56 protein-coding genes and 1 tRNA gene (2 of these 57 running past the window's edge) are annotated in these 55,508 nt (G+C 67.2%); 20 read left to right on the forward strand and 37 right to left on the reverse strand.

Going from position 1 to position 55,508, the window contains the following annotated elements:
- Window positions 1–694 carry the 5' end (the start) of a caspase family protein gene (locus tag AC3WLC_RS20500; protein ID WP_493685756.1) on the reverse strand. Its footprint begins 1,043 nt before the window's first position, so 694 of the gene's 1,737 nt are visible here — the first part of the coding sequence; its start codon is at window positions 692–694; its stop codon lies beyond the left edge, outside the window.
- An 88-nt stretch (window positions 695–782) separates the two neighbouring features.
- A complete protein-coding gene (locus AC3WLC_RS20505) occupies window positions 783–1,067 on the reverse strand; it encodes a hypothetical protein (protein WP_493685757.1) in 285 nt (94 codons plus the stop codon).
- Between the two features lie 110 nt (window positions 1,068–1,177).
- On the opposite strand from AC3WLC_RS20505, the gene AC3WLC_RS20510 reads away from it, so the two are divergent.
- The 4 genes from AC3WLC_RS20510 to AC3WLC_RS20525 all read left to right on the forward strand — a co-directional run bounded on the left by AC3WLC_RS20510 (window position 1,178) and on the right by AC3WLC_RS20525 (window position 5,009).
- Window positions 1,178–1,648, forward strand: coding sequence for an MgtC/SapB family protein (locus AC3WLC_RS20510; RefSeq protein WP_493685758.1), 471 nt, complete (start codon window positions 1,178–1,180; stop codon window positions 1,646–1,648).
- 294 nt (window positions 1,649–1,942) lie between these two features.
- Window positions 1,943–2,569, forward strand: coding sequence for a transglutaminase-like cysteine peptidase (locus AC3WLC_RS20515; protein WP_493685759.1), 627 nt, complete (start codon window positions 1,943–1,945; stop codon window positions 2,567–2,569).
- Window positions 2,570–2,740: 171 nt separating this feature from the next.
- The gene (locus AC3WLC_RS20520; protein WP_493685760.1) at window positions 2,741–4,423 is read left to right on the forward strand and encodes a hypothetical protein; all 1,683 of its coding nucleotides are present in this window, start codon (window positions 2,741–2,743) and stop codon (window positions 4,421–4,423) included.
- A 154-nt stretch (window positions 4,424–4,577) separates the two neighbouring features.
- Window positions 4,578–5,009 carry a hypothetical protein gene (locus AC3WLC_RS20525; protein WP_493685761.1) on the forward strand — a complete coding sequence of 144 codons (432 nt, stop codon included), beginning with the start codon at window positions 4,578–4,580 and terminating at the stop codon, window positions 5,007–5,009.
- Between the two features lie 6 nt (window positions 5,010–5,015).
- Here AC3WLC_RS20525 and AC3WLC_RS20530 read toward each other — a convergent pair whose 3' ends face one another.
- Window positions 5,016–5,639, reverse strand: coding sequence for a Vgb family protein (locus AC3WLC_RS20530; protein WP_493685762.1), 624 nt, complete (start codon window positions 5,637–5,639; stop codon window positions 5,016–5,018).
- A 36-nt stretch (window positions 5,640–5,675) separates the two neighbouring features.
- A complete protein-coding gene (locus AC3WLC_RS20535) occupies window positions 5,676–6,896 on the reverse strand; it encodes a helix-turn-helix domain-containing protein (protein WP_493685763.1) in 1,221 nt (406 codons plus the stop codon).
- Window positions 6,897–7,020: 124 nt separating this feature from the next.
- Here AC3WLC_RS20535 and AC3WLC_RS20540 point away from each other — a divergent pair, with 124 nt between their 5' ends.
- From AC3WLC_RS20540 to AC3WLC_RS20560, 5 genes are all read left to right on the forward strand, one after another.
- A complete protein-coding gene (locus AC3WLC_RS20540) occupies window positions 7,021–7,812 on the forward strand; it encodes a DUF899 domain-containing protein (RefSeq protein ID WP_493685764.1) in 792 nt (263 codons plus the stop codon).
- On the forward strand, window positions 7,800–8,636 hold the full coding sequence (locus AC3WLC_RS20545; RefSeq protein WP_493685765.1) for a DUF2182 domain-containing protein: 837 nt from the start codon (window positions 7,800–7,802) through the stop codon (window positions 8,634–8,636). Before AC3WLC_RS20540 ends, AC3WLC_RS20545 begins: the two co-directional genes overlap by 13 nt.
- 160 nt (window positions 8,637–8,796) lie before the next feature.
- Window positions 8,797–9,909, forward strand: coding sequence for a branched-chain amino acid ABC transporter substrate-binding protein (locus AC3WLC_RS20550; protein WP_493685766.1), 1,113 nt, complete (start codon window positions 8,797–8,799; stop codon window positions 9,907–9,909).
- 233 nt (window positions 9,910–10,142) lie between these two features.
- Window positions 10,143–10,343 (forward strand): hypothetical protein, encoded by a 201-nt coding sequence (locus tag AC3WLC_RS20555; RefSeq protein WP_493685767.1) that lies wholly within the window; start codon window positions 10,143–10,145, stop codon window positions 10,341–10,343.
- 95 nt (window positions 10,344–10,438) lie between these two features.
- Window positions 10,439–10,529 (forward strand) — tRNA-Ser (locus AC3WLC_RS20560).
- A 389-nt stretch (window positions 10,530–10,918) separates the two neighbouring features.
- Here AC3WLC_RS20560 and AC3WLC_RS20565 read toward each other — a convergent pair.
- From AC3WLC_RS20565 to AC3WLC_RS20605, 9 genes are all read right to left on the reverse strand, one after another.
- Window positions 10,919–12,403: a mannitol dehydrogenase family protein gene (locus tag AC3WLC_RS20565; protein WP_493685768.1), complete on the reverse strand. Its 1,485-nt coding sequence runs from the start codon at window positions 12,401–12,403 to the stop codon at window positions 10,919–10,921.
- 5 nt (window positions 12,404–12,408) lie between these two features.
- Window positions 12,409–13,149, reverse strand: coding sequence for a glycerophosphodiester phosphodiesterase family protein (locus tag AC3WLC_RS20570; RefSeq protein ID WP_493685770.1), 741 nt, complete (start codon window positions 13,147–13,149; stop codon window positions 12,409–12,411).
- A 33-nt stretch (window positions 13,150–13,182) separates the two neighbouring features.
- Window positions 13,183–14,073, reverse strand: coding sequence for a sn-glycerol-3-phosphate ABC transporter permease UgpE (ugpE, locus tag AC3WLC_RS20575; protein ID WP_493685771.1), 891 nt, complete (start codon window positions 14,071–14,073; stop codon window positions 13,183–13,185).
- 15 nt (window positions 14,074–14,088) lie between these two features.
- Window positions 14,089–15,093 carry an ABC transporter permease subunit gene (locus tag AC3WLC_RS20580; RefSeq protein ID WP_493685772.1) on the reverse strand — a complete coding sequence of 335 codons (1,005 nt, stop codon included), beginning with the start codon at window positions 15,091–15,093 and terminating at the stop codon, window positions 14,089–14,091.
- Complete coding sequence (locus AC3WLC_RS20585; protein ID WP_493685773.1) at window positions 15,077–16,390, reverse strand: extracellular solute-binding protein; 1,314 nt, start codon at window positions 16,388–16,390, stop codon at window positions 15,077–15,079. Before AC3WLC_RS20585 ends, AC3WLC_RS20580 begins: the two co-directional genes overlap by 17 nt.
- Before the next feature lie 147 nt (window positions 16,391–16,537).
- On the reverse strand, window positions 16,538–17,485 hold the full coding sequence (locus tag AC3WLC_RS20590; protein WP_493685774.1) for a sugar-binding transcriptional regulator: 948 nt from the start codon (window positions 17,483–17,485) through the stop codon (window positions 16,538–16,540).
- 4 nt (window positions 17,486–17,489) lie between these two features.
- A complete protein-coding gene (locus AC3WLC_RS20595) occupies window positions 17,490–18,164 on the reverse strand; it encodes an HAD family hydrolase (RefSeq protein ID WP_493685775.1) in 675 nt (224 codons plus the stop codon).
- Window positions 18,165–18,237: 73 nt separating this feature from the next.
- On the reverse strand, window positions 18,238–19,698 hold the full coding sequence (gene xylB / locus AC3WLC_RS20600) for a xylulokinase (protein WP_493685776.1): 1,461 nt from the start codon (window positions 19,696–19,698) through the stop codon (window positions 18,238–18,240).
- Between the two features lie 28 nt (window positions 19,699–19,726).
- On the reverse strand, window positions 19,727–20,767 hold the full coding sequence (locus AC3WLC_RS20605) for a zinc-dependent alcohol dehydrogenase (protein ID WP_493685777.1): 1,041 nt from the start codon (window positions 20,765–20,767) through the stop codon (window positions 19,727–19,729).
- A 160-nt stretch (window positions 20,768–20,927) separates the two neighbouring features.
- Here AC3WLC_RS20605 and AC3WLC_RS20610 point away from each other — a divergent pair, with 160 nt between their 5' ends.
- Window positions 20,928–21,869 (forward strand): sugar-binding transcriptional regulator, encoded by a 942-nt coding sequence (locus tag AC3WLC_RS20610; protein WP_493685778.1) that lies wholly within the window; start codon window positions 20,928–20,930, stop codon window positions 21,867–21,869.
- Between the two features lie 5 nt (window positions 21,870–21,874).
- On the opposite strand, the gene AC3WLC_RS20615 is transcribed toward AC3WLC_RS20610, so the two are convergent.
- From AC3WLC_RS20615 to AC3WLC_RS20690, 16 genes are all read right to left on the reverse strand, one after another.
- A complete protein-coding gene (locus AC3WLC_RS20615) occupies window positions 21,875–22,666 on the reverse strand; it encodes an inositol monophosphatase family protein (RefSeq protein WP_493685779.1) in 792 nt (263 codons plus the stop codon).
- Complete coding sequence (locus AC3WLC_RS20620; RefSeq protein ID WP_493685780.1) at window positions 22,659–23,498, reverse strand: phosphodiesterase; 840 nt, start codon at window positions 23,496–23,498, stop codon at window positions 22,659–22,661. Before AC3WLC_RS20620 ends, AC3WLC_RS20615 begins: the two co-directional genes overlap by 8 nt.
- Window positions 23,499–23,584: 86 nt before the next feature.
- A complete protein-coding gene (locus AC3WLC_RS20625) occupies window positions 23,585–24,856 on the reverse strand; it encodes an ABC transporter substrate-binding protein (RefSeq protein WP_493685781.1) in 1,272 nt (423 codons plus the stop codon).
- Between the two features lie 59 nt (window positions 24,857–24,915).
- Window positions 24,916–25,680, reverse strand: a complete 765-nt coding sequence (locus AC3WLC_RS20630; protein ID WP_493686099.1) for a carbohydrate ABC transporter permease — start codon at window positions 25,678–25,680, stop codon at window positions 24,916–24,918.
- A gap of 110 nt (window positions 25,681–25,790) precedes the next feature.
- The gene (locus AC3WLC_RS20635; RefSeq protein ID WP_493685782.1) at window positions 25,791–26,714 is read right to left on the reverse strand and encodes a carbohydrate ABC transporter permease; all 924 of its coding nucleotides are present in this window, start codon (window positions 26,712–26,714) and stop codon (window positions 25,791–25,793) included.
- A gap of 2 nt (window positions 26,715–26,716) precedes the next feature.
- The gene (locus AC3WLC_RS20640) at window positions 26,717–27,904 is read right to left on the reverse strand and encodes an ABC transporter ATP-binding protein (RefSeq protein ID WP_493685783.1); all 1,188 of its coding nucleotides are present in this window, start codon (window positions 27,902–27,904) and stop codon (window positions 26,717–26,719) included.
- A 75-nt stretch (window positions 27,905–27,979) separates the two neighbouring features.
- Complete coding sequence (locus tag AC3WLC_RS20645; RefSeq protein WP_493685784.1) at window positions 27,980–28,801, reverse strand: metallophosphoesterase family protein; 822 nt, start codon at window positions 28,799–28,801, stop codon at window positions 27,980–27,982.
- Window positions 28,802–28,957: 156 nt separating this feature from the next.
- Window positions 28,958–29,686 (reverse strand): SDR family oxidoreductase, encoded by a 729-nt coding sequence (locus AC3WLC_RS20650; protein WP_493685785.1) that lies wholly within the window; start codon window positions 29,684–29,686, stop codon window positions 28,958–28,960.
- Window positions 29,683–31,338 carry an FGGY-family carbohydrate kinase gene (locus tag AC3WLC_RS20655; RefSeq protein ID WP_493685786.1) on the reverse strand — a complete coding sequence of 552 codons (1,656 nt, stop codon included), beginning with the start codon at window positions 31,336–31,338 and terminating at the stop codon, window positions 29,683–29,685. The genes AC3WLC_RS20650 and AC3WLC_RS20655 overlap by 4 nt, the downstream gene beginning before the upstream one ends.
- Before the next feature lies 1 nt (window position 31,339).
- The gene (locus AC3WLC_RS20660; RefSeq protein WP_493685787.1) at window positions 31,340–32,779 is read right to left on the reverse strand and encodes an FAD-dependent oxidoreductase; all 1,440 of its coding nucleotides are present in this window, start codon (window positions 32,777–32,779) and stop codon (window positions 31,340–31,342) included.
- Between the two features lie 73 nt (window positions 32,780–32,852).
- Window positions 32,853–34,148 carry an ABC transporter substrate-binding protein gene (locus AC3WLC_RS20665; RefSeq protein WP_493685788.1) on the reverse strand — a complete coding sequence of 432 codons (1,296 nt, stop codon included), beginning with the start codon at window positions 34,146–34,148 and terminating at the stop codon, window positions 32,853–32,855.
- A 28-nt stretch (window positions 34,149–34,176) separates the two neighbouring features.
- Window positions 34,177–35,010, reverse strand: a complete 834-nt coding sequence (locus AC3WLC_RS20670; RefSeq protein ID WP_493685789.1) for a carbohydrate ABC transporter permease — start codon at window positions 35,008–35,010, stop codon at window positions 34,177–34,179.
- Entirely contained in the window at window positions 35,000–35,875 is an 876-nt protein-coding gene (locus AC3WLC_RS20675; RefSeq protein ID WP_493685790.1) for a carbohydrate ABC transporter permease, read from the reverse strand. Before AC3WLC_RS20675 ends, AC3WLC_RS20670 begins: the two co-directional genes overlap by 11 nt.
- A 78-nt stretch (window positions 35,876–35,953) precedes the next feature.
- A complete protein-coding gene (locus AC3WLC_RS20680; RefSeq protein WP_493685791.1) occupies window positions 35,954–37,108 on the reverse strand; it encodes a LacI family DNA-binding transcriptional regulator in 1,155 nt (384 codons plus the stop codon).
- 106 nt (window positions 37,109–37,214) lie between these two features.
- The gene (locus tag AC3WLC_RS20685; RefSeq protein WP_493685792.1) at window positions 37,215–38,102 is read right to left on the reverse strand and encodes a LysR family transcriptional regulator; all 888 of its coding nucleotides are present in this window, start codon (window positions 38,100–38,102) and stop codon (window positions 37,215–37,217) included.
- On the reverse strand, window positions 38,099–38,974 hold the full coding sequence (locus AC3WLC_RS20690) for a LysR family transcriptional regulator (RefSeq protein WP_493685793.1): 876 nt from the start codon (window positions 38,972–38,974) through the stop codon (window positions 38,099–38,101). The genes AC3WLC_RS20685 and AC3WLC_RS20690 overlap by 4 nt, the downstream gene beginning before the upstream one ends.
- Window positions 38,975–39,094: 120 nt before the next feature.
- On the opposite strand from AC3WLC_RS20690, the gene AC3WLC_RS20695 reads away from it, so the two are divergent.
- From AC3WLC_RS20695 to AC3WLC_RS20715, 5 genes are all read left to right on the forward strand, one after another.
- Window positions 39,095–40,621 carry an ABC transporter substrate-binding protein gene (locus AC3WLC_RS20695; protein WP_493685794.1) on the forward strand — a complete coding sequence of 509 codons (1,527 nt, stop codon included), beginning with the start codon at window positions 39,095–39,097 and terminating at the stop codon, window positions 40,619–40,621.
- A gap of 43 nt (window positions 40,622–40,664) precedes the next feature.
- On the forward strand, window positions 40,665–41,600 hold the full coding sequence (locus tag AC3WLC_RS20700) for an ABC transporter permease (protein ID WP_493685795.1): 936 nt from the start codon (window positions 40,665–40,667) through the stop codon (window positions 41,598–41,600).
- A 4-nt stretch (window positions 41,601–41,604) separates the two neighbouring features.
- Window positions 41,605–42,417: an ABC transporter permease gene (locus tag AC3WLC_RS20705; protein ID WP_493685796.1), complete on the forward strand. Its 813-nt coding sequence runs from the start codon at window positions 41,605–41,607 to the stop codon at window positions 42,415–42,417.
- 36 nt (window positions 42,418–42,453) lie between these two features.
- Window positions 42,454–43,389, forward strand: coding sequence for a serine hydrolase (locus AC3WLC_RS20710; RefSeq protein WP_493685797.1), 936 nt, complete (start codon window positions 42,454–42,456; stop codon window positions 43,387–43,389).
- Window positions 43,390–43,600: 211 nt separating this feature from the next.
- Complete coding sequence (locus AC3WLC_RS20715) at window positions 43,601–43,948, forward strand: RidA family protein (protein WP_493685798.1); 348 nt, start codon at window positions 43,601–43,603, stop codon at window positions 43,946–43,948.
- Window positions 43,949–44,122: 174 nt separating this feature from the next.
- On the opposite strand, the gene AC3WLC_RS20720 is transcribed toward AC3WLC_RS20715, so the two are convergent.
- Window positions 44,123–44,335 (reverse strand): hypothetical protein, encoded by a 213-nt coding sequence (locus tag AC3WLC_RS20720; RefSeq protein WP_493685799.1) that lies wholly within the window; start codon window positions 44,333–44,335, stop codon window positions 44,123–44,125.
- 147 nt (window positions 44,336–44,482) lie between these two features.
- Here AC3WLC_RS20720 and AC3WLC_RS20725 point away from each other — a divergent pair, with 147 nt between their 5' ends.
- From AC3WLC_RS20725 to AC3WLC_RS20745, 5 genes are read left to right on the forward strand one after another with little or no spacing between them, the layout of a single operon-like run.
- Window positions 44,483–45,559, forward strand: a complete 1,077-nt coding sequence (locus AC3WLC_RS20725; protein WP_493685800.1) for a LacI family DNA-binding transcriptional regulator — start codon at window positions 44,483–44,485, stop codon at window positions 45,557–45,559.
- A 50-nt stretch (window positions 45,560–45,609) separates the two neighbouring features.
- The gene (locus AC3WLC_RS20730; RefSeq protein WP_493685801.1) at window positions 45,610–46,893 is read left to right on the forward strand and encodes an ABC transporter substrate-binding protein; all 1,284 of its coding nucleotides are present in this window, start codon (window positions 45,610–45,612) and stop codon (window positions 46,891–46,893) included.
- Window positions 46,894–46,904: 11 nt separating this feature from the next.
- Window positions 46,905–47,849, forward strand: coding sequence for a carbohydrate ABC transporter permease (locus AC3WLC_RS20735; RefSeq protein WP_493685802.1), 945 nt, complete (start codon window positions 46,905–46,907; stop codon window positions 47,847–47,849).
- Between the two features lie 10 nt (window positions 47,850–47,859).
- Window positions 47,860–48,705, forward strand: coding sequence for a carbohydrate ABC transporter permease (locus AC3WLC_RS20740; RefSeq protein WP_493685803.1), 846 nt, complete (start codon window positions 47,860–47,862; stop codon window positions 48,703–48,705).
- Between the two features lie 56 nt (window positions 48,706–48,761).
- Window positions 48,762–50,060 carry an alpha-glucosidase/alpha-galactosidase gene (locus AC3WLC_RS20745; protein WP_493685804.1) on the forward strand — a complete coding sequence of 433 codons (1,299 nt, stop codon included), beginning with the start codon at window positions 48,762–48,764 and terminating at the stop codon, window positions 50,058–50,060.
- 126 nt (window positions 50,061–50,186) lie between these two features.
- Here AC3WLC_RS20745 and AC3WLC_RS20750 read toward each other — a convergent pair whose 3' ends face one another.
- The 7 genes from AC3WLC_RS20750 to AC3WLC_RS20780 all read right to left on the reverse strand — a co-directional run.
- Window positions 50,187–51,155, reverse strand: a complete 969-nt coding sequence (locus tag AC3WLC_RS20750) for a formylglycine-generating enzyme family protein (RefSeq protein ID WP_493685805.1) — start codon at window positions 51,153–51,155, stop codon at window positions 50,187–50,189.
- Window positions 51,142–52,647, reverse strand: coding sequence for a tripartite tricarboxylate transporter permease (locus tag AC3WLC_RS20755; protein ID WP_493685806.1), 1,506 nt, complete (start codon window positions 52,645–52,647; stop codon window positions 51,142–51,144). The genes AC3WLC_RS20750 and AC3WLC_RS20755 overlap by 14 nt, the downstream gene beginning before the upstream one ends.
- A complete protein-coding gene (locus AC3WLC_RS20760; RefSeq protein ID WP_493685807.1) occupies window positions 52,647–53,096 on the reverse strand; it encodes a tripartite tricarboxylate transporter TctB family protein in 450 nt (149 codons plus the stop codon). Before AC3WLC_RS20760 ends, AC3WLC_RS20755 begins: the two co-directional genes overlap by 1 nt.
- A 16-nt stretch (window positions 53,097–53,112) precedes the next feature.
- On the reverse strand, window positions 53,113–54,087 hold the full coding sequence (locus AC3WLC_RS20765; RefSeq protein WP_493685808.1) for a Bug family tripartite tricarboxylate transporter substrate binding protein: 975 nt from the start codon (window positions 54,085–54,087) through the stop codon (window positions 53,113–53,115).
- Window positions 54,088–54,135: 48 nt separating this feature from the next.
- Entirely contained in the window at window positions 54,136–54,423 is a 288-nt protein-coding gene (locus tag AC3WLC_RS20770) for a flagellar biosynthesis protein FlgA (protein WP_493685809.1), read from the reverse strand.
- Window positions 54,420–55,316 carry an NAD(P)-dependent oxidoreductase gene (locus tag AC3WLC_RS20775; protein WP_493685810.1) on the reverse strand — a complete coding sequence of 299 codons (897 nt, stop codon included), beginning with the start codon at window positions 55,314–55,316 and terminating at the stop codon, window positions 54,420–54,422. The genes AC3WLC_RS20770 and AC3WLC_RS20775 overlap by 4 nt, the downstream gene beginning before the upstream one ends.
- Window positions 55,317–55,387: 71 nt before the next feature.
- Window positions 55,388–55,508, reverse strand: the end of a protein-coding gene (locus tag AC3WLC_RS20780; RefSeq protein WP_493685811.1) for an ABC transporter substrate-binding protein. It continues 1,106 nt past the right edge of the window; only the last 121 of its 1,227 coding nucleotides appear in the window; its start codon lies beyond the right edge, outside the window; its stop codon occupies window positions 55,388–55,390.

Consider the following 55,508-nt stretch of genomic DNA (forward strand, 5'->3'; position numbering starts at 1 on the left):
TCTCCAGGCCCGGCGTCTCGATGCGCTTCAGCAGCGCAGTGGTGAACGGGCTGTTCCGGCCGCGGCCGTCATCGGCCACCGTGCCGGGTGCTGTCGCGAAGGCGAGCAGCGTCCCGACCGTCGCGCTCGCCTGGCCGAGCCCGGAGGCCGCCGGCGCGCCGCGGCCCGAGGCCTGCAGGCGCTTGCGGAAGGGATTGTCGCGGCAGGCGTCGAGGACGAGGATCGAGAGCCGCGCGGCGCCGTCGAGCTGTTCGAGCACGCTGTCGAGGTCGAGCGCCTCGAAGCGCAGGTCGCGGTCGCTGCGGATCTCCGCGGGCGCCGGCAGGAGCCAGTTGCGCCCGGAGGCCTCCAGCCCGTGGCCGGCGAAGAAGAAGAACGCCGCGTCGGCGCCGCGGGCGCGCTGGCCGAGCCGCCTGACACCGGCTTCCAGCGCCAGCCGGTCGGGGTCGACCAGCGTTTCCGTCTCGAAGCCAAGGCGCTCGAGCACCGCGCCGAGGTCGCGGGCGTCGTTCGGCGGGTTGGCGAGCGCCGGCACGTTGCGATAGCCGCCGACGCCGACGATCAGGGCGACGCGCCGCTCCTGCTGCGCGAGGGCGGGGGAGGCCGCGAGCAGCAATCCGAGGACGAGCAGGAGCAGCCGGCTCCAGGCCCTCCGGCGGCGCCACAGTCCCGTCCGCACACTGCCGAACCGCATGGCGCGACCCCAGCTCGCAACCTCTCCGTCAGAGTCGCATTTCGGCGGGGGTGCTGCAACATGCGACGTCATGATCCCTGCCGGGCTGTCAGGAGAGGCGCCTGTCCTGCAACTCGGCGATGCGCTCGATCATCTCCTGGTGCTCGGCCAGCAATTGCTGCAGCGGCCCGATCGGCCGGAAGGCGCGCTGGTCCTGCTCCTCCTCGCCGAGCTCGCTCCAGGCGGCGATCGCTTCGTCGGCGGCGGCGAGGTGATCTGCCGACAGGGAAGGCGGTCGCGGGGCACCGGCTTCCTCGACGAGACGGCTGGCGATCTCCTGGCGCAGCTCTTCTGCGCGGTCGAGCATCGGTTCGAGCGGGTCGGTGTAGGGCATCTGTCGAACCTTGCTTGGATGCGGTGATCTCGGCGCATGAACCATGCGCGGCAACACCTTGCTCTCTCGCGCGTTCAGGTCCGGCGGGCAATCGCTGCGGGGAGGGCGCCATGAGCTTCGATGGGCTGAGTTTCGACATCTGGGGCGAGGCCGACCTCTTGCTGCGCCTGCTGGCCGGAATGGCGGCCGGGATCGTCGTCGGCTGGGAGCGCACCGGCAAGCAGCGCGCTGCCGGCATTCGCACCTTCGGGCTCGTTGGACTCGGCACGTCTGCCGCCGCGACCATCTTCGGCGAGCCGCACCAGATCGACGCCGCCAGCCGCGTCGTGCAGGGGCTCCTCACCGGCATCGGCTTTCTCGGCGCCGGCGTCATCGTGCTGCGCAAGGGCCATGCGACGCCGCAGGGCCTGACCACGGCAGCGGCGATCTGGGTCACGGCGGCGCTCGGCTGCGCCGCCGGGCTCGGCGACCATGCGATCGTGCTGTCGGCGACCGTGCTCGCCCTGGGCTTGCTGATCGTCGATCATTCGATCGAGCGCCGGGCCGGCAGGCCGGAGCGAGCGCAGGACAGCAGCGGCTGAGCCGTCTGATCCGGCTGAAAACCGTCCTGCCGAACGCTTCGCTTTGCCCGCTGGCGTAAGGCATTTTCTTAAGTAAAATCAGTTCATTGAGGCAAAATTCTTACCTCGCGCGCAATGCCGCGCGCTGCGAATTCTGTTGATCGTGCGCCTTCAGCCTTGCCGCGGCAGCGCGAATCTCCCGTCATTTCTCATCACAGAATTGCCGTCTTTCTTAAGCAAAGGCGCCCATCCTTCCGACTGCCGTACCCGCGCTCTCCTCCCTGCAAGGCGGACCATGACGATGTGGTTTCGACCATGACGACGCCTGCCTTCATTGCCGCATGGGCACTCGGCGTCGCGTTGCTGGCTGGGACATTGCCGGCCTCTGCCCAGGCGCAGCAACTCGCGGCGAGGACCCGCGGGCCGGCATCGCCGCCGCCGGCATTCCTGGATTTCTGCGCGAAGAACCCGGCGGAATGCCGCCGCTCCGGCGCCCCGACGCGGCAGGTGCTGATGACGCCGGAGCACCAACGCGACCTGCAGGAGGTCAATGCGCGGGTGAACTCCACGATCACGGAGATGTCCGACCGGGAGCATCATGGCCGCGAGGATGTCTGGAGCATCCCGACCGACGGGAAGGGGGATTGCGAGGATTTTGCGCTGCTGAAGCGCAAGCAGCTGATCGAGCGCGGCTGGCCGTCCTCGGCCCTGCTGATCGCGGTCGTCGGCACGCCTGCGGGCGAGGGACATGCGGTGCTGATGGCGACGACCTCCGAGGGGGATCTTGTTCTCGACAACAAGACCTCCCGCGTCCTGCCCTGGACCCAAACCGGGTACCTGTTCTTCACCCGCATGTCGCAAGCCAATCCCCGCGCCTGGGAAGCGATCGACGGCGGCACGGTCGTCGTGACCGCTGCGACCCGCCGTCCGTATCGGCACTGAGCTGCTCGGCCGCCGAGGCTGGCTGTTTCGCGAGGCCGGGCCCGGACAGCTGATCGAGTCGCTCTGCGCCGACTGCGGGCCGAGGTTATGCCCGCTATCCATCTGCGGGCATGCATGATTCGGCCGGGCTGGTGTGCAGCCCGGCCGGATAGCGTTGCTCCCTCAACGGGCTTGGCTGCCGTCGCTGCCAGTGCCGCCACCGCCGCCACCGCCGCCACCGCCGCCTCCGCCGCCGTGGCCACCGCCGTTACCGCCACCGCCGTGGCCACCGCCTCCGCCATTACCGCCCTGGCCGCCGCCGCCTCCGTGGCCTCCACCACCATTGCCGCCGTTGCCACCACCGTTGCCGCCACCGCCGTGGCCGCCGCCTCCGCCATTGCCGCCCTGGCCGCCGCCGCCCCCGTGGCCTCCGCCGCCATTGCCGCTATTGCCACCACCATGACCGCCGCCGCCGCCGTGGCCGCCGCCGCCATGGCCTCCGCCACCACCGCCGTGACCGCCGCCTCCGTGGCCTCCACCGCCGCCATTACCGCCGTGGCCGCCTCCGCCATTGCCGCCGTTGCCACCACCGTGGCCGCCGCCGCCATGGCCTCCGCCGCCACCGCCGTGACCGCCGCCATTACCGCCGTGGCCGCCGCCACCATTGCCGCCGTTGCCACCACCGTGACCGCCGCCGCCACCGTGACCACCGCCTCCGTGGCCTCCACCGCCGCCATTACCGCCGTGGCCGCCGCCTCCGTGGCCGCCTCCGCCGTGACCGCCATCACCGTGGCCGCCTCCGCCATGGCCGCCACCACCGTGGCCGCCTCCGCCGTGGCCGCCACCACCGTGGCCGCCTCCGCCATGGCCGCCGCCACCGTGACCGCCTCCGCCGTGGCCGCCACCACCGTGGCCGCCTCCGCCATGGCCGCCGCCACCGTGACCGCCTCCGCCATGGCCGCCACCACCGTGACCGCCGCCGCTGCCGCCGCCACCGCCGCCGCTACCTCCGCCGCTGCCGCCGCTGCCGCCACCGCCGCTGCCGCCACCGCCGCCACCGCTGCCGCTGCCACCGCCACCGCCGCCACCGCCGCTGCCTTGACCGCCACCGCCCTGGCCACCACCGCCATTATTGCTTGCGGAGCCGCCGCTCGAGCCATCGTTGGAGCCGCCTCCAGCGCCACCGCCAAAGCCGTCACTTCCGTTGCGGCCATTGCCTCCAGCGTTCGAATCGCTGCTCGGCCCACCGGAGGACAGGGCCCCGGTCGTCAGGGGCGGACAGGCCCAGTATTGACTTCCGCCCTGCTGAACCACGGTGCAGCCGGCGCTGGGCGCGCGCGTGCGCCTGCCATTGGAGGCGATGACATTGTAATATTGGACATTGCCAGCCGCGGTGCCCTGCGGTGCTGCGGCCGTGGCGCTGATCGACGCGGTGGCGAGCGGCGGACAGGCCCACAGCTGGTCACGCTCGGACTGCACGACCACGCAGTCCCGGCTCGGTGCCCGCGTCCTGCGCCCGGTCGGCGACACCGCGTTGTAGTAGCGCACGCCGCCTGTATCCGATGCGCTCGAGCCGGACCCGGATGCGCTCGGGCGAAACGGGTTGTCGCGGGCCGCGGCATTGCATTCCCACAGCCAATTGTCTCTGATGAGCCTGCGTTCGCAGCCGTTGCGGGGCTGTGGTGTCGGGCTGCCGTCGACTGTGAAGCCCTCATGATATTCGGGCCATGGACTCGCGCCTTGGGCATAAGCAAAAGTCGATGTGGTCGCGAGAAGTCCCGCAATAAAGATTTTGCTCTGCAGGTATCGCATGACGTGCCTCCCGCCCGGGAGGTCTTGCGGCCGCCCAGCGCAAAACGATGTCTTTCGGGATGACGTGTTCAAGGTATTTGGACACGGCCATGCCGGCACGTTGAGCAATAGCACGCGGTATTGACTTGATTTTATTCTATTCGAGTGAAAGATTTAGGTCGCTCGAACTAATCCTATGGGATTACTGCTCGGCGCAGTGTCGGGAGGGAGGCGAGAGATGATGATGTCTTGGACATGGACGATGCCGGCCCTGGCCGCATTGCTGCTCGCCCATCCCGCGCTCGCCCAGATCGGCACGCCCGGCAATGCGCCGCTGAGCCCGGGCGGGCCAAGCCAGGGCCTGGGGCCGCCCTCGATCTTCGACAACCAGCCCGATATCAGGCTGCATGCGCCCGGAGCGGGCGGCATTCCCGGCGCCGGCCCACCGGTCGACTATGGCGGGACGCCGCGGGGCGCGCCGCGCTCGTCCAACCCGATCTATATGCCGCGCTACGGAGCGGTCGACGATCCCTCGCCCCGGCGAGCCATCGTCGCCTATTGCAAGACCCCGCGCCGGGCCTGCGCCGCCCCGAGCCGGGCCCGGGCCGGTGCGGTCTGCTTCTGTCGCCTGCCGAACGGGGCGCGGCAGCGTGGCCGCGTCGCCCGCTGACCTGCATCAGCGCCGGGCTACCGCCCTGACCACGCCGGTCTTGCCGCCGCCGCAATAGAAGCGGTCGCCGCCGGCCTCCATGCCGGCGACGAAGGTGCCTTCCGGCATGCGCATGGCGTCGAGCACTTCGCCGCTCTTAGGGTCGACCCGGCGGATCTCGCTCTCGTCGTCCTCCCAGGTCGCGTGCCAGAGCTCGCCATCGCTCCAGGTCACGCCGGTGACGAAGCGGTTGGATTGCAGCGTGCGCAGCACCTTGCCGTTCTCCGGGTCGATCTGGTGAATCTGGCGCTCGCGATAGTGCCCGACCCAGAGCGTGCCTTCCGCCCAGGCGAGGCCTGAATCGGCGCCGCCGGCCGGTGCGGGGATGGTCGAGAGCACCTTTCCGCTGTCCGGATCGATCTTCTGGATGCGATCTTCGGCGATCTGGTAGAGGTGCTTGCCGTCGAAGGCGGTGCCGGCATGGGCGGGGATGTCGAGGCTGCGGGTCGTCTCGCCGCTTTCCGGATCGAGCGCGTTGAGCTTGTCGCCCGAGGCGAACCAGACTTGTCTGCCGTCATAGCTGACGCCGTGCACGGCCTCGATGCCGGGGAAGGGGCCGTATTCGCGGACGATCGTGGCTGTCCTGGTCATGATGATCTCCTCTGTTCGGTTGGACCGGGACGAGGTCTAGCCATCCGGCAGCGGAGCCGGGAGTAACAAGGCTGTCGGGAAACCAGGCACCGGCGGCGTCAGCCAGCGCCGCGCCCGCGCCTTGCCGAAGGACTGGATCTTGCCGGTCTGCGCCAGCGTGTCGAGCGCACGCTGCATGTTGCGCTGGCTGGTGCCGAGCGCCAGCGCCAGCGCGGAGCTCGACCAGGCCTCGCCATCAGCGAGCAGCGCGAGCACATCGGCATGGGTCTCCTCCAGCGGCTGCGCCAGCACCGCGACCTCGCGCGCCCGGCGTGGCTTCAGGGCAAAGCCGCGCTGCGTCGCACTGATCTCGGCGATCCCGTGCAGCTCGGCGCGTAATCGCCCGATCTCGACCCGCAAGCGAGCGCGATGCGACTCGTCAGCCTCCTTGGCCCGAAAGGCCCGTCTCAGCAGGTCTTCGCGCGAGACATCCGCCGGCCAGGCTTCGGCGAGGGCGCGGGCGAGGGCGAACAGCACCGGCCGTGTCGCCAGCGGCACAGCCTTATCGGCTTCGCGCACGACATTGCGGCAGGCATCGACGACGAAGCTGCCCGAGGCGAGCAGTGCCGCGACCTCGCCCAGCATCAGCGGGCGCTCCTCGCCTCGGACGATCAATCGCGCCGCCGGCGCCTCCAGCACGCGCGCCGCGGCTTCGACCTCGGCCGCGAGCGCCGGGATGCGGGCACGCGCCGCCGCTTCCGCCGCCAGCACGAAGGCCGCTTGGGCCGGCTCCTCCTGCAGCCGCCTGAGCGCGATGCCGCCGATCGCGAGCGCGCGCGCCGCCTCCAGCGCCGGTGGCAGTGGGCTCTCATCGAAGCCGGCAAGCAGGCGCTCGGCCTCGCCGAGCCGGCCGATCAGCAGCAGCCGGCGCACCTCGATGGTGCGGGCATGGGCGGCGTTGAGGTGGTCGCCATGGGCTTCGAGCACGGCACGCGCCGCGTCGAGCGCCTTCACCGGCCAGGACAGGTCGCGCGAGACCAGGGCGATCTCGGCCTCGGCCAGGATGCAGCGCGCTCGCGCCACCGGTTCCTTTGCGCCGAAACCCTGGCCGGCGCGCTTGAGCAGCACCTTGGCCCTGGCGAGGTCGCCGAGCTGCGCCATGGCGATGCCGCGCAGCGCCAGCGCCGGCGCATCCTCGCGTAGCGCGACGCGGTTGAGCGCCCCGAACGGGTCGCCCGCCGCCAGGGCCCGTCCGGCCGCCGTGATCAGCGAGTCCATGCCGCCCGAAATCCCGCCAAACTTGTCACTCCCGCTCCAAACCGTCCGGGGCCTACCCCTGTTCCCGACGCCGCATCGCGAAACGGCGGGCGGCGAATGTCAACCGACGACAGGAGCAAGCATCATGACGGCTCACACAATCGGAACCCGCGAGGACTGGCTCAAGGCAAGGCTCGACCTGCTTGCCGCCGAGAAGGCGCTGACTCATCAGAGCGACGCCGTGGCGCGTCAGCGCCAGGCGCTGCCCTGGGTCAAGGTCGACAAGGATTATCGTTTCACCACTGAGACGGGGCAGGTCGGGCTCGCCGATCTCTTCGCCGGGCGCTCGCAGCTGCTGATCTACCACTTCATGTTCGGGCCGGATTTTGCCGCCGGCTGCCCGTCCTGCTCGCTGATCGCCGACGGCTTCAACGGCATTCACGTCCATCTCGCCAATCACGATGTGACGCTGACCGCGGTGTCGCTGGCCTCGCTCGACAAGCTCGTCGCCTTCAAGCGACGCATGGGCTGGAGCTTCCCCTGGGCCTCCTCGGCGACGGGCGACTTCAACTTCGACTTCAGCGCCTCCTTCACGGAGGAGCAGGAGCGGCAGGGCGCGGTCGACTACAATTTCCAGCGCGAGCCGCAGATCGACTGGAGCAGCAACGGCATCGTTTCCGCGCTCGCCGTGCAGAGCGGCACGACCCCGGGAGGCTATATGCGCGAGCGGCCGGGGATGAGCGCCTTCATCCGCGAGGATGGCGCGATCTACCACACCTACTCCAGCTATGCCCGCGGCATGGACGCGATCTGGAGCATGTATCCCTGGCTCGACCGTGCGCCCAAGGGCCGCAACGAGCCGAACGGGCCTTGGTGGCGCCTCCGTGATGCCTACCCGGCGCCTTCTGCCGCGACGGCCCAATCATGCTGTGCCTGAGCCCCCGAGCGCATGCTGACCGCGGAGCGCCGGGCATCCCGTCCGGCGTCTCCGTCGTCGCTGCAGGCCACACCTTCCTCGCCGTCTGCATTGTGCTGTTCATCGCCAGCACGACTGCGACCATCGCGATCGGCCGCGCCATGGCCGAGATGGGCGAGGTGCCGATGGCCGGCGGCTGGTCGATGTCGACAGCCTGGACGCCGCTCTGCGGCGGCTCCTGGCCTGCTGCCGCCGGAGCCTTCCTCGGCATGTGGGCGATCATGATGACTGCGATGATGCTGCCCTCGCTTGCACCGGTGCTCTGGCGAATGCGCGAGCATGCCGCGCAAGCCGGCGAGGCCCAGCCGGGCCTGTTCGCTGCGCTCGCCGGTCTCGCTTATCTCCTTGTCTGGACCGGGCTCGGCCTGGCGGTCTTCATCGGCGGCGCGCTCCTGCTGGAGGTCGCGCTGCGCTGGCCGCTTCTGGCTCGTGCCGTGCCAATCGTTGCCGGTCTTGCCGTGATCGCAGCCGGTCTCTTTCAGTCATCGCGCTGGAAGCAAGTGATGCTCAGCCATAGCGCGAATGCTGCTGTGCATCGCGTCGGCGGAGTTGCCGCGATCGGGCAGGGGCTGCGGCTCGGCCTCGCCTGCTGCGCTTCCTGCGCCGGGCTGATCACCTTGCTGCTCGTCGGCGGCGTGATGGACCTGCGCGGCATGGCCGTCGTCACACTGGCGATCACCGCCGAGCGGCTCGCATCGGCCGGCGAGCGCGTCGCCTGCGCGACCGGCGGCGTCATACTCGGTGCGGGTGTCGTCCAACTGGCACAGGCTTTCTGGTGGCTCTGAGCCGCGCCGGTGCGGCCCAGCCATGCCTGCCATGCATTTTTGCATCTGCTCAGAAACGCGCCACGCAGTGCCGCGGGGGCTCGCTCTGGCCTATACAGGTCGCAGGCGATCCACGGATCGGGTCGCACGCAATGATTGTATGGTTCACGAGGAGACGCACATGACGCTCAAAGCCCAGTTCCTGATGGGCGCGGCCTTCGCCGCGGCGGTGTTCGCGGGCGCGCCGGCGCGCGCCGACATCACCATCGGCCTGCTCGCGCCGCTGACCGGCGCCGTCGCCGCCTATGGCGAGCAGGTCAAGAACGGCGCCCAGGCCGCCGTCGACGCCATCAACAAGAAGGGCGGCATCGGCGGCGAGAAGGTCGTCCTGAAGCTCGCCGACGATGCCGGCGATCCCAAGCAGGGCGTCTCGGCCGCCAACCTCCTGGTCGGCGACAAGGTCCGCTTCGTCGTCGGTCCCGTGACCTCGGGTGTCGCCATGGCGGCCTCCGACGTCTTCGCCGAAAGCGGCGTGCTGATGGTGACGCCGACCGCGACCTCGCCGGCCCTGACCAGCCGCGGCCTCGGCAACATCTTCCGCACCTGCGGCCGCGACGACCAGCAGGCCGAGGTCGCCGCCAACTACGTCCTGAAGAACCTGAAGGCCAAGAAAGTCGCCATCGTCCACGACAAGGGCACCTATGGCAAAGGCCTCGCCGATTCCTTCAAGAAGGGCATCAATGCGGGCGGCATCACCGAGGTCGCCTATCTCACCCTGAATCCGGGCGAGAAGGACTTGGCGGCCGTGATCACCCGCCTGAAGTCCGCCAATGCCGAGCTGATCTATTTCGGCGGCTACCATCCCGAGGGCGGCCTGCTCGCCCGCCAGCTGCACGATGCCGGCGTCAAGGCGACGATCATCGGCGGCGAGGGCCTTTCGAATACCGAGCTCTGGGCGATCGGCGGCGACACCGCGGCCGGCACGCTCTTCACCAACGCGACCGACGCGCTGAAGAACCCGGCCTCGGCCGAGGCGGTGGCGGTGCTGAAGGAGAAGGGCATCCCGCCCGAGGCTTTCACGCTCAACGCCTATGCCGCCGTCGAAGTGCTCAAGGCCGGCATCGAGAAGGTCGGCAAGGACGCCAAGGCCGATGCGGTCGCCAAGGCTCTGAAGGCCGGTCTCGAGGTCAAGACCGCGATCGGCACGCTGACCTATGGCAAGACCGGCGATCTGAGCTCGCCGAGCTTCTCCATGTACAAGTGGGACGCCGGCAAGATCGTTGCCGCCGACTGACGAACGCGCTTCGAGACGCGAGGGAAGGGGCCTGCGGCACGCCGCGGGCCCTTTTTCGTCTTCCCGTCATTGCGAGCGCAGCGAAGCAATCCAGGAGGGCGTAGAGCGCTGCCGCCCCTGGATTGCTTCGTCGCTAACGCTTCTCGCAATGACGGTGCGCTCTCCTGAACGCGCCGTTCGGGAACCGTTCAGGCGCTGGGCCGTTCAGTCCGGCGACCCAACGGGATCCGCCCATGCCAGCCGCCGACGCATTCACCGCCAAGCCGTCTTTCGCCAAGCCCTCCCTGATCGCGATTCGGCGCGAGGCGGATGGCTATGGCATCCGTTTCGGCCTGAACGAGGCCGAGGATGCGCAGATGCCGGGGCCGGTCTTCCCGACGCTCGACGAGGCGATGGCCTGGATCGAGCGCATCGACCGCGTCGCCGGCCATTGAAGCCGCCTGATCGGCGCGATCTATTGGATGTTTGTCGATCGATCGTCGGGATGGCTTGTCAAAGCGGGTTGGGATCGGGCATAGAGCCTTCCAACGGAGACGTGGCCGAGAGGCTGAAGGCACTCGTTTGCTAAATGAGCATACCCCACAAGGGTATCGAGGGTTCGAATCCCTCCGTCTCCGCCATTCTTTCTATCTTCCGCCAGTTCGCTTCGCTCACGGCTCCGATAAGGTGGCCTTGCGGCCGGTTCGCGCAGACGCGCTCCTGGCTCCGGGTTTGAACTTCTGTTCTGGGTGAGAACGGCGACCGATATTGTAGTGAGAATCAGCACTCTGCGCGTGCGCCCGATCTAAATTCTCGATACTTCAGCGTTCAAAACGATCGAATTCATGAGCTCGCTGGATGAACTGGCTCTGAGCCCGGGAATTCAAGCACGCTGCCTGGTTCGCGTAGATCTTCTACCTCCGCAAAAAGGTACGGAGTTCTCGTTTTGGCCCATCGCTGATCTCGGGAAAGGCGGCTTTCGGCCGGGCCCCCGAGCCCAAGCCGTGGATCGGTCGGCCAACCGCACATGTCACGAACCGAGCGAGGCGAGATAGCCGTCAATGCTCGGGCGCGTTCCAAACTTCCAGATTCCCTCCAATGCCCGGCTGAACGCCTCTCGGAAGCGCCGGTCGTCGCCCAGGTCGCCATAGATATCCTGCATGGCGAGCCAGACCTCCGGCGCGAGCCTGGCCTGCCGCGCCTGCATCGTCAGCCGCGGCCAGATCGGGTCGTTCGGCGCGATCGGCTGCCCGGTCTCCGTCTCGCCATAGCAGTAGCGGCACCACAGGGCGCAGACGAGCGCGAGCCCGTCGATGGTGCGCCCGGCCTTCAGCGCATCGCGTATCGTCGGCAGGATGAATTTCGGCTGGCGGTTCGAGCCGTCGAGGCACAGACGCCGGATCGTGTCGCCGATCTTCGGATTGGCGAAGCGCCGCTCGATCGTTCGCTTGTACTGGTGCAGATCGGTCTTCGGCACCGGCGGCACCGTCGGGATAACCTCGGCGTCGAGCAGCGCTGACAGAAACCGTGCGATCTGCTCGTCCGCCAGCGCTTCGTGGACGTAGTGGATGTCGAGCAGGCCGGCCGGGTAGGCGATCGCCGCATGGCCGCCATTGAGGATACGGATCTTCATCAGTTCGAACGGAGCGACATCCGCAACGAACAGCACACCAACCTCCTCGAGCCTCGGCCTGCCGGCTGGAAAACGGTCCTCCAGAACCCATTGCCGGAAATCCTCGCAGAAGACCGGGCGGCGATCGTCGATGCCGAACTCGGCCTGCAGGCTATCGCGCTCTCGCTGCGTGGTCGCCGGCGTGATCCGATCGACCATCCCATTCGGAAACGCGACGTTCTCCCTGATCCAGGCCGCGTCGGAGCGATCGACCAGCTCGACGAGCCCTGCGACCGTTGCCTCGGCGACATGGCCGTTGCCTGGGAGGTTGTCGCAGGACATCACCGTGAAGGGCGCGATGCCGGCAGCGCGACGCTGCAACAGCGCGGCGGCGATGAGGCCGAAGGCCGTCTTCGGGCGTTGCAACCGATCGGTCGCGTCGGCGACGATCTCCGGGTGATCGGCTGCGAAAGCCTGGCTCGCCGGATCGACATAATAGCCGCCCTCGGTGACGGTCAGCGAGACGATGCGGGTGCGTGGATCGGCGAGCCACGCCAGAATGGCGTTGGTGTCCCCCGGCGCAACGAAATCGAGCATCGGCGCGATGATGCGCGCCTGCGAGGACGAGGCCTCCTGTGCCACGACAGTGGTCAGGAAATCCTGCGCCGCAAGATCGGCCCGCATCTCGGCGTCGCTCTCGCGCACCCCGGTGCCGATCAGCGCCCAGTCGCGATCGAGGCCCCGCTCGAAGAGCTCGTCGAGATAGACGGCCTGATGCGCGCGGTGGAAATTGCCGACGCCGATATGGACGATGCCGGGCGAGAGCTCGCCTGGCCGATAGCCGGGGACCGCGACAGGGCCGGTGATGCCGGCCAGCGTCGCATGCGAGAGCCTGACCGCCATCGGCGTCACCTGGCCCGGGCGGCGGCCAGCTGGATGACGAGATCCGGCCGGTCGCTAGTGATCTGCGACACGGGCTGGCCGAGCCAGAAGTCGATGTCGCCGACCGTGTTCGGCACCCAGACGCCGAGGCGCTCGCGCCCGACGATGCCGAGCGCCTGGTCGAGCGTGAGGCGCAGCAGCGATTGCTCGACAGCGATGATGCAACCGAGATCGACGAACCGCTTCAGCGTTCGCTCGATGCCGCCATAGGCCTCGCAGGAGCGCCGGTCCACCGAGGCGAGACGGCGCATCTGTGGCGCCTTCGCCTTGATCTCCTCGATCACCTCCGGCACGAAGCAGGTCAGCACCACGCGCGAGGACAGCCCGCGTTCCTCGACCAGCGTGATCACCTTGTCGAGCAGGCCGGGATAGGGGCTGCCGAAGGCGTTCATCTTCATCTCGATCTCGAGCTCGATCCCGGTGGGACCGAAGACATCGAGCACGGCAGGTAAGGTCGGGATCGTCTCGCCGAGCGTGTCGCGCAGCCGGATCTTGCGCAGCGCCTCGCGGTCGAGCCTGTCGATCGGCCCCTTGTGATCGGTGGTGCGGTCGAGCAGCGGGTCGTGGATCACCATGATCTCGCCGTCGCCGGACAGATGCACGTCGAGCTCGACCGCATCGACCTTGAGGTCGCGGGTATTCCTGAAGCCGGAGAGGCTGTTCTCGGCCCAGAGGTTGCGCGCGCCGCGATGCCCGATGATCCGCATGGTCGAAGTCCCGTCGTCAGAGAGATGCGTTGGCTATTTGCCGCTCTCGACCAGTCCCTTCACGAACCAGCGCTGGAGCAGCAGGATCACGATGGTCGGCGGCAGCATGGTGAGGAAGGCCGCGTTCATCAGCACATGCCAGGTCGGCAGCGAGTCGCTCTGCGGCATCAGTTTCTTCAGCCCGATCACGGCGGTTGCCATGTCGGGATCGGTGGTGAGGAGGAGCGGCCAGAGATACTGGTTCCAGCCCATCAGGAAGAGGATGATCGCCAGCGCCACGATGTTGGAGCGCGACAGCGGCAGCAGGATCAAGCGGAAGAACTGCCAGGGGCTGGCGCCGTCGATGCGCGCGGCCTCGCAGAGTTCGTCCGGCAAAGTCAGGAAGAACTGCCGGAACAGGAAGGTCGCGGTCGCCGAGGCGATCAATGGCAGGATCAGGCCGGAATAGGTGTTGACCAGGTTCCAGTCGAGATCGATCAGCGCCTGCCAGCCCAGCCAGCCGCCGAGGATATTGAGCGGCAGCGCGACATTGGCGGCCGATTCATAGGTCGGCACGATCCGCACCTCGATCGGCAGCATCAGCGACATGAAGATCAGCCAGAACGCGGTGAGCCGGAACGGAAAGCGGAAATAGGTGACGGCGAAGGCGGCGATCAGCGAGACCGCGAGCTTGCCGAGCGTGATGCCGCAGGCGACGACGAAGGAATTGAGCAGCAGCTTGCCGAATTTCGCGCTGCTCAGCACGGTCTGCATGTTCGCGAGGAACTGGTCGCCCGGCAGCCAGGAGAGCGGTACCTGCATGATCTCCTGCTGCGATTGCGAGCCGGTGACGAAGACGAAGTAGATCGGCAGGCAGACGATCGCCGCGCCCAGCACCAGGATGGCGTGGCAGACGAAGTCAAGGACGGGTGTGCGCTCGTTCATGGTCCCTAACAGCCTCTAGACGCTGTAGTTCACGCGCCGCTCGATGAAGCGGAACTGCGCGAAGGTGAGCGCGAGCGCCAGCGCCATCAGGACGACCGATTGCGCCGCCGAGGAGCCGAGATCGAGCGTGACGAAGCCGTCCTGGTAGACCTTGTAGACCAGGATCGAGGTGGAACCCGCCGGTCCGCCGCGGGTCGTCGCATCGACGATCGCGAAGGTCTCGAACAGGCCATAGACGAAGTTGATCACCACCAGGAAGAATAGGGTAGGCGAGATCATCGGCAGGCAGATGCGCAGGAAGCGCTGGATCGGCCCGGCGCCATCGAGATAGGCCGATTCCAGGATCGATTGCGGCACGGAGAGCAGGGCCGCGACCAGGAAGATGTAGTTGTAGCAGATGTGCTTCCACGAGGCGGCCATGACGATCAGCGCCAGCGCGTGACCGGAATTGCGGTTCGGATCCCAGTCGAAGCCGAGCCCCTGCAGCATCTGCGCGACCGGGCCGACACGAGGATTGAACAGGAAGGCCAGCATGATGCCGGCGATCGCCGGCGCGATCGCATAGGGCAGCAGCAGGATGGTGCGGTAGGCGCCACGGCCGCGCGCGATATGGTTGGTCGCGAAGGCGAGCACGAGCGCGGCCGACAGGGTCAGCAGGTTCTGTGCGAGCGTGAAGAGCAGCGTCACCTGCGCGGACGACCAGTAGACGCCGCTGCGGAAGAGACGCTCGAAATTCTGGAAGCCGACCCATTGCGTCGTCGCGCCGAACGGGTCGGTGAGCTGGAAGGCCTGGAGCAATGCCCGCACCGAGGGGATGAAGAAGAACAGCAGCAGGATGAAGAGCTGCGGCGCCAGCAGCCAGAACGGCAGCCAGCTGCCGCTGAAATGCGCGCGCTTCAGCCCGCTTTCCGCCTGGCCGCCCCTGATCGGAGCGGCCGCTCGCCGCCGCAGCGGCCAACGCAGACGCCGCGCGTCTGCGTTGGCCGGCAGCGCGAGGCCTTCGCTATTTCTTGCCAGCATTGAGCTGCTCGTAGCGGCGCAGCGCTTCGTTGCCGCGATTGACTGCGTCGTCGAGCGCCTGCTGCACCGGCTTGCGGCCGAGGAAGGCGGCCGAAACCTCCTCCATGATCGCGACATTGATCTGGTTGCTGTTGCCGATCCGGAAGCCGAGCGAGTTGTCGCTGGGCGTGCCGCGCATCAGCTGGACGACGGCGATCGCCCGCGTTGGGCTCTTGTCGTAATAGCCCTGCGCCTTGGCGGCCTCGTAGGCGGCGACCGTCACCGGCACATAGCCCGTCGCCTGGTGCCACCAGACCTGCGTGTCGGTCTGCGCCAGGAAATTATAGAAGGCGGCGACCGCCTTGTACTTCTCCGGCGTGTGGCCCTTCAGCGTCCAGAGCGCGGCGCCGCCGATGACGCTGTTCTTCGGCGTCACACCCTGCTCATAGGGCAATTCGGTCGCGCTCCAGTCGAACTTGGCGGCGGCGACCACGGCGGCGTGAGCGGCGGTCGAAGCGATGATGGTCGAGCACTCGCCCGAGGTGAAGAGCTGGACCGGGATGACGCCTTGCCCAGCGATCTGCATCACGCCCGAACTGACCAGGCGCTTCATGCGCTCGACCTGGCCGACGAGCTTGCCCTTGTTGAAGACGAAGGTGGCGTCGAGCCCGTCCAGACCGTTGCGCCTGGTCGCATACGGGATGTCGTTCACCGCGCTATAGTTCTCGAGGAAGCTCCACTCATAGTCGCCGGGCAGCACCATCGCGCATTTCGAGACGCCCTTGGCCTTGATCGCATCGAGCTGCGGCTCGAGCTCCTGCCAGGTCGCGCCGGGCTTGTCGAAGCCGGCCGCTTTGAAGTGATCGCGGTTGTAAAACAGGATTGGCGTCGAGGAATTGAACGGCATCGCCTGCAGCTTGCCGTCTATCGCGTAGTAGCTGACCACCGGCTTGATGAAGTTCGACCAGTCGACCTTGTAGCCCTGCCCGGCCATCAGCTCGGCCGTCGGGACGATCGCCCCGGAATTGACCATGGTCAGGAAGGAACGCTCGTTCGACTGGACGATCTCCGGCTGGCGCTTGGCCCGGTAGGCGGCGATCGTGCCGTTCAGCACCTCGTCATAGGTGCCCTTGGCGATCGCCTTGACGACATAGTCCTTCTGCGAGTCGTTGAACTTCTTGACGACCTCGTCGACGCGCTCGCCGAGGGCGCCGCTCATCGCATGCCAGAATTCGATCTCGGTCGCTGCCCGGGCCGTCGACAGGCCCGCCAGCAGCAGGGCACCCGCACCTGCCAGCACCGCATGGATAGGTCGCATGAAAGCCTCCCTCGTGGCGTTATGTGAGCATATGCTCTTTGTTGAAGCATATGCTCGCACATCGCCTTCCTATGTCAACCGGCCATGACAGGGCGATGACGGCGCGAGCAGGCGTGCCGACACCAGATCGATCAGGATGGAGGGGGCTCAGTCGGCCAGGAGGGCGCGCGCGGTGTCTTCGTCTGTGATCAGGCCGTTGACGATGCGGCCGGCGAGGGCGGCTCGCAGCGGCGGCACCTTCGCGGTGCCGTGAGCAATGCAGATGCGCAATCGGTCGCTGCCCGGCTCCGGCGGCACGCTGGTGACGCGCTGGTTCAGGCCCTGGTCGAGGATCCTGCCCTCGGCATCGAACGCCCAGCCGGTCACTTCGCCGACGGCCCCGGCGCGAACCAGCTCGAGCAATTCGCTGCGGGTCATGAAGCCGTCGCGATAGAGCACCGCGTCGTCGCCGATCTGGCTGATGCCCATCAGCCAGAGATCGGCCTCGCCGGCGATGGCGCGAATCCGCCGGACCGACTCGATCTCGATCAATTGCGCCCGCTCTTCGGCGCTCGAGACATAGAGCGGCAGCGGCATCGGGAAATGCTGGGCTTTGGTGATCTCCGCCAGCTTGACCAGCGTGTCGAACCGGCTCGCCGAGCCGTCCGGCGAGATCGTGCCGACGAGGGAGACCAGCCGATGCAGCGGGCAGGACATCGGCGAGACGCGCTCGATGCTGGCGCGCATCGAGCGGCCTGTGCCGAGCGCCATCACCAGCGACTTGCGCGAGCGCAGCCAGCGCTCGATCAGCAGGCCGCCGAGCGAGGCGACGCCTGAGGCTGCCGTGTCGGCCGAGCCGTCGGCCGGCGCGATATCGCAATGCTGCAATTCGAAGCGGTCGCGCAGGCGCGCGGCAAGGTCCATGCAGTCCGCGATCGGGTGGTTCATCCTGAAGCTGATCAGCCCCTCGGTTCGGCAGAGCGAGACGAGACGCTGCGCTGCCGGCCGCGAGATGTTCAGGATCTGGGCGATGTCTTCCTGGGTCCTGCCGGCGATGTAGTACAGCCAGCCGGCGCGGGCTGCGTCGTCGAGGCGTGCATTGTCTCCGTCGGCCATGCCGTCAATCCGCGTCCTGCATCGCCAGTTCGCGCCAGGAGCCGAGCAATCGGTCTGCCCCGGCTTCCATCAGGGCGCTGCGCTGGTCGAGCACTGCGAAATGGCTGCCCGCGGCGAGCCCGAACGCGGTCATGCCTGCAGCCTTGGCCGCCTTCACGCCGCTGACGCTATCCTCGATCACCAGGCAGCGCTCTGGCGCGGCGCCGCGCTCGGATGCCGCCAGCAGGAAGAGATCGGGGGCGGGCTTGCCGCGCTTCACGCGCGTGGTGCTGAAGATCCGCCCCTCGAATAGATCCCAGAGGCCGGTCTGGCGCAGGCAGAGCTCGATGCGCTCCTCGTCGCTGGAGGACGCGACGCAATAATCGGCATCGAAGGCTTCGACCGCGGCGCGCACGCCGGCGATCGCCTGCAAATCCGCCCGGAAGGCCGAAAACAGCCGGGCGCGCCAATCCCGCGTGAAGCTCTCGGGGGCGGGACGGCCCGTCATTCGCTCATAGTCCCCGATCACCGCATTCGCCGGCCGGCCGAGATAGCGCCGCATCACATGGGGCAGATCGTAGTCGGGATCGAGCGGCGAGAGAAGCTCGGCCAGGATCCGGCAACTGATGGTCTCGCTGTCGACGAGCACGCCGTCGCAATCGAGGATGACGAGGTCGAACTGGCGGGGTCGGTGGCGCATGGAGTCAACAAAAATCGATTAGATGCTCCTATCAAGAACATCTGCTCGGATTCCTGTCAAATCCTTCGACCGATCAGCGCAGTCCCTGGCTGTCGCGAGCGGCCTGCTGCCAGATCAGGTAATGCCGGTCATAGGCGGACACATGATTTGGTTCGGGCTCGAAGCGCCGCGCCTCGCCTGCCGGCTTCCGGCAGACGTCACGCATGGGTTCGCCCGTGCAGGCGAGCCGCGCCAGCCGCGCTGCGCCGAAGGCCGCACCGTGGTTTCCGTCGGCGTGACGCTCGAGCGGAATGCCGAGCACATTGGCGAGGATCGACAGCCACAGATCGGACCGCGAGCCGCCGCCGATGACCAGCGCCCGTTCGATCGCGGCGCCTGCGCCTTCGAGCGCGAGCTTGCCATCGCGGAAGGCGAAGGCGACGCCCTCCAGCACGGCCTGGGTCATTGCGTCCCGATCGGTCTCGTGCGCCAGGCGAGTGAAGCTGCCCAGCATCTGCGGATCGTTATGAGGGGTACGCTCGCCGGAGAGATAGGGCGTGAACAGCGTCGGGGAGGGGCGGCCGGCGCGACCACCGAGGGGCGCCAGCAGCGCGGCCTCGTCGCAGCCGGTGATTCCGGCCCACCAGCGCAGGCTCGCTGCCGCCGAGAGATGCACGGACATCTGGTGCCAGCGGTCCGGCACGGCATGGCAGAAGGCATGCACGGCGCTCTCGGCCCGCGGTTCGAACCTCTCGGTCGTGCGCCAGAGCACCCCGGAGGTCCCGAGCGAGAGGAAGCAGTCGCCCGGCTCGATCGCGCCCAGGCCAATGGCGCCGGCGGCGTTGTCGCCAGCCCCGCCCGCGAAAAGCGGCGGCGCGTCGAAACCGAGCTCGCGGCTGAGCTCGGCGCGCATCCGCCCGGCGGGCTGCGAACCTTCGACGAGGGCCGGCATCTGGCTGCGATCGAGGCCCGTCGCCGCCAACATCCGGTCGGACCAGTCGCGGGCGCCGACATCGAGCCAGAGCGTTCCGGAGGCGTCCGACATCTCCTCGATCGTCTCGCCGGTCAGGACGAGCCTGAGATAGGCCTTCGGCAACAGGACCTTACGCGTCCTTCGGAAGATCTCCGGCTCGTGACGACGGACCCAGGCGAGCTTCGGCGCGGTGAAGCCCGGCATGGCGATATTGCCGGTGATCGCGCGGGAAGCCGGCTCGGCCGCTTCCAGCTCGGCGCATTGCGCAGCCGAGCGGCCATCGTTCCAGAGAATGCAGGGCCGCAGCGGCTGGTCTGCATCGTCGAGAAGGACGGCGCCATGCATCTGTCCGGACAAGCCGATGCCGCGACAGGCGCGAAAGGCGGGGAGGTCGGCATCGCGCAACCGCCGCAAGGCCGCCAATGTCGCGCTGACCCAGTCCGCCGGGTCCTGCTCCGACCAGAGTTGCCGCGGCCGCTGTAGGGAGAGTTCAGCCGTGGCGCTGGCAAGTATGCGCTGTCGGTCATCGACCAGGACGGCCTTGACCGAGGACGTGCCGAGATCGATGCCGACATAACTCATGGCGGCTGCCGGTGGCGCAAGGTGACAATCAGCGCCGGCGCGCCGCGGGGCCGCCGGGATAGATCAGGCTCTTGACCATACCCGCTTCGTTGGCGGCATGGCGACGGAACGCTTCCGGTCCTTCATCCAGCCCGAAACGATGGCTGACGACCGCTTCGACATCGACCTTGCCGAGCGCCACCAGCTCGATCGCGCGCGGATAGACATGCCCCATGCGGCGCGAGAATTTGATCGTCAGCCCGCGCCGGCGCGTCTCCGCCGCCGGCACGACATAGCTGTCGCCATCGGGGATACCGACCAGCACGACGCGCCCGCCGATCCGCGCGGCGCGCACGGCGTCGCGAAACCCTTCCGGCGCATTGGTCGCCTCGATCACCAGAGGCAGCCCTTCGCCATCGGTCCATTTCGCGACGTCGGCGACGCTCTCGCCGGCCTTGCTGGCGCCCAGCTTCAGCGCGAGGGCACGCCGATGCGGTTGCGGATCGCAGACCAGGATCTCGCCGACACCGACCGTCCGCAGCACCTGCAGGATCAGCAGGCCGATCGGCCCGCAGCCGAGCAGCGCGACGCGCTCGAGCAGGCGTGGCTTCGCCAGATCGACGGCATGGATGGCGACGCCGAGCGGCTCCAGCATGACTGCATCGCTCGGGGTGAAATGCTGCGGAACCGGGACGATTTGCGATGTCGGCACCCAGATCCGTTCGGTCATCGCGCCGTCATTAGGCGGCGCGCCGATGAAGACGACCTCGGGACAGAGATTGGGATGTCCCTCGCGGCAATGCTCGCAATGGCCGCAGGCCTGATTGGGATCGACAGCGACGAGCGAGCCGCGCGCCAGGCCGAGCTCGGGCAGATCCTCGGTCAGCCAGCCGCTGAACTCATGCCCCGGCACGAAGGGCGTTGCGATCACGGCCGAGCCGATGCCGCCATCCTTGTAATAGTGCAGGTCGCTGCCGCAGAGCCCGACGGCGGCGACGTCGATCAGCGTTTCGCCCGGCGCGCCCTCGCGCAGATTGAAGGGCGCGACGCGCGCATCGCCGGCGGCATGCAGGAACACGGCATGGGACATTTCGGGACGGCACTCCGGCGTAATCGACACTCAGATTAACAAATGTATTCTCTTATTTACATTGGTTTCGGTCAAGGTGAAAACAGCAAGCCGACAGCCCTCGGTTGTAGGGAGCGGCCGGCGCGATATAACGCTCGATAGCCCGACAGAAGGACCCGCGATGCCGGAAGACGCCCAGACCCAGGTGAGAGCCGCCTGGCTGTACTACATGGAGGGGCTGACCCAGGCGGAGATCGCCGACCGGCTGAAGATGACGCGGCTGCGGGTCAACCGGCTGCTGGTCGAGGCGCGCGGCAGCGGTCTGGTCAACATCACCATCAACTCGCGGCTCGAAAGCTGCGTCCGGCTCGAGCGTGCGCTGGTCGAGACTTTCGGACTGCAGGACGCCGTGGTGGTGCCGACGCCCGACGACCTTGCTCAGGTGCCGGCCCAGATTGGCCGGGCCGCCGGCGAGTTCGTCTCGCGGATCATCGAGGAGCGCCAGTCCGGCGTCTTCGGCGTCGGCTGGGGCAGCACGCTGCGCGAGACGATCCGGCATATCCGGCCCGGCCAGTTCCGCGAGCTCGACGTCACCTCGATGATGGGCGGGCTGACCTATGGCATCGAGCTCAACACCTTCGAGATCGCCAGCCAGTTTGCCCGGCTCTGGCAGGCGCAGTGCCATTACCTGGCTGCCCCGATCTATGCCGGCACGCCGCAATCGCGCGACACCATCCTGGCGCAGGACGTGTTCGAGGAGGCGTTCGCCCGCATCCGCGCCACCGACGTCTCGATCCTCAGCGCCGGCGACATGAGCGAGCGCTCGTTGCTGGTGCGCTATGGCTTGCCGCGCGATCTCGACATCGCCGAACTGACGGCCCAGGGCGCGGTCGGCGACTTGCTCGGCCAGTTCATCGACAAGGACGGCAAGCCGCTCGACCATCCGATCAACCGCCGCGCCATCGCGCTGCCGCTGGAGGCGCTGACGCGCATCCCGACCGCGATCCTGGCGTCGGGCGGCAGCAACAAGGCCGCGGTCATCGCCGCCGCCCTGAAGGGCAGGCTCGCCTCGGTGCTGATCACCGACGAGCAGGCTGCGGCTGCCGTACTCGCTCTGCACTGACGGCTTCAGGCGGCGCGGATCGCGTCGAGCAGCTCGTCATGGATCAGGCCGTTGCTGACGACCTTCTCCAGGTCCTCGTCGCGCGAATCCACGCCGGCGACGGTCGTGACCTTGCCACCGCCGGCACGAACCAATGGCATCGCCGCCGCATGCGAGACGATGTCGGCCTTGAGCCCGATGAAGGCGTCGAGGCGCCCGGCTGCGACCAGCGACATCTCCAGCCCGCCCGAGACCAGGATACGCACGCCCCGGCACAGGCCGGACAGCCGGCGGATGACGGCGTTGGTCCGCTCCAAATCCTCCGGCGCGTAATGCGAGGTCAGGCAGATCGAGACCACGGCATCGGCCAGGCTCGTCGTCGCCGAGACGGCGACACGGCGGTCGTTGACGGTCGCGACGCCGCCTTCTGCATAATGCGCGACGAGCCCGGCCAGCGGCGCATGAGTCAGGCCTAGCAGTGTGCGACCCTCTTCCTGATAGGCCATGGTGACCGAGAACCAGGGCAGGCCGCCGGCATAGTTCACCGTGCCGTCGAGCGGGTCGATGATCCAGCGCGGCGCTACCTCCGAGCCGGAGAACCCAGCTTCCTCGGAGAGGATCGCCGCCTCGGGCGTCAGCTGCCTGAGGCCGTCGATGACCAGCCGTTCTGAGGCGAGATCGGCAGCCGTCACGACATCGCGAAAGTCCTTGCGAGCGACGGAAAGGTCGCCGCCCTGCATGCGGACCAGCAGCTCGGCCGCCTGCCGTGCGATCGCGGCCGACTGGTCGAGCAATGCGAGAAGGCGCGGCTCAGGCATCGGCGACCTGCGGCTTGCCGGGATAGGCGGGGTCGAGCACGAAGGGCCGGCGCGGGCCGTAATCGCCGATCGGCTGGAGATGGCTGACGATGCCAGTCTCCGGGCGCCAGGCATGCACGGCAAAAGCCGGCGGCTCCATGATGAACCAGTTCTCCGTGCCGGGACGCAGATCGAGCGCGACCTGATGCGCTGTCCCTGGCGCGACATAGCCGATCGTTCCAGCGAAGCGCCGCTGGATCGGCCTGTGGTAATGGCCGCAGAGCACGCGCTCGACCTCGGGATGAGCGGCGATCAGCGCGGAAAAGCTCGCGGAGACACGGCAGGGGATCACATCCATGCCGTCGACCCCGACAGCGAAGGGCGGATGGTGCATGAGGATCAGCGTCGGGCGCCCCTGTCCTTCGCGCAGGCGCTCGGCCAGCCAGGCCTCGCGCTCGGCACAGATTTCGCCGCCATCCTCGCCGGCGATGACCGTGTCGAGCCCGATCAGACGGACTGGGAAATCCTCGACGGTGTAGTGCAGGAAGCCGGCCTTCGGCAGGTAGGCGTAGTCCGCGCCGAGCGCCTCGGCGAAGCTCTCGCGCCGGTCGTGGTTGCCGGGCAGGACATAGACCGGCATCGGCAATCGCCGCAGCGCGGCGCGGACGATCGCGTATTCCTCGGCGAGGCCGCAATCGGCGAGGTCGCCGGTGACCAGCACGCAATCCGGCGCCGGATCGAGCGCCAGCACGGCATCGACGGCGCTCTCGATTGCGGCATTGGTGTCGACGATGCCATAGGCCGGGCGGCCATGCGGCCTGGCGTGGAAATCGCTGAGCTGGGCGATGATCATCGTGCTTCTATCCAATGGCTATAAAACGAAGAGCCGCCCAGCGCGAAAGCACCGGGCGGCGGTATCAATGCGTCAGAGCGATACGCTCACTTCATCAGCGCTTCGGTCTCGGAGACCATGCGCTCGATGCCGGCCTTGGGCTGGATCTCGCCGCGCATCACGCCGGCGATCACCTCGCGCTGCTGGCGCCAGATGCGGACCGAGTTGCCGCCCGGATAGCCCTGCCAGGGCGAGGCGCGGTTCACCTGGCCGTTGATCGTGCGGAAATTGGCGTTGTCCTTGTAGAACGGGCCGAGGAAGGCGTCCTCGCCGGCACGCAGATTGGTCGGCATGTAGCCCGAGGTCTCGACGACGATCTTCTGCGCCTCCGGGCCCGTGACGAACTTCACGAACTCCCAGGCCGCCTTCTGCTTGGCCGGGTCCTTGGCGGTGATGATCGCCGCATTGCCGCCGGTCGGCAGCGTGCCTTTGGCCTTGTCGTCGACCGGGAAGAGGGCGGTCTTCAGCGTGAAGCGCTCGCCGACGAGGTCGGTGACCTGGCGCAGGCGGGCCGGCGTGTCGAAGAAGATGCCGATCTTGCCGGCGATGAACTGCTGGCGCGACTGATCCCAGTCGATCAGCGGCATGCCGTCTTCGGTGACCAGGCTGCGCAGCGTCTCCAGCGCCTTCAGGCCGACATCGCCGCCGAAGGCGACCTTCTTGCCGCTGGCGTCGAGCAGGGTATGGCCGCCCTGCTGGACGATGCCACGCCAGAGCCAGTCATCCGGCCAGTCATGGATGTTGTAGGCGAGGCCGGCGACATCGGCGATGCGGATCTTCTTGGCGAGCGCGATGGTGTCGGCCCAGTTGTCGGGCATCTTCTCGGGATCCCCGCCGGCCTTCTTCACCAGCTCGGCGTTGAAGTACATCAGCGGGGTCGAGGCGTTGAAGGCGAGGCCCGCCTGCTTGCCATTGGCCTGGCCGAGCGAGAGCAGCGCGTCCGAGTAGTTGGCCTTGCGCCAGGCTTCCGGTTCGGCCTTGAGCAGTTCGCCGAGGTCGACGACCTGCTTGCGCTTGTCGAGCGTCTCGACCAGCTCGGTCAGCAGATGGAAGCCGGAATAATAGACATCCGGCAGCTGGTTGGTGACCGACGAGCGCAGCATCGCCTGATGCCCCTCGTCATAGCTCGCCGCCGGGGCCCGGAAATTGATCTTGATGCCCGGGTTCTTCTTCATGAACTCCGCGGCGATCGGCTCGTGGAACTTGGCGAAGGCCGGGAAGGCGTAGAGCACGTCGAGCGTGACCTCCTGGGCGCGCGCCGCCGTGGAAGCGGCCAGCGCGAACGCCGCGGCGGCCAGGGTTCTACCGAAAGCTTTCATCGGTGATCTCCTTGAGAGAACTGGGTTTTTGGGCAGGCTTAGGCGTTTCGGTGGTCGACTTATTTGACGCCGGTCATTGTGATGCCGTCGATGAATCGGCGCCGCGCGATCAGGAAGGTGAGAACGAGCGGTGCGGTCAGGATCGTCGCCGCCGCGGTCAGCGCGCCGTAGTTCGAGCCGGTCTCGGCATCGGCGAAGAACATCATCCCGAGCGGCGGCGGCGCGAGCTTGGCGTCGGAGATGACGATCAGCGGCCAGTACAGATCGTTCCAGTGCGCCACGGTCGAGAACACCGCGAAGGCGGCGATCGCCGGCCAGGCGCTCGGGGTGACGATGCGCCAGACGATCTCGAACTCGCTCATCCCGTCGAGTCGGGCGGCATTGATGATGTCGTCGGGAAAGCTGCGGAAGAACTGGCGGAACAGGAAGATGGCGAAGACCGAGAGGAAGAACGGCACCATCATCGAGAAATAGGTGTTGAGCAGGCCGAGCTGGGCAAGGCCGATATAGAGCGGCATCGCCGGCACCTGCACGGGAATGCAGAGGCCGAGCAGCACCAGCACGAAGAGCAGGTTGCGCCCGGGGAAATCGAGCTTCGCCAGCGCATAGGCGCAGGGGATCGCGACCAGAAGCTGCACCACGAGGATGCCGGCGCAGAGGATGACGCCGTTCAGCGCGAAACGCAGCAGCGGCGCCTTTTCCATGGCGAAGCGGTAGTTCTCGACGCCGTAGAACTGCTTGGGCCAGAGCGCGATCTCGGCGCTGAAGATCTCGGCCGGCGGCTTGATCGAGGTCACCAGCATCCAGATGAACGGCGCCAGCATGAACAGCGCCCCGGCGATCAGCACGCCATGGATCAGCACGAGCGAGAGGAAGCGTCGCGCTGCCGAATGCGCGGGCGAGACCGTGGCGACGAGGGGAGTGCTGGCTGCCATCAGTAGTGCACCTTCTTGTCGAGGGCGAAGGTCTGCACGGCCGAGAAGACCAGGATGAAGGCGAGGAAGATGAAGGTCAGCGCCGCGGCATAGCCGGTGTGGAAATACTGAAAGCCTTCGAGATAGATGTTGTAGAGCAGCACCTCGGTCGAGCCGACCGGCCCGCCGCGCGTCATCACCGCCACCGTGTCGAAGATCTTGAAGGCGGTGATCATCGTCGTGATCACCACGAACATCGTCGTCGGCCCGAGCAGCGGCCAGGTGATGGTCAGGAAGCGGTCGACCCCGCCCGAGCAGCCGTCGATATCGGCGGCCTCGTAGAGATCGCGCGGGATCGCGGTCAGCCCGGCCAGGAACAGGATCATGTTGAAGCCGAGGATCTGCCAGATGCCGATCACGGCGAGCGTCGCCAGCGCCGTCGAGGGCTCGCTAAGAAAGGCGACGGGCGCGAAGCCGAGCCATTTCAGCAGTCCGTTGATCGGCCCGAGCGAGGGATGCAGCAGGAACTGCCAGACCGTCGCCATCGCGATCAGCGTCGAGGTCACCGGCAGGAAGTAGATGACCTCGTAGAGCGAGCGCGAGCGCGTCCGCCGATGGATCAGGATGGCGATCAGCAGCGCACCGAAGACACCGCCAGGCACCATGATCGCGACATAGATCAGGGTGTTCAGCAGCGAGCGGCGGATGATCGGATCGGCCAGCGCCTTCTGGAAATTGGCGAGCCCGACGAAGTCAAGGTCGACGCCGCCGAACTCGTAATTGGTTAGGCTGAGCATGACGAGCACGGCCAGCGGCGCCAGGATCGTCAGCACGAGCAGGACGAGCGCCGGCGCGGCGAAGCCGAGGCCGGTGACGCGCTCGATCCAGAGCCGGCGACGCCGGCTGGGCGCGAGTTGTACGGGCATGTCGAGCGCGAGCGTCATGCTCAGGCCCTCAGCGGCACGACGGAGGCGGTCGCGACGCCCGGCCCACGCGGCTCGATGCGTTCGCCATCGGCGGCGAAGAGATGGCAGGCGGCCTCGTCGAAGCCGAGCGTCACCTCGGCCGTTTCGTTGACGCCCGTCGCGATCGCCGGGCTGGCGCGCATCGTCACACCCGGCATGTCCCGGCCGGCGAGGTCGAAATGCAGGATGTATTCGGAGCCGAGATTCTCCTTGCGCCGCAGACGGGCGGAGAACCAGGCGCGCCCCGCGCCGGCCGGCTCGCCCTGGACCAGCGACAATGCTTCGGAGCGCACGCCGAGCGTCACGGCCTGCCCCTGGGCCTGCTGGACGCCGAGCGACATCGGTCGGCCGAACAGTTCGAGCCGGCCGCCCGCGCCGACACTGGCCGGCAGGAGGTTGATCGCCGGGCTGCCGATGAATTGCGCGACCTTGAGCGAGGCTGGCTTCTCATAAAGCTGGGAGGGCGTGCCGAGCTGCAGGATCGTGCCGGAATCCATCATCGCGACGCGATCCGACATCGTCATCGCCTCGACCTGGTCGTGCGTGACGTAGATGAAGGTCGCACCCAGCCGCTTGTGCAGCTCGGCCAGCTCGGTGCGCATATGCACGCGCAGCTTGGCGTCGAGATTGGAGAGCGGCTCATCCATCAGGAAGACGTCGGGATGGCGGACCATGGCGCGCCCGAGCGCGACGCGCTGGCGTTGGCCACCGGACAGCTGGGCCGGCTTGCGATCGAGCAGATGGTCGAGCTGGAGCTGCGCTGCGGCGGCCGCGACATCAGTCTCGATCCCGCGCATAACCGCGCGACGCTTGGCCGAGAGCTGGCGCAGCAATGGCAGGCGTTGCCAGAGCTTCAGCCGCGACATGGTCAGCGGCAGCGCGATGTTCTGGCGCACGCTCATATGCGGGTAGAGCGCATAGGACTGGAACACCATCGCCACGCGCCGCTCATGCGGGCGCAGGTGGTCGACCGGCTGGCCACCGATCGCGACCGCACCACCATCCTGATGCTCCAGCCCGGCGATGATGCGGATCAGGGTCGACTTGCCGCAGCCGGACGGGCCGACCAGGGTCAGGAACTCGCCATTGGCGATGTCAAGGTCGACGCCGCCGAGCACGCGCGTCGTGCCGAAGGACTTGGCGATGGAGGACAGGGTGACCGTTGCCACGTCGCTCGCCTTTCTGTGCGGGGGCCCGTAGGGGCTTCTTGCGTTTGACGTCGTCGAAGGGCGGCGAGCGCCGCCTCAGGCGGCGCGCGGCGGGTAGACCTCGTGGATCACATCGTCGATCCAGAGCGTCTGGAGCGTGCCGATCTCGTGGATCGCGGCGGTGTAGTCCCTGCCGTCGAACTCATAGGTCACGGCGCCGAGCGTCGTCGTGCCGGCCATGCCGGGCTGCAGCTCGGGACCGACCACGAAGCCGGAGGAGGGCCCCCAGATGTAGCGGGTGCCGTCGACCATAAAGTCGTGGGCGCGATGAAGGTGGCCGCTGGCGACGAAGGCGACCTCGTGCTTGCGGACGAGATCGAGCAGCTGCGCCCGCGGCTTCGGCGGCACGCTCCAATAGCCCTTGTCGCCTTCGCCCGGCGCTTCGATGAACAGCGGCCGGTGCAGGAACCAGCCGAGACGGCGCCCCTCTGCGCTGGCGATCTGCTGCTCCAGCCAGGTGAGCTGCCGCGCCTCATCGGCTTCGTCGCTGCCGAACAGCATCGAGTTGAGTCCGATCAGGCGCCAGCCTTCGACGTCATGGCCCCAGAAATCCGCCCCGAGATGGTCGCGCCAGCGCGCCAGCCGCGACGCATCGACCGGCTGATGCGGATGATAGGCCTCGCCGACATCGTGGTTGCCGGGGACGCAGAGGACCGGGACGCCAAGGGCCGTCAGGAGGCCGCTGCAATAGCCGAAGTCCTCGTCGACATCGGCACCGTCGACGGTGACGTCGCCGGTATGGATGACGAGGTCGGGCTTCTGCGTCGTCAGCCAGGCCGTCAGCGGCTGCCAATTGCCGGCGAAATGCTGCTTGGCCGGACTGAGATGAGTGTCCGAGATTTGCACGATCCGACGCATGACCACCCTCCGAACACGCCCCCGATGCCGGGATGCGGGCTGCCTTCCGTCCATGCGGGGCAGCGGTTTTGCCATGGAGCATACAAATGAATGTTTTGTGACACAATTGTATTTTCGAGCGCGCTGTCTCCCTGAAGTCGCGATCGGACTTGCCGGCTAGAGGTCCGTGCTCTGCGGCAGGATGACGAGATCGCGAATGGTCACGTTGCGCGGGCGGGTCAGCATGAAGTGCACGGCCTCAGCCACTTCCTCAGCCTCGATCAGGCCACCGCGGGCGCGCTCGGCGTCGAGCTTTTCCTGGGGCCAGTCGGCGATCAGGGCCGTCACCACAGGACCCGGCAGGATCGCCCCGACACGCAGGCCATGCGGGATCACCTGGCGGCGCACCGTGTGAACGAAGGCCTGCACCGCATGTTTCGAGGCGGTGTAGACCGGCTCCCAGACCACCGGAACGACACCGGCGACCGAGCTGGTCACCAGGATATCGCCGGTCTTGCGCGCGATCATGTGGGGGAGCACGGCGTGGATGCTGCGGAAGACCGCGTTGACGTTGAGGTTCAGCATGCGATCCCAGGCGTCGGGGTCGCCGTCGCTGACCGGTCCGCCGACATAGGCGCCGGCATTGGCGTGGAAGATGTCGAGCGGGCCGGCTCGTTCGAGGATCTGGGGCAGCATCCCGGCCACCGAAGCCGGGTCGGTCAGGTCGATGACGAGCGGGATGGCATGGGGCCCGAGGGGCGTGCAGGCCTGATCGAGAGCCCTGCCATCGCGGTCGACGAGGACGACGCGCGCGCCGGCGGCGAGCAGCCGTTTCGCGCAGGCAAGGCCGATCCCAGAGGCTGCGCCGGTGATCGCGGCGGTCTTTCCGGTGAGGTCCTGGGTCACGTCGGCGTCTCCGATACGGCTTGAATCCGGGCGGGCTGCATGAGGTCACGCGCCTTGCGCGCGGCCGCCTGCAGTGTTTCGAAGGCGGCAAAGCGCCTTGCATGGAGGGCGGCGATCTCGCCCTCGGCCGGCTTGAAGACGGTGGTGCCGGGCGCCATTCCGGTCATGGCGGTGGCAAGGTCCGGGAAGGCGTTCGCCGCCGTTGCCGCGAGCATGGCCGAGCCGAGCAGGACGGGATCGACCTCGTCCGGCGCCAGCAGCGGCAGCCCAGAGCAATCCGCCAGCAGTTGCCGGATCAACGGCTGGCGTCCGGCGCCGCCGCTGAGCACGATCGCTTCCAGCGTGGCGCCTTTCGTCCGACTGGTATCGATGATCTGGCGCAGGCCGTAGCCGATGCCGGTGAGCCCGGCGACATAGAGCGCGACGAGATTGTCGAGATCGCTTTCCATGCCGAGCCCGGCGATGACCGCCCGCGCATGCGGGTCGGCATGAGGCGAGCGATTGCCGAGGAAATCGGGCACGACGATCAGCTCGCCTGCGAGGCGAGCGGCGCCCGATGGTCCGGCGCTGCGCTGCGTTGCCTGTACAGCGAGCCAGTCGGGCAGCGAGAGCCCTTCAGCTTCGGCGCGGCGCTGCGCTTCGGGCGTGGCCGGATGAAGGACGAGCAGTTGCTCGATGGCGGCGCCGGCTCCCGATTGCCCGCCTTCATTGAGCCAGAGGCCGGGAACCATTGCGGCAAAATAAGGCCCCCAGACGCCGGGGATGAAGATCGGCTCATGGCTGCTCGCCATGGTGCAGGCCGAGGTGCCGAAGACATAGGCCAGGCGGGTGAGGGCGCTGCCATGCGGCGAGTGGACGCCGACCGAGCCGATGCCCCCGGCATGGGCGTCGATCAATCCCGCGGCGACGGCGGTGCCGGGCTTCAAGCCGAGCTCGGCGGCGGCTTGCTCGGTCAGCCCGTTGGCGAGCGTGGTGCCGCCCGGAATGATCTTGGTGCCGATGCGGGCAAAGCCATCCTCAGCCAGGTCGGCCAAGCCGATCTGCCGGAAGTAATCCGCGTCCCAGCGCCCTTCATGGGCGAGATAGGTCCATTTGCAGGTCACTGTGCAGGTCGAGCGCGCCAGCGAGCCGCTGGCGCGCCAGGTCAGGAAATCCGGCAGGTCGAAGAACTGCCAGGCCGCATCATAGGTGGCTGGCAGGTTCTCCTTGAGCCAGAGCAGCTTCGGCGTCTCCATCTCCGGCGAGATCGTGCCGCCGACATAGGCCAGGACCGGATGGCGCGTCGCGTTGATGCGCTCGGCCTGGCCGATCGCCCGGTGGTCCATCCAGACGATGATGTCGCGATTGGCGTCGCCATGCGGGCCGACGGGGAGGGGAGTGCCATCCGGCCCGAGCACGACCAGCGAGCAGGTCGCATCGAAACCGATACCGGCGATGTCGTCCGGCGTCAGCTCGGCCCCGGCTATCGCTTCGCGCACGCTGGCGCAGACGGCCCGCCAGATATCCGCGCTCGATTGCTCGGCGATGTCGGGGCCGTCGCGATAGAGCGCGATGTCGCGCTTGGCCGTCGCGACCATGCGTCCGGCCCGGTCGAAGATGCCGGCCCGGGCGCTGCCGGTGCCGACATCGATGCCGATGAAATGCGCGGCCATTTCAGGCGGCTGCGCGGTTCGGCGGTCCGGCACGGGTGCCGTCCGGATTGCGCAGATAGACGCCGTGTTCGAGCTGCTGGCGGCGTAGTTCCTCGATGTCGATCTCGGCCGGCGCGCGGTTGCCACGCACCGAGATCTTGGCGGCCCGCCCTGCGGCCTCGCCCATCGCCATGCAGGTCGCCATGACGCGGATCGCGCCCATCGCCTCATGCGTCGCCGAGATGCTGCGCCCGGCGACCAAGAGGTTGCCGATCTTCTGCGGCACCAGCGAGCGATAGGGGATGTCGTAGCAGTCGCCGCACCAGATCAGCGTGCAGCCATCGTCGGCCGGGCGGTGGATGTCGATCGGATAGCTCGCCACCGCGATCGCATCGTCGAAATGCGTGCAGGCCAGCACGTCCTCCTGCGTCATCACATACTGGCCGAGGATGCGGCGGGTCTCGCGGATGCCGAGGAAGGGCGCAGTCTTGGTGAAGTAGGCCTTCTCGAAGCCCGGCACGTAGTTCACCAGATAGGTGACGATATCGTCGATCTGGGCGCGGCCTTCGATTTCGCCCTTGGTCAGGCTGCGGGCGTCGGTGCCGTCCGTGCCCTTGACCCGGGTCATGTTGATCCAGACCTCGCCCTTCTTCAGGCCGGTGATGATGATCGTGCGCTCGTTCGGGATCTGCAGGCCGCGCTCGGCCTTGGCCTTGGCCATCAGCTCGCGCATGCCGACGACGATGAACTGGTGGTTCTGGCCGAAATACTCGGCCGGGATGAAGTCGGTGAGATAGGTCCGGGCCGCTGGCGGCGCGTTGGCGATCGAGAGCCTGAGCGCATCGGTGTCGACGCCGGCGAGGCAGAACATCAGCGTCGGCGGCTGCATGCCGCCCTCGGCATTGCCCTTCTCGGTCGGCACGCCGGCGCTGTAGGCGACATCGGCATCGCCGCTGCAGTCGATCACGATCCTGGCGAGGATGGCGGTGCGGCCGCTCTTGCTCTCGGTGATGACGCCGCGGATCGTGTCATTCTCGACCAATGCGCCGGCGAAGAAGGTGTAGAACAGGACGTCGACGCCGGCCTCCGTCAGCATTTCGAGGGCCACCGTTTTCACCGCCTCGGGCTCGACCAAAGTGATGCCCATATGGAGCGGGCAGGGTCGATGCTCGCTCGCGCCCTGTCGCTCCCGGCGCAGGCGCTCGATGAATTTCTGCGGCAGCCCGTCGATGATCTGGTTGCCTTTCTGGCCGAGGAAGCCGAGCACCGGTAGGCCGATCGTCATGTTGCCGCCGACAAAGCTGCGGCTCTCGATCAGCCCGACGCGCAGGCCGTCCTCTGCCGCCGCCAGCGCGGCCGTCAGGCCCGAGGGACCGCCGCCGACGACGAGCACGTCATACTCGGCGGAGACAGGAATGGAGCGCGCCGGCTCCTCGATGAAGCGGGGCGTTGCGGTCGACATGACGAAATCCTCTTCGATACAGCGATGGTCTGAACGGCCGCGGAGCGATCGGCCCCGCGGCGCGATGTGATGATCAGGCCGGCATCATCGGCTTGACGCGCTCGATGATGGCGGAGACGGCGTCCTTGACCGGCTTGCGGCCGAGCACAGCGAGCTGGACCTCCTCGAGGAAGGTCGCCTGCGCGCGCGCAGCCTCCGGGAAGGGCGGGAAGGCGCCGCGCGCCGTCGCCAGCACCTTGGCCTCAACCGCGGCGAGCGGGTTCTTCGCCTTCAGGCCCTCATCGGCATAGGAGGAGACGCGCACGGGTCCATTGCCATTGATCGCCATGCCGAGCGTCACGCGCTTGCTGGAGACTTCCTTGATGAAGTTCCAGGCGAGTGCCTTGTCCCTGGCGTTCTTCGGGATCGCCATCGCCCAGGCCTCGACGACGGAGGCCATCGGCACCTTGCCTTTGATCGCGGCGGAGCCGGGGAACTCGACCGCCTTGATCCGGCCGGGGAACTTGCTCTGCTCGGGGTTGTTGAGCTGCGCGCCGCGGGCGAAGGGCAGCACGGTGAAGGCGGCGCGGCCCTGCTGCAGCCAGGTGACCTGGTCGTCGTTCTTGGTGGTGGCGTAGCTGCGCGGCAGGCTGCCGGTCTCGAACATGCCGCGCAGTGCCGCCAGCCCTTGCTCCAGCGCCTCGCGGTTCGGCACCAGCTTGAGATCGGGGCTGATGAAGTCGCCACCATAGGCGCGGGCGAACATCACGGGGAAGACGGCGAGGTCGCTGGCCAGCACCATGCCGGTGACCGGCGTGCCGGCCTTGGAGGTGAAGCTCGTTTTCTTCGCCAGTTCGATCAGCTCTTCCAGCGTCGTCGGCGGGGCGGCGATGCCGGCCTCTTCCAGCAGGGCCTCGTTGTAGAACAGCCCTTGCGTCGCATGGCGGACGGGAATGCCGATCAGCTTGCCGTCGACGGTCATGCCCTGGACGAGGCCCGGCGCGATGTCGGCGAAGTCCTCGATCGCGTCCTTGCTCTGATAGGCATCGAGCGGCTCGAACAGAGCGGCGATCTGCGAGGTCGGCCGATTGTCGATCAGGTAGCCGACGCCGTATTCGGTCTCCTTCAGGCTGGCCTCGCGGAAGAGCCGGTCCTGCAGCGGATTGGAGTCGAAGGTCGTGAAGGCGATCTCGGCGTCATTGGCCTTGCGCCAAGCGGCCATCAGGTCGCCGTCGCCGCTGCCAAGCACGGTCTGGTGAACCTTGTGGCTCAGCACGTTCAGCGCCTTGCTCGCGGCGAGCGTTGGCCTGGCCGCAAGCGTCGCCGCTACGCCCGCGGAGCCGGCGACGAAGGCGCGGCGGGTCAGCTTGGCTTCAGGCTTGTTCGACATGGCTTCCTCCCTCTTTCTTTGTGGTTGGCTACCCCTTCGTCGAACCGGCGGTGAGGCCGGCCACGAGGTAGCGGTTCATGAAGACGACGAAGATGAGGACTGGCACGAGCTGCACCGTCGCGGCGGCGAAGAGGATCCCCCAATCGACGCCATCGATGGAGCCGATCATCTCCGAGATGACGAGCGGAGCGGTCTTGGCCTTGGTCGCGGTGAAGATGAAGGCGAAGAGGAACTCGTTCCAGGAGAAGACGATCACGAAGACGGCGACCGCGAGCACGCCGGGCATCGCCAGAGGCGCGATCACCTTGCGCAGGATGGTCAGGCAGCTGGCTCCGTCGATCGCCGCGGCCTCGTCGAGCTCGCGCGGGATCTGGTCCATGAAGGTGCGCATCAGCACCGTGCCGAGCGAGACGAAGAAGCTCGCATAGAGCAGGATCAGCACGAGATGGGTGTCGCTGAGCCCGAGCCAGTTCACGATCGGGAAGAGCGGCAGCGTCACCACGATCGGCGGAATCAGCCTGACGACGATGAGCCCGAGCAGGCTGGCCCCGAGCCAGCGTCCGGAATTGCGCGAGTAGACATAGCCGGCGCAGGCGCTGGCGACGATGGCGAGCAGCGTCGCGCCGATCGTGATCAGCAGGCTGTTGAGCAGGCCATCGAAGAAGACGCCCCAGGAGCGCCAGAGCTCGACGTAGTGCTTGAAGGTCGGCGCGAACAGCCATTTCGGCGGCACGGCGAAGATGTCCTGGCCGGGCTTCAGCGACGACAGCGCGATGAACAGGATCGGGAAGAGCGACCAGAACAGGATCGCCGCGACGGCGAGCGTCTTGCCCGTCCCGATCAGGAGGCGCTCAGTGCGCATGGGCCACGCCTCCGCGCCTGAGCAGCAGGACATAGGCGCCGGCGAGCAGGAGCGAGGCCAGCACCATGATCCAGGCGGTGGCGGCGGCCGGGCCGAAAGCGTTGAAACTGAAGGCCTCCTGATAGAGGTAGATCGCCACGACCTCGGTCGAGCGCGCCGGGCCGCCCTTGGTCAGCAGCCAGGCCTCCGAAAACAGTCGGAAGGCAAAGATGTAGCGAAACAGCAGCGCGATCAGCATGGCCGGGGCGAGCAGTGGCAGCGTCACGCGCCGGAAAGCCTGCCAGCGCGTCGCGCCGTCGATCCGCGAAGCTTCGTAGAGCTCGGCGGGAATGGCGAGGCGCGCCGCGTAGACGATGACGAAGGTGAAGGGCAGGTGCAGCCAGATCGTCAGCAGGCCGATCAGGATCATCGCGTGCGAGGGCTCGAACGACCAGTCGAGCGTCGGCAGGCCCAGTGCGTGCAAGGCCAGTGTGATCGGTCCGGCGTCGGGATCGAACAGGAAGCGCCACATCACCACGGCGGTGACTTCGCTGACGGCATAGGGCGCGAGCACGGCAACCAGCAGGACGCGCCGGAACGGCAGGCCGCTGGCAAAGAGCAGGGCCATGCCGAGGCCGATTGCGAGCTCCAGATGCACGGCCACGACGACGAGGACGACCGTGTTCCAGAGCGCGCCGTGGAAGGCCGGATCGGTGAGGACGCGCCAGTAGTTCTGCAGGCCGGCGAAGCTCGGCGCCTGGCCGAAGCTCGATGTGTTCAGGCTCAGCCAGACGACATAGAGCGACGGCAGCACGATCACGCTCAGGATGAGCAGGTGCACCGGCGCAAGCAGCGGCAATATCCGAGCCGTTCGTTGAAGCTGCACGCTTTCCTCCAGAACTTCTTCGCTCCAGGCTCTGTCGGCCCGGTGGCTTGGACGCTGGGCGTTCGCAGTCGATGTTCGTCAGTGCACCGCTTTGGGCGGCGCGGCCGGTCTCTCCGTGGTCGGAAGCAGATCGGGATCGCGGGGGTTGCCACGCTCCGCCGCGGCAGTGAGATCGCGCACGGAGTCGCGCACTTGCAGGCTCGTCTGCAGCACGATGTTCTGTGCCGGGGCGCTGTCGCCCGCCATGCGCGCACGCAGGCGCTGCCAGGTCGCCGCGGCGAGCTCGACGATCGGCTGCCGGATCGCGGTCAGCCCCGTTTTGCGGGCGCTCATCCATGGGTAATCGTCGAAGCCGACCACTGAAACGGGCTCGGGAATATCGATCTTCAGGCGGGCCAGCGCAGACAGCGCGCTCAATGTCGTGACGTTGGTCAGTGCGATCACCGCGCTCGGCTGCGGATGCCGCTCGAGCCAGTTGCGAAAGAGCTCGGCACCGTGCTCGGCGACGGATCCGAGCTCGATCACGGTCACCTCGCAACCGGCCGTCTCACGGATCAGGTCGCCAGCCCCGCGGGCGCGCTCGCGGATCGGCGAAATCGCGAGGCTGGAGGCGGCGATGACGACGTCGCGATGCCCCAGCGCCAGGAGATGGCGCGCTGCGATCTCTCCGGCTTCGCGGTTGTCGATGGCGACGGTGTCGACGACCGAGCCTCCCGGGTGGACGCGGTCGGCGAAGACGATCGGCAGCCGCCCGATTTCGACGGCGAGGGCTTGCGGCACCTCGTCGGAGCAGGGCACCACGATGAGGCCGGACGGGCGCCAGGCGAGCAAGGTGCTCAGGCGCGACTGCTCGAGGCCGATATCGTCGCGGGAGCTCGCGACGACGATGTCGTAGCCGTCGGCCTGCGCCAGGACCTCCAGCCGCGAGACGAGCGAGGTGAAAAAGACGTCGTCGAGATCGGGAACCAGGACGCCGACGACGCGGGCCTGACCCGAGCGCAGCTGCGACGCCGCGCGATCGACCTGATACGCCAGCTCCTTGGCAGCCAGCAGCACGCGTTCGCGCAGATCCTCGTTCACCGGCTTGTTGCCGCTGAAGACATTCGAGACCGTCGCGATGGACACCCCCGCGCGGCCTGCGACATCTCGGATCGTTACGCGGCGGCTATTCATCATGTGGCCTGTTAAACGTTTAACAGTAAAACGTTTAACAGGACTCGAACTACCTAGCAAGCGTCGTTCCGAGGGTCTGCTCTCGGCGGATTGTCCGATGTCCACAAGTGGCGCAACGGAGCCCCTGTAGAGCTCGATGCGGCGACCTGGGTGACGAACCAGTCGGTTAGCCGGGCATCCGATCTCTTACGAGTATCTCGACGAAGCGCGCCGCCAGTCGGGACAAAGGCCGGCTCCGGACCGTCATCAGGCAGATGGTGATTGGCAGTTCCGGCGTCACATCCAGCCTGACCAGCCCCTCGAAGCGCTGGGCCTGGGTCAGCAGGCTGTCGATCAGGATGACATCGCCCTGGCGCGCCAGCAGATGGGCGGCGGAAATGCTGTAGGGCACGGTCATGAAGGGGGCATAGTCGAGGCCGGCCTGCTCATGGGCGCGCGCGATCAGCCAGCCCAGCGGCGATTTCTCGCGATCGAAGCAGATCAGCCGATGGTTCCGGAGCTCAGGCAAGCTGACTCGGCCACGACGCGCCAGCGGATCGTCCTCGCGCACCAGGGCGATGATCGAGGCCTGCGCGAAGGGCGTCAGGGCGATGTCGTCGGTGACGCGGGGCGAGAACATCACGCCGAGATCGGCGGCGCCCTTCGACAGCTCCGTCGGCGCGTCGCCCATGATCAGCTCGATGCGGGCCTGCGGATAGTCCGTCACCAGCCGCCGGATCGCCTGCGCTATGAGCCCCTGGCCGATGCTGGGCGTCGATGCGATCCGCAGCGGCAGGGCGCGCCCGGAGCGCACGTCGCCGACGGCTCCGCGCAAGGCGCGCCATTCGTCCTCGACATGGCCCAGCGCCGACATCAGGCCCCGGGCCTCGGAACGCAGGACGAGGCGGCCGTCGCGGCGATCGAAGACCGGGACGCCGAGGGCGGATTCGCTGCGGGCGATGATCTTGCTGACCGCCGACTGCGTCAGATGAAGCTGCCGCGCGGCCTCGACGGTGGTGCCGCAACGGTCGACGGCGCGCAGGACCGTCGCGTGGGATGGCGTCAATGCCTTCATGTGCCCGCTCCCACGAGATGCTCCAGCAGGATCCGCGCAGCATGGTCGAGCGGCGCGCCGTCGCGATGATGAGCGAAGGCCGTGACAAGGGGGCTCTCGTCGAGCGGACGGACCGCCAGTCCTTGCGTCAGGCTGCTGCTGATGACGAAGCCGTCGACGACGGCGATGCCAACGCCCTCGCGCGCCAGATGGCAGGCGCTGTCGGTATGGCGGACGGTGATCGCGATCTGGTCTGACAGGCCGGTGTGGCCCAGTGCGTCCTGAAAGCTGTCGGCCAGGCTGATGCCGTCGGGCCCGTAGCTGATCAGGCGCTGGCCTTCGAGGGCCTTGCGCGACAGCTTGTCATGGGCGGCGAGCGGATGAGCCTCGTCGAGCACGCAGACGAGGGGACTGCTGCGCAGGACGATGTCCAGCAACCCTTCTGTCGCCATCGGACCGTAGGAGATCGCGAGATCGACTTCGTTGGCGCTGAGGTGATCGCGGACATGGTCGAACATCACTTCGACGGCGGCCCGATCGCCGAGGTCGCGGCGCGCGTCGGCGATGGCGGGCGGCAGGATGCTGTGCGCCAGGCCGGGCACGGTCGCGATCCGCAGACGATCGGCCATGCCGACGCGGATCATGTCGGCTTCATGATGCGCCCGGCGCAGCGCACCGAAGGCTGGACGTGCCAGGCGGCTCAACTCAAGTGCCTCGGGGGTCGGAGTCAGCCGCCCCTGGACGATCGCGACAAGGCTGAGGTCGAGCTCCTTTTCCGCCAGGTGCAACGACTTGATCACGGCAGACTGGCTGACGCCCAGCCCCTGCGCCGCTTCACCGGTGCCGCCGAGCCGGACGAAGGCATCGATCACCTGCAGCGCGCCCAGCCTCATTCAGGCTATTCCACTTGGTTGATAATCTTGCCGAATGTTTCATTTGCGAGACTAGGCATGCGCATGGAAGGTTGCAAGCTGCCGCCGCCGAGGCAGAGCGGCCAAGATCAGGGGATCTCCATGACCACTTTCCGTTCCATGGTGTCGGCTGCCGCGCTTGCGCTTTCCCTCCTCGGCCCGGCTCTCACCGTCGCACCCTCCGGCGCCTTTGCGCAGGGCGTTCTCAAGCTGGCGCAGACGCAGGACCTCGTTTCGCTCGACCCGATCGCGACCAGCGACAACCCGTCGATCCACGCGCAGCTGCTGATCTACGACACCCTGCTGCGCCCCAGCACGGATGCCACCAAGCTGGAGCCTGGCCTCGCCGAGAGCTGGACGGTCAGCGATGACGGCCTGACCTATACCTTCAAGCTCAGGGCGGCCAAGTTCTCGGACGGCACGCCGGTCACCGCAGCCGACGTCGCCTTCTCGCTGAAGCGGGCCGGCAGCGATGCGTCGAGCTGGAAGCGCTTCTTCGCCGGAATCAACGCCATCGAGACGCCGGACGAGCGCACTGTGGTGCTCAGGCTGAAGACGGTGTTCACGCCGCTGCTCAACAACCTCGCCTTGTTCTCCTCGGCGATCCTGCCGCAGAAGGCGTTCGAGGCGGCGCCCGACAAGTTCTTCGAGAAGCCGATCGGCTCCGGTCCCTTCGCCGTCGCGGCTTGGAACAAGGGCCAGGCGCTCTCGCTCAAGAAGAACGCCCATTACTGGCAGGCCGGCAAGCCGAGCCTGGACGGGGCTGAGATCATGGTCCTGCCTGAAGGCAACAGTCGCGTGCTGAAGCTGCAGGCCGGCGAAATCGACGCGGCGCTCGAAATCCCGCTGAACCAGATGCAGAGCCTCGGCCGCGCCGGTACGGTCAAGACCGCCGTCGCCAATGTGCTGCGCACCGACTTCGTGCTGCTGAACACCAAGAAGAAGCCTTTCGACGATGTCCGTGTCCGCCAGGCGCTGAACTACGCCATCGACAAGGAGGGGCTGGTCAAGGCGCTGCTCTACGGCGCCGGTAAGGTGGCGAACTCGCCGATGCCTCTGATGGCCTATGCCGATCCCGAGCTGAAGCCCTACGCCCATGACATCGCCAAGGCCAAGGCGCTGCTCAAGGAGGCCGGCTATGCCGAGGGCTTCAAGACCTCGCTCCTCGTGCATTCGGGCCGACCGCTGCACCGCCAGGTCAGCCAGGCGCTGCAGAGCGCGCTCGCGCAGATCGGCGTCACGGCCGAGATCCGCCTTGCCGAAGGCGGCACGCACTGGTCGACCACCAAGGCGGGAGACTACGAGATGGCCGTCTCCTACGCCTCCAGCGACACGATCGACCCCGACCAGATGGCCGGCTTCCTGATCGTCAACCCGGAGCGCGCCAACGCCTACCACACCGAGTGGAAGAACGAGCGCGTCAATGAGCTCTACGAGAAGGAGCGCGCGACCAAGGACGGGCCCGAACGCGGCGCGATGTTCAAGGAGATGGTGAAGCTCTCCCATGAGGGCGCGCCGTCGATCTTCCTGTTCTATCCCGGCACTCCCTACGCGTATCGCAGCACTGTCAGCGGCTTCGAGGTGCTGCCGACCGGCAATTTCCGCCTCGAAGACGTCAAGCTGAAGTGAGGAGGGGGCGGCCGGTGGCTGCCCTGCGCTCCGGCCCATCCCCATGCTGACTTACATTCTCAAGCGGTTCGTCCAGCTCGTCCCGGTGCTGTTCGGCATCACGCTGGCCTGCTTCTTCCTGCTGAGGGCGTTGCCGGGAGATCCGGCGACGCTGCTGCTGGGCGCACGCGGCGGTGCGGACGAGATCGCGGCGATGAAGCAGCGCCTCGGGCTCGACCTGCCGCTGTGGCGGCAATATCTGCTCTTCCTCGGGGACATCCTCTCGGGGAGTCTTGGACGCTCGGTCGTCTACGGCCAGTCGGTCATGGCGCTGGTGCTGGAACGCCTGCCGGCGACGCTGTGGCTCGTCGCCTATTCGACTGTGATCGCGGTGGTGCTGACGATCCCGCTGGCGCTGTGGTCGGCGATCCGGCGCGACCAGGCGCCCGATATCCTGATCAAGCTCCTCTTCACGGTGCTGCTCGCGATTCCCTCTTTCTGGCTCGGGCTCGTCCTCGTCGTCGTCCTCGCCATCTGGGTGCCGCTATTTCCGACCTCAGGCTACGGCACCGGCATCCTCTCACGTCTGCACCATCTGACGCTGCCCGCCTTCGTCATCGCGCTGGCGACGGCTTCGCTGACGATCCGCAGCCTGCGCAGCGGCATCCTCAACGTGCTCGGCTCGGACTATGTCACGACGGCTCGCGCCAAGGGCAACGCGACCAGCCGCACCATGCGCGTCCATGTGCTGCCGAATGCGCTGATCAGCTCGATCTCGGTGCTCGGCGCTCATACGAGCTGGGTCATCGGCGGCACGGTGGTGATCGAGACTGTTTTCGCCCTGCCGGGGCTGGGCTCGCTCTTCGTCGAGTCGATCTTCGCCCGCGACTACCCGATGATCCAGGGGCTGACGATCGTCTTCGCCGTGCTGGTCGTCCTGATCAATCTTGCGACGGACATCGCCTATGCGCTGGCCGATCCGCGCATCCGGCTGGATTGACGCGATGAGCAAGCGCCGCCTCGATCCGACGCTTCTCGTCGGCCTCGCCATGCTCCTACTGCTGTGCCTGTTCGTCGGCCTCGGGCAGGTCTGGACGCCGCACGATCCCTTCCTGGTCGACTACGGCAACACGCTGCAGCCGCCCTCCGCGACGCACTGGTTCGGCACGGACGATCTCGGCCGGGACGTCGCTTCGCGCGTGATGGCCGGCGGGCTGGTCGACCTGCGGGTCGCGCTGGTCTGCGTCGCCGCGCCCGCCATCCTCGGCATCGCGATCGGCGCGCTTTCGGGCTTCGTCGGCGGGCGGGTCGATACCGTGATCATGCGTATCACCGACATCTTCTGGGCCTTCCCGTTCCATGTTCTAGTGATCGCCATCGTCGGCGTGCTCGGGCCCGGCGAGGCCAATCTCTATCTTGCCTTCCTGCTGGTGAACTGGATCTCTTTCGCACGCATCACCCGCGGCGAGGTGCTGGTGCTGCGCGAGCTCGAATATGTCCAGGCGGCGCGCAGCTTCGGCTCGACCGACAGCCGCATCGTCACGGCGCATATCCTGCCCAATGCGGTCACGCCCGCGATCGTCTTCGCCATGGCGGACGTCGTGCTGACGATCCTGGCCGTGACCTCGCTCTCCTTCCTCGGCCTCGGCATCCAGCCGCCGACGCCGGAATGGGGGCTGATGATCGCCGACGGACGTCAGTTCATGTTCGACGCCTGGTGGATCGCGACCGCTCCCGGCCTCGCCATCGTCTACACCGGCGTGACCTTCGCCTTGATCGGCGAGGGCCTCGACACCGCGCTGCGCCCCAAGGGCTGACGCGCCCTCCTTTCCGCCCTGTATCGCGAGACGGCCATGAGCTTCTTCATCGAGACTGCCGAACTCCAGCGGATCGGCGCACTGATCGAGGCCCATGCCGCGCCGATCTATGCGGCGCGTGGCATCCCCTTTGAGCAGTTCGCCTATGTGCTGATCCAGCCCGGCAAGGACGGCGGCAAGCCCCAAGGCGCGGCATTGCGGGCGAATTGGCGCGCCTATCCCTGCTCGCTGGTGAAGGTGTTCCACCTCGTCGCGGCGCAACTGCGGCTCGAGGACGGGCGGCTCTCCGCTCATGGCGAGCTCGACCGCGCCATGCGCGACATGATCCTTTGGTCGTCAAACTCGGCGACCAACTACATCATCGACCTGATCACGGGTACGACCGGCGACACCTTGCTGGACGATCACGACATGAACGCGTGGTGCGAGCGCCGCGAGGAGATCAACCGGATCTTCGCCGGGCTGGGCTGGCCGGAACTCGCCGGCATCAACCTCAACCAGAAGCTGATGGACGACCTGCGCTATGGGCGGGAGAAGGTCGCGCTTGACCGCTCGGCAGCCGGGCACAACTGCCTGACGCCGATCGCCATGGCGCGGCTGATGCACGAGATCTTCAGCGACTCCGCCCTGTTGCCGCCGGCGCGCCGTGCCGTCGTCCGCGACCATCTCGCCCGCGACGCCAACGATCCCGACCGCGGTCGCGGCGCCTATCAACTGCTCGGCTATCTCGGCGACACATTGCCCGAGGGCACGCAGATCTGGTCCAAGGCCGGGCGCACGCGCTGGCTCGGCGACGACCGCGCCTCCTTCCGCCGGCATGACGCGCTACGTGCGATCCTGCCGCAGGGCCAGGAATTCCAGCTCACCGTCTTCACCCAGGGCGAGGCCATCGCGGAGGACGAGCGCTTCCTCCCCGGAGTCGGTGCGCTGGTCGCAACCGAGCTGTCGGCCCTGGCGCCGGTAGGCCGATGATGCCGCCCGCAGCTCTGGAGTGACTGGAGCCTATTCAACAACGGTCTCCGGACGCAAAGTTTGCAATGTCCGGTTTCAGGCTGACGCTTAATGTCCGGAAATGGCGCATCGCGGCGATATGGCGTCGTCGCGTTGTGCGTCATAGAGGCGATCAGCGCCGGCGAGCCGACCCTGGAAACCGGCCGAAGACCGAATAGATGGAGCTGATCCCATGATTGAACGCATTGGCATGACGGAACGCTGGAGCGACGCCGTTATCGTTGGAGATTTGATCTTCCTCGCGGGCCATGTCGCCGAGCAGACGCGCGGCCAATCCGTCAAGGTGCAGACCGAGGAAGTCCTGCTCAGCCTCGATGACACGCTGGCCCAGGCCGGCGTCTCCAAGAACAACCTGGTCAGCGTTACCATTTACCTCGCCGACATGACGGGGTTCGCCGCCATGAACGAAGCCTGGGACGCCTGGGTCGCAAAAGGCCACGCGCCGGCCCGCGCGACCGTCGAGGCGCGCCTTGCCTATCCCGACCTCCTCGTCGAGATGACGGCGATCGCCTCCCGATAGTCCCGCGCCGGTCCCATCGGCTCTATCGCCAAATGCGCAGACGCTCTGTCGGGCTTGATCGCTCGACGGAGCGTCGCAGAATTAACCCGAGATCTCCGGGCTTTGAACGCGAGTTGAAGACGCTGCAGGCGTCGGTCCATGCCGGCCGATACTCGCAGCGTCCAATCGGTCTCTTCAGTCGTGGACTGAACGATGCTTGATGAGCCGGACCGCGAGAATCGTCAGGGCGCAACAGGCCATGAGATAGGCCGCGACAAAGGTCGGCTTGCCGTCCGCTGCGGCCACCAGCGAGGCTGCGATGAGCGGGGTAGGGCCCGCGACGAGGAAGGCACCTTGCGCTCCCGCCATCGCCCCGAAGCCGATGCCGTAGCCCAGTCCGATCCCCACCGTCGACCGGTCGCCTCCAAACTCGTCAACGTCATTCTCGTCTCCGCAGCAGCGAAAGCTCCCATTGCGACCGCCTTGACAGATGGATGGTTTCGCACTTAGCCTTCTTCTAAATCGTGTTAGATAAATATTTTGGGACGGAAAGCCTTGGTCAAGCGCGCGCTTCCGCATGAGCGAGCCAGCCGCCGCGCCACCAGCGCGGAGGTCGCCAAGCTCGCGGGTGTCTCGCGGACCACCGTCTCCCTCGTTCTGAACGATCGGGGCGGGGAGCTCGGCATCTCGGCCGAGACGCGGGCTCGCGTCGCCGATGCCGCGGCCCGATTGAGCTATCAGCCGAGCCATGCCGCGCGCTCGCTGCGGCGCTGGCGCACCAATGTGATCGCGCTGCTGCTCTATACGCTCGACAGCTTCTACAACGCCGAGATCATCGGCGCCGCCCATGCCGCAGCGCTCGAGCGTGGCTACTCGCTGAACATCATGTCGGCCAAGTTCGACGAGGTGCACCGGCGAGCTTATGCGCTGCTTTCCGGTGGCGTCGCCGACGGCGTCATCGTGGCTGCTCCGCCCGCGGATCTCGCTGCCGATCTGAAGAAGCTCGCCGAGAACGGCATGCCGATCGTGGTGATGCAGCATCACAGTCCCGACCCGGCACTCCAGGCGGTGCGCGTCGATCTGGAAACGGGTGGCTATGTCGCGACCCGGCACCTGATCGATCTCGGCCATCGCCGCATCGCCCATATCGGCAGCGCCTCGCAGCGCCTGCTGAAGCGCCGCGAGCGCTCCGATGGCTATGCACGAGCGCTCGATGAAGCCGGTATCGCCGCGGACCCGCAGCTCGTCGCGATGGCGGAGCCGAGCCTCGCCGGTGGCTTTTCGGCGATGGAGGAGTTGCTGGCGCAGGACGAACGTCCGAGCGCCGTCTTCGTCTACAGCGACCAGATGGCGGTCGGCGCGCTGCATGCGCTGCGCAAGCATGGCGTGCGCGTGCCGGAGGACATGGCGGTGGTCGGCTTCGACGGCATCGCGCTCGGCGGCTTCGTCACGCCGGAGCTGACCACGGTCGACTATTCCCGCGCCGATATCGGCCGGCTCGCAGTCGAGGCGGTGATCGGCCGGCTGGAGGGCGAGGCCGAGCCGCCGCGCGAGCAGGTTCTGCCGGTACGCCTGCTGGTGCGCGAATCCTGCGGCGGCGTCCGCACCGTCTCGGACGGGGAGGGAGCCTGACCAAGCCCATCACGTTTCAACGACAAAAAAGACCCAGGGAGATCGAAACAATGGCGACCATCACCAAGCGCAGTTTCCTGAAGACGAGCCTGTGCGCCGGCATCGGCGCTGGAACGGGCATGTATTTTGGTGCGGCGAGTGCCCAGAAGGCGGCATCGCTGACCATGACCTCCTGGGGCTCGCCCGCCGAGATCGCGGCCTTCAACGCGCAGATCGAGCGGTACAAGGCCAGCAACCCTAGCGTCGCCATCAAGCTGGAGGTCGTTCCGAGCGGCCAGTATTATCAGCAGCTCGACACCCGTTTCGCCGGAAAGCAGGCGCCGGACATCTTCCGCGCCCAATATCAGCGGATCGGGCGCTATGGGCAGAGCGGCGCGGCGATCGACCTGTCGCAATATCTCGACGCCGGTTTCGGCCAGGACTTCCTGCCTTCGGTCTGGCGGGCGTCGACGATCAAGGGCAAGCCGCATGCGCTGCCGCATCACACTGACACCTTCGCGCTGTTCTACAACGCCGAAATCTTCGAAAAATGCGGCATCGAGGCGCCCAAGAGCCTCGACAAGAGTTGGAGCTGGCAGGAGTTCATCAGCGCCGCGAAGCTGGCCAAGGAGAAGGCCGGGCTGAGCTACGCCTTCGCGATGAACTGGCAGAATTCGAACGCCTATCGCTGGCTGATGTATCTCTATCAGCATGGCGGCCAGCTGCTCGACAACGAGCTCAAGGGGCCGCAGATCAACACGAAGGAGGCGGCCGAGACCGTCGCCTGGACCCAGAGCTGGTTCAAGGATGCGCTTGTCCCGCCCAACACCTCGCTGAAGAGCTCCGAGCCGGTGCAGAACCTGTTCGCGACCGGCAAGATCGCCATGCTGCTGCATGGCGACTGGCAGATTCCCTTCATCCAGGACCAGGCCAAGTTCAAATGGGGCGTCACCTATCTGCCGCGTGACGTGGCGATGGCGGCCGATCTCGGCGGCAATGCCCTGGCGGTCTCGCGTGACAGCAAGAGCCCGGACGTCGCGGCCGATTTCGTCAAGTTCATGGTCGCGGAGGAGGCGATGCGCGAGTTCGTCACCAAGGCGCAGTTCCTGCCGGTGCGCAAATCGCTGAAGGACAAGGGCCTCGTCTACGACATCCGCAACGAGGAGATGAAGGTCTTCCTCGAACAGTCGGCGACCGTGCCGGAGCATCTCGTCAGCACCATCGTCCTGCCGACCTGGGATCGCTTCAACGCCAAGCTGGCCGACGAGCTCGAACTTGCCTTCACCTCCGGCCAGTCACCGACTGCGACCGTCGCCAACATCGAGAAGCACGTGCGCTCGACGCTGCTGGTCTGATGGCGGTGGTGATGGCCATCGCGGAAAACCTGAGAGGGCCGGCGGTCGGCCGGCCCTCGGCGGCCGATGCGCGGCGCTATTGGCTCCAGGCCAGGCGCAACCAGCTGACGCCCTACCTGTTCATCGCCCCGAACATGGCGCTGTTCTCGGTCTTCGTATTCTTCCCGCTGCTCTATGCGTTCTACATCAGCCTGCGGGAATGGAGCCTGATCGACACGCCGCGCTATATCGGGCTGGAGAACTACGCCCGGCTTGCCAGCGACGCGCTGTTCTGGCAGTCGCTGAGCAATACCGCGATCTACTCGATCGCCACGGTCCCGATGAGCCTCGCCATCGGCCTGGCGCTGGCGATCGCCCTCAACCGCGACCTTCTCGGCCGCACCATCCTGCGCAGCGTCTTCTTCCTGCCGGTGGTGATTTCGAACGTCGCCACGGCGGTGATCGCGGCCTGGCTCTTCAACGACAATTACGGCGTCATCAACACGCTGCTGCAGCAGGTCGGGATCGGGCCCGTCGCCTGGCTGTCCTCGCCGCGCTGGGCGCTGTTCTCGCTGGTCGTCACCTCGCTCTGGGTCCGCGTCGGCTTTTGCATGGTAGTCTATCTCGCCGCGCTGCAGTCGATCTCGCCGACCTATTACGATGCCGCGCAGATGGACGGCGCCAGCCGCTGGCAGCAATTCCGCTTCGTCACCTGGCCGCTGCTGCGGCCGGCCACCTTCCTGCTGCTGATCCTCGGCGTGATCCACTCCTTCCAGGTCTTCGACCTGATCTACGTCATGACCGGTGGCGGCCCCGGTTTCTCGACGACGATGATCGTCCAGTACATCTACCAGGCTGCCTTCGTCGGCTCCGAGATGGGCTATGCCAGCGCCATGGGCATGGTCCTGTTCGTGATGGTCCTGATCTTCACCCTGCTGCAATGGCGGGTGAACCGCCGGGTCGAGGACGTGGCATGAGGGCTCCGTCATGATCGCAGGAACGAGCCGAGGCGCCCTGACAGGGCGCCTCGAAACCACCAGCATCTGGCTGCTCCTCGTCGCGGGGGCCGGGATCATGTTCTTCCCGGTCTACTGGATGTTCGCGACCGCCGTGCGGCCGAAGGACGAGGTCTTCAGCGGCGCTGCCGGCCTGATCCCGTCGAGCTTCGTCTGGCAGAACTTCACCGACGCGATCGGGCGCGTGCCATTCCTGAGCTGGACGGTGAATTCGCTGATCATCACCGTGTTCGCGGTGGTGATCACCGTGGCGATCAACCTGCTCTGCGGCTACGCCTTCGCCAAGTTCCGCTTCGCCGGCCGCGACATCCTCTTCCTCGCGGTCTTGTCGGCGCTGATGATCCCGTTCCAGGTCATCATCGTGCCGCTCTTCCTGGTGGTCTCCGAGCTCGGCCTGCTCAGCGATTATTGGGGCGTCATCCTGCCGCGCGCGGCCGAGGCCTTCGGCATCTTCATGGTCCGCCAGTTCATGGTCTCGATCCCCGACGAATTGCTCGAGGCCGCGCGCATCGACGGCGCCAGCGAGCTCAAGATCTTCTTCAAGATCGTGGTGCCGCTCTCAAAGCCGATCATCGCCGTCCTGGTGATCTTCACCTTCATGTGGCGCTGGAATGATTTTGCCCTGCCGCTGATCGTGATGATGAAGCACGAAATGTACACTGTGCAGCTCGGCCTCAACCTGCTGCGCGGCCAGTTCAACACGGAATGGTCGATGATCATGGCGATTGCGCTGCTCTCGCTGGTGCCGATGCTGATCATCTTCACCTTCTTCCAGCGCTATTTCGTGCAGGGCATCTCCGGCTCCGGCCTCAAGTAACCGCTCGCGCAAGAGCGCGGGCCGACCAGCATCGTTGTTTCGAGAAGGATAATACCGTGGTCAAGATCGCCATGATGGGCGCGGGCAGCGCCGTCTTCGTCAAGAACCTGCTGACCGACATCCTGAACTTCACCGAGCTCGGGCGCGTCGTGATCTCGCTGCACGACATCGATCCCGAGCGGCTCGAGACCGGCGGCATGATGGCGCGCTGGACCGCGCAGCAATTCGGCGCCGATGCGGTCATCGAGGAACATCTCGACCGTCGCCGCGCGCTCGAAGGCTGCGACTTCGTCATCAACATGGTCCAGATCGGCATGCACGAAGCGACCATGATCGACTTCGACATCCCCCGGAAATACGGGCTGAAGCAGACGATCGCCGACACGGTCGGCATCGGCGGCATCTTCCGCGGCCTGCGCACCATCCCCTTCATGCTCGATCTCGTCGCCGACATGCGCGAGCTCTGCCCGAACGCGGTGCTGCTGAACTACACCAATCCGATGAGCATCCTGACCTGGGCGGTCTACAAGGCCTTTCCCGAGCAGCGCGTCGTCGGCCTCTGCCACAACGTCCAGCACACGGCGCGTGATCTTGCGAGCTATCTCGGGGTCGAGCAGTCCAGGCTGAGCTATGACTGCGCCGGCATCAACCACATGACCTGGTTCCTCAAGCTCCAGATCGACGGCAAGGACGCCTATCCGGCGCTGCGCCAGGCGATGGCCGATCCGGAGGTCTATGCCAGGGACAAAGTCCGCTTCGAGCTGATGCGCACACTCGGCTGGTTCGTCAGCGAATCCAGCGAGCACAACGCCGAGTACACCCCGTATTTCCTGCGCCGCGACGACCAGATCGCGCAATACGACGTGCCGGTCGACGAATATGTCCGGCGCAGCATCCGCAATCTCGGCCGCTACACCGAGACGCGCCGCAAGCTCCTGGCGGGCGAGGACTTCCCGCTGGAGCGCAGCGATGAATACGGCTCCCTGATCATCCGCGCCATGGTCACCGGCGAGCCGACGGTGATCTATGGCAATGTCGAGAACACCAGGCTGATCGACAACCTGCCGGAAGGCTGCTGCGTCGAGGTGCCGGTGATCGTCGACCGCAACGGCCTGCGCCCCTGCCATGCCGGGACGCTGCCGCCGGAGCTGGCGGCGCATTGCGCGCCCCATGTCTTCGTCCAGGACCTGACGGTGCGCGCGGCGCTCGACGGAGACCGCGAGCGCGTCCACCGTGCTGCGGCGCTCGACCGCCATGCGGCGAGTGTGCTGTCGCTGCAGGAGACGCGGCGCATGGTCGATGAACTGCTCGTCGCCCATGGCGATGCCCTGCCGAAATGGAAGGACGCGGCCTGAGCGTCGCGGATCCCCCTCTCGAAAGGGGGCGCACCAATGCCGCCGATTGGCCTTGCCATCACCGGCCTGGGCAAGATCGGCACGTTTCGGCCAGCGCGGTGACGGGAACCTGCACGCGCATGATGGTCAGCGAGCGGAGCCGTTGGCGTCATAGGCGACACGAAAGCCGGTATGGCTCGTGCTGGTATCGGGTGTGTTCCCGATGCGGGCCGCGATGCGGTAGCGGAAGCAATAGGAGCGGTGGCAGAGGAATGAGCCACCCTTGAGCAGATGCCGGCCCTCGCGGGCCGCGGCCATGTTCAGGGCCCGGGCGGTCCGCTTCAGCGAGCGGACACGGAAGGCGTCCGCATTCCACTCCCAGACATTGCCGCACATCTGGAACAGGCCATGGCCGTTCGGCGCGAAGGCGCGTGCCGGCGCCGTGCCGCGATACCCGTCCGCGCCGCTATCGCGTGCCGGAAACGAGCCCTGCCAGATGTTGCAGGGCAGAAAATCGACGTCATCGGGCTCGCGGTCGCCCCAGGGGAACATCGCGCCGGTGAGGCCGCCGCGGGCGGCGTGTTCCCATTCGCCTTCCGATGGCAGCCGCCCTCCGGCCCAGGTGGCGAAGGCGAGGGCGTCGCGATGCGAGATGTGGACGACCGGGTGGTCCATCCGCTCGGCGAGATCCGATCCCGGCCCCTCCGGCACATGCCAGCAGGCGCCCTCGACCTTGCGCCACCATTCCGCGCCGCTGACCTGCGCGCTGCCGCCAATGTCCGCTGGCAGGTGCCCCGCGAAGACGAAGGACCAGCCGAAGCGTTCCGCCTCGGAGATATAGCCGGTCGCTGCGACGAAGCGCTGGAAGCGCTCATTGGTCACGGCCGCTTCGTCGAGCCTGAAGGGCGAGAGCGTGACGAAGCGGCGCGGGCCTTCGCCGTCGTTCTCGAAGATCGGCGCATCGGTGCCGATCTCGGCCCGCCCGCCGGGGATGGTGACGATCGTCGAGCTGTCGCTACCGTGGTCCGATGCGACCGGAGCCGGCGTCCCGCCCACGGCCTGGCCGCGCCCGAGGGAGGCGCAACCGCAGCCGGGATTCGGGTCAGTCCTCTTCAACGAAAACCTCGCTGCGTTTGCGTGTGACCGACGGCAGCAGCAGCACACAGAGCAGGCCGGCGGTGGCGGTCAAGAGGGCCGCGCTGAGTGGTTCCGTGACGAGATAGCTCGGATCGCCGCGCGACAACACCATCGCCCGGCGCAGATAGGTCTCCATCATCGGCCCGAGCACGAAGCCGAGCAGCAGCGGCGTCAGCTCGAAGCCAAGCTTGACCAGCAGGTAGCCGATCAGGCCGAAGGCGGCGAGCGTGTAGAGGTCGAACACGTTCGAGGCGACCGAATAGACCCCGATCGCCGAGAAGGCGATGATGCCGGGGAACAGGATGTAGTAGGGGACGCTGAGCAGGCGCACCCAGATGCCGATCAGCGGCAGGTTGAGCAGCACCAGCATCAGATTGCCGATCCACATCGAGGCGATCAGCCCCCAGAACAGCTCGGGCTTGTCGGTGATGACGCTGGGGCCGGGCGCGATGCCCTGGATCGTCATCGCGCCGACCATCAGCGCCATCACGGCATTGGCGGGAAGGCCGAGCGTCAACATCGGGATAAAGGATGTCTGGGCGCCGGCATTGTTGGCGCTTTCGGGTCCGGCGACGCCCTCGATGGCGCCCTTGCCGAAGCGCGACGGGTTCTTCGCGAGCTTCTTCTCGACCGCATAGGAGGCGAAGGAGGCGAGCAGTGCGCCGCCGCCGGGCAGCACGCCGAGAATGGTGCCGATCACGGTGCCGCGCGCGATCGGAGCGGCCGAAGCCTTCAAGTCGGCGGCAGACGGCATCAGCCCCGAGACCGTCTTCACCCCGACCTCGCGCTCCTGCTCGTCCTCGAGGTTCCGGAAGATCTCGGCGATGCCGAAGACGCCGACCGCGATCGCGACGATGCCGAGCCCGTCGGCCAGCTCGCCGACGCCGAAGGTGTAGCGCAGCTGGCCGGAGTTCACATCGGTGCCGACGAGGCCGAGCAGCATGCCGAAAACGATCATCGCGAGCGCCTTGAGCACCGATCCATGCGCCAGTGCGGTCGATGCGACGAGCCCGAGCAGGATCAGCGAGAAGTATTCCGCCGGCCCGAATTTGAGCGCCACCGTCGTCAGGGGCTCGGCGAACCAGGCGATCACCAGCGTGGCGAAGCTGCCGGCGATGAAGGAGCCGATGGCGGCGATGCCCAGCGCCGCGCCGGCCCGGCCCTGGCGCGCCATCTGGTAGCCGTCGATCGCGGTCACCGCCGAGCTCGCTTCGCCCGGCAGGTTGATCAGGATCGCAGTGGTCGAGCCGCCGTATTGCGCACCGTAATAGATCCCCGCCAGCATGATCAGCGAGGTCTCGGGCGACATGGTGAAGGTGATCGGCAGCAGCAGCGCGACCGTGGCGGCGGGGCCGATGCCGGGCAGGACGCCGACGAGCGTGCCGAGCAGGGCGCCGATGAAGCAGAACAGCAGGTTGGTCGGCGTGATCGCCACCTGCAGGCCGAGCAGGAGATGGCCGAGCAGATCCATCACGACGCTCCCAGCAGCGGTATCGGAACGCCGAGCCCGTAGCGGAACAGCAGAACGCAGAACCCCGTCAGCCCGGCGGTGAGGGCGAGCGCCAGTGGCAGCGTCATGCGCTGGCTGGCGAAGGCGGAAAGCAGGATCGCGACGGCGAGCGCCGGCACCAAGCCGTAGCGCGGCACGAGCAGTGCGAAGCCGATCGTGGCGCCGCTGGTGAGCAGGATGCCACGCCAGGGAATCCGCCCCGCCGAGACCGCCGCGCTGGCGCCGATCGCGCGCCCGGCGATGGCCAGCCCCATCACGCCCAGCAAGCCCGACAGCAGCACCGGAAAATAGCCCGGCCCCATGCGGAAGCTCGTCCCCACCGGCAGTTGCGCGAAGCCGATCAGGCCGAAGAAGAGCGCGGCCGCGAGCAGCAGAAAGCCCGCTGCGATGTCCTTGAGATCGGCCTGCATGGTGCTGTCCGCCCCGTCAGTCGGTCTCGATGCCGGCCGCCTTGACGATGCCGGCCCAGAGCGCGACCTGCTGCTCGATCAGGGCACCATATTGCTGTGGCGTGTTCGGCTCGACCGGATCGACATTGCTCTTGGCGAAGCGGTCCGCGACATCCGGCATGGCGACCGCCTTGTTGACCGCGGCATTGATGCGCTGGATCACCGCCTCGGGCGTGCCCTTCGGGACATGGATGCCGAAGAAGCTCTTCAGCGCGAGATCGGGATAGCCGGCCTCGACGACGGTCGGCACGTCGGGCAGGTCGGCATTGCGCTTGGTGTCCATCACGGCCAGCGCCTTGAGCTTGCGGGCCTTGACGAGCGGGGCGGCGAAGACCGAGCCGAGCGCCATGAATTGGACGCGCCCTGCGAGCAGGTCCGAGATCGCCGGCGGCTGGCCGGCATAGGGGATCATCTCCATGTCGAGCCCGGCGCTCTGCTTGAACTTCTCGGTGGCCAGATGGACGACCGAGCCGCGGCCGGAGCCGGCATAGGAGGCCTTGCCCTTCTGCGCCTTGATGTAGGCGATGAACTCTTTGAGGTCCTTGACCGGCAGGTCCGCCGGCACGGTGAACATGAAGGTGGTCGTGCCGAAGCTGGCGACGGGCGCGAAATCCTTGGTCGGGTTGTAGCGCAGGCTCTTCGGGTGCAGCGCCACCTGGGTGGTGAAGGGCACGCTGGAGCCGAGCCAGGTGTTGCCGTCGGGCGCGCTCTTGGCGACGGCCTCGGTGCCGACATTGCCGTCGGCGCCCGGGCGCGCCTCGATGATGATCGGCTGGCCGAGCTCGGCCGAGAGCTTCTCGACTAGGATGCGGGAGGCGACCTCCTGCTGCCCGCCCGGCGGGAACGGGATGATCATGCGGATCTGCCGATCCGGCCAGCTCTGGGCCGACGCCGTGGCTGCGATCAAGGCGAGCGCGAGGCCCGAGCTCGCGGCGAGGATGGTCTTGAGCATGTGTCTCTCCCCTTCCTGTTGTCGATTGCCTGCGCGACGCGCCGATCTTCAGCCGGTGTGGCCGCGCAGGCTCTTGAGGTTGTGGACATGGACATGGTCGCCAGCCGCGACCGGCGCGGTCAGCCGGCCGATCACCTCGCCGTATTTGCGGACGTCGTGGCCGGCCGCGAGATCGCGCAGCGCGAGCTTGTGGCCGCTCGCCAGCGCCGCGGCGGCGACGAGCCGCAGGCCCTCGCGCGCGCCGCGGATCGCCACATCGTCGCCGGCCGCCACGGCGGCGACCAGCACGGCGACATCGTCGGCCGGATGCAGGACGATGGCGGCGGCCTCTGTCATGCCGGAAGCCTGACCTGCACGCCGGCAGGGTCCTCGCGCAGTTTGAGCACCGCGCCGACATCCTTGCTGGCGAGGCCGGCCTCGATCGCCTCCTGCAGCGCCGCCAGCGTCGCGGCGCCGACCGGCGTCTCGATGCCGAGCGAGCGGTTCATCGCCAGCGCCAGGCGGCAGTCCTTGTGCGCGAGCTTGACCATGAAGCCAGGCTCGAAATCGCCCTTCAGCGCGCGGTTGTGCATGGCGACGGCGAGCTGCTGGTTCCAGGCCATCGTCGTCTTCAGCACGCTGAGCATCGTTTCGAGGGTAAGGCCCGCCTTGGCGCCGCAGACCAATGCCTCCGAGCTGGCGGTGATCAGCACGCTGGCGAGCAGGTTGTTGGTCAGCTTCATCGCCTGGCCCATGCCGAGTCCGCCGCAATGGATCAGGTCCTGCCCCATCGCGGAGAGCACTGGCCGGGCGCGCTCCAGCACGTCCACCTCGCCGCCGATCATCAGCGTCGAGGTGCCGGCGATGGCATGCTCGACGGTCTTGCCCACCGGGCTGTCGAGCATGTCGACGCCCTTCGCCTTGAGGGCGGCGCCGATTGTCTGTGTGGTCTGCGGGTCGATCGTGCTCATGTCGATATAGAGGCTGCCGGGCCGCAAGCCCTCGGCGATGCCGCTCGGCCCGAGCACGGCCTTCTCCACATCGGGCGCGTCCGGAAGCATGGTGATCACCACCTCGGATGCTCCGGCCACCGCGGCAGGCGAGGGCGCCGCGGTGGCGCCGGCCTCGACCAGCTTCGCCACGGCGGCCTCGTTGAGGTCGTAGACCGTCAGGGCATGGCCCGCCTTCACGAGGTTTCGGGCCATTGGCGCGCCCATGGTGCCGAGACCGATGAAGCCGACCGCTGTCATGATGATTGTCCTTCGTCCTGGATCGAAACCGGTGCCCCGCCCATTTGCGGGACACCCTGCCGGGCCTGCGCTCAGACCGGCGCCTTCCACTGGTCGGCCTGCCAGGCCGGCAGGCCGCGCAGGTCCTTGGCCTTCTGGTCGGTGAACCCGCTTTCGGCGGGGACCTTGCCGGTCGCCTCATAGGCCTTGCGG

This window comes from Allobosea sp. GW821-FHT03A12 (assembly GCF_058986765.1).

Excerpts from the sequence above, each read along its gene's own strand:
- AC3WLC_RS20555 (WP_493685767.1), top strand. The coding sequence starts at position 10,143 with ATGCCAGCCGCCGACGCATTCACCGCCAAGCCGTCTTTCGCCAAGCCC.
- AC3WLC_RS20590 (WP_493685774.1), bottom strand. The coding sequence starts at position 17,485 with ATGGCCGACGGAGACAATGCACGCCTCGACGACGCAGCCCGCGCCGGC.
- AC3WLC_RS20570 (WP_493685770.1), bottom strand. The coding sequence starts at position 13,149 with ATGCGGATCATCGGGCATCGCGGCGCGCGCAACCTCTGGGCCGAGAAC.
- AC3WLC_RS20535 (WP_493685763.1), bottom strand. The coding sequence starts at position 6,896 with ATGGACTCGCTGATCACGGCGGCCGGACGGGCCCTGGCGGCGGGCGAC.
- AC3WLC_RS20730 (WP_493685801.1), top strand. The coding sequence starts at position 45,610 with ATGGCGACCATCACCAAGCGCAGTTTCCTGAAGACGAGCCTGTGCGCC.
- AC3WLC_RS20610 (WP_493685778.1), top strand. The coding sequence starts at position 20,928 with ATGCCGGAAGACGCCCAGACCCAGGTGAGAGCCGCCTGGCTGTACTAC.
- AC3WLC_RS20660 (WP_493685787.1), bottom strand. The coding sequence starts at position 32,779 with ATGTCGACCGCAACGCCCCGCTTCATCGAGGAGCCGGCGCGCTCCATT.
- AC3WLC_RS20585 (WP_493685773.1), bottom strand. The coding sequence starts at position 16,390 with ATGCGACCTATCCATGCGGTGCTGGCAGGTGCGGGTGCCCTGCTGCTG.
- AC3WLC_RS20645 (WP_493685784.1), bottom strand. The coding sequence starts at position 28,801 with ATGCGTCGGATCGTGCAAATCTCGGACACTCATCTCAGTCCGGCCAAG.
- AC3WLC_RS20630 (WP_493686099.1), bottom strand. The coding sequence starts at position 25,680 with ATGCTGGCGCCGTTCATCTGGATGCTGGTGACCTCGATCAAGCCGCCG.
- AC3WLC_RS20755 (WP_493685806.1), bottom strand. The coding sequence starts at position 52,647 with ATGGATCTGCTCGGCCATCTCCTGCTCGGCCTGCAGGTGGCGATCACG.
- AC3WLC_RS20670 (WP_493685789.1), bottom strand. The coding sequence starts at position 35,010 with ATGCGCACTGAGCGCCTCCTGATCGGGACGGGCAAGACGCTCGCCGTC.
- AC3WLC_RS20515 (WP_493685759.1), top strand. The coding sequence starts at position 1,943 with ATGACGACGCCTGCCTTCATTGCCGCATGGGCACTCGGCGTCGCGTTG.
- AC3WLC_RS20705 (WP_493685796.1), top strand. The coding sequence starts at position 41,605 with ATGAGCAAGCGCCGCCTCGATCCGACGCTTCTCGTCGGCCTCGCCATG.
- AC3WLC_RS20550 (WP_493685766.1), top strand. The coding sequence starts at position 8,797 with ATGACGCTCAAAGCCCAGTTCCTGATGGGCGCGGCCTTCGCCGCGGCG.
- AC3WLC_RS20690 (WP_493685793.1), bottom strand. The coding sequence starts at position 38,974 with ATGAGGCTGGGCGCGCTGCAGGTGATCGATGCCTTCGTCCGGCTCGGC.
- ugpE (WP_493685771.1), bottom strand. The coding sequence starts at position 14,073 with ATGAACGAGCGCACACCCGTCCTTGACTTCGTCTGCCACGCCATCCTG.
- AC3WLC_RS20740 (WP_493685803.1), top strand. The coding sequence starts at position 47,860 with ATGATCGCAGGAACGAGCCGAGGCGCCCTGACAGGGCGCCTCGAAACC.
- AC3WLC_RS20715 (WP_493685798.1), top strand. The coding sequence starts at position 43,601 with ATGATTGAACGCATTGGCATGACGGAACGCTGGAGCGACGCCGTTATC.
- AC3WLC_RS20620 (WP_493685780.1), bottom strand. The coding sequence starts at position 23,498 with ATGATCATCGCCCAGCTCAGCGATTTCCACGCCAGGCCGCATGGCCGC.
- AC3WLC_RS20505 (WP_493685757.1), bottom strand. The coding sequence starts at position 1,067 with ATGCCCTACACCGACCCGCTCGAACCGATGCTCGACCGCGCAGAAGAG.
- AC3WLC_RS20580 (WP_493685772.1), bottom strand. The coding sequence starts at position 15,093 with ATGCTGGCAAGAAATAGCGAAGGCCTCGCGCTGCCGGCCAACGCAGAC.
- AC3WLC_RS20510 (WP_493685758.1), top strand. The coding sequence starts at position 1,178 with ATGAGCTTCGATGGGCTGAGTTTCGACATCTGGGGCGAGGCCGACCTC.
- AC3WLC_RS20565 (WP_493685768.1), bottom strand. The coding sequence starts at position 12,403 with ATGGCGGTCAGGCTCTCGCATGCGACGCTGGCCGGCATCACCGGCCCT.
- AC3WLC_RS20530 (WP_493685762.1), bottom strand. The coding sequence starts at position 5,639 with ATGACCAGGACAGCCACGATCGTCCGCGAATACGGCCCCTTCCCCGGC.
- AC3WLC_RS20540 (WP_493685764.1), top strand. The coding sequence starts at position 7,021 with ATGACGGCTCACACAATCGGAACCCGCGAGGACTGGCTCAAGGCAAGG.
- xylB (WP_493685776.1), bottom strand. The coding sequence starts at position 19,698 with ATGAGTTATGTCGGCATCGATCTCGGCACGTCCTCGGTCAAGGCCGTC.
- AC3WLC_RS20770 (WP_493685809.1), bottom strand. The coding sequence starts at position 54,423 with ATGACAGAGGCCGCCGCCATCGTCCTGCATCCGGCCGACGATGTCGCC.
- AC3WLC_RS20685 (WP_493685792.1), bottom strand. The coding sequence starts at position 38,102 with ATGAAGGCATTGACGCCATCCCACGCGACGGTCCTGCGCGCCGTCGAC.
- AC3WLC_RS20545 (WP_493685765.1), top strand. The coding sequence starts at position 7,800 with ATGCTGTGCCTGAGCCCCCGAGCGCATGCTGACCGCGGAGCGCCGGGC.
- AC3WLC_RS20700 (WP_493685795.1), top strand. The coding sequence starts at position 40,665 with ATGCTGACTTACATTCTCAAGCGGTTCGTCCAGCTCGTCCCGGTGCTG.
- AC3WLC_RS20525 (WP_493685761.1), top strand. The coding sequence starts at position 4,578 with ATGATGATGTCTTGGACATGGACGATGCCGGCCCTGGCCGCATTGCTG.
- AC3WLC_RS20655 (WP_493685786.1), bottom strand. The coding sequence starts at position 31,338 with ATGGCCGCGCATTTCATCGGCATCGATGTCGGCACCGGCAGCGCCCGG.
- AC3WLC_RS20595 (WP_493685775.1), bottom strand. The coding sequence starts at position 18,164 with ATGCGCCACCGACCCCGCCAGTTCGACCTCGTCATCCTCGATTGCGAC.
- AC3WLC_RS20605 (WP_493685777.1), bottom strand. The coding sequence starts at position 20,767 with ATGTCCCATGCCGTGTTCCTGCATGCCGCCGGCGATGCGCGCGTCGCG.
- AC3WLC_RS20775 (WP_493685810.1), bottom strand. The coding sequence starts at position 55,316 with ATGACAGCGGTCGGCTTCATCGGTCTCGGCACCATGGGCGCGCCAATG.
- AC3WLC_RS20665 (WP_493685788.1), bottom strand. The coding sequence starts at position 34,148 with ATGTCGAACAAGCCTGAAGCCAAGCTGACCCGCCGCGCCTTCGTCGCC.
- AC3WLC_RS20760 (WP_493685807.1), bottom strand. The coding sequence starts at position 53,096 with ATGCAGGCCGATCTCAAGGACATCGCAGCGGGCTTTCTGCTGCTCGCG.
- AC3WLC_RS20735 (WP_493685802.1), top strand. The coding sequence starts at position 46,905 with ATGGCCATCGCGGAAAACCTGAGAGGGCCGGCGGTCGGCCGGCCCTCG.
- AC3WLC_RS20765 (WP_493685808.1), bottom strand. The coding sequence starts at position 54,087 with ATGCTCAAGACCATCCTCGCCGCGAGCTCGGGCCTCGCGCTCGCCTTG.
- AC3WLC_RS20635 (WP_493685782.1), bottom strand. The coding sequence starts at position 26,714 with ATGACGCTCGCGCTCGACATGCCCGTACAACTCGCGCCCAGCCGGCGT.
- AC3WLC_RS20615 (WP_493685779.1), bottom strand. The coding sequence starts at position 22,666 with ATGCCTGAGCCGCGCCTTCTCGCATTGCTCGACCAGTCGGCCGCGATC.
- AC3WLC_RS20695 (WP_493685794.1), top strand. The coding sequence starts at position 39,095 with ATGACCACTTTCCGTTCCATGGTGTCGGCTGCCGCGCTTGCGCTTTCC.
- AC3WLC_RS20710 (WP_493685797.1), top strand. The coding sequence starts at position 42,454 with ATGAGCTTCTTCATCGAGACTGCCGAACTCCAGCGGATCGGCGCACTG.
- AC3WLC_RS20625 (WP_493685781.1), bottom strand. The coding sequence starts at position 24,856 with ATGAAAGCTTTCGGTAGAACCCTGGCCGCCGCGGCGTTCGCGCTGGCC.